At 64.5% G+C, this 55,661-nt stretch carries 52 protein-coding genes, 1 tRNA gene and 3 pseudogenes (2 of these 56 cut by a window edge); 33 read left to right on the forward strand and 23 right to left on the reverse strand.

Annotation, left to right across the window (positions count from 1 at the left end; all coding sequences use genetic code 11):
• On the reverse strand, positions 1–271 hold the 5' portion of the coding sequence (gene mutS / locus ACZY0R_RS22035; RefSeq protein WP_488861193.1) for a DNA mismatch repair protein MutS. The gene continues 2,423 nt to the left of window position 1, outside the view; 271 of the gene's 2,694 nt are visible here — the first part of the coding sequence; its start codon is at positions 269–271; the stop codon falls past the left edge of the window.
• A 180-nt stretch (positions 272–451) separates the two neighbouring features.
• Positions 452–1,519 carry an ISAs1 family transposase gene (locus tag ACZY0R_RS22040; protein ID WP_488861195.1) on the reverse strand — a complete coding sequence of 356 codons (1,068 nt, stop codon included), beginning with the start codon at positions 1,517–1,519 and terminating at the stop codon, positions 452–454.
• A 374-nt stretch (positions 1,520–1,893) separates the two neighbouring features.
• Between ACZY0R_RS22040 and ACZY0R_RS22045 the strand changes: the two are divergent.
• Positions 1,894–2,315 (forward strand): annotated as a pseudogene (locus tag ACZY0R_RS22045) (universal stress protein).
• Positions 2,316–2,812: 497 nt separating this feature from the next.
• Here ACZY0R_RS22045 and pdxR read toward each other — a convergent pair.
• Positions 2,813–4,288, reverse strand: a complete 1,476-nt coding sequence (gene pdxR / locus ACZY0R_RS22050; RefSeq protein WP_488861197.1) for a MocR-like pyridoxine biosynthesis transcription factor PdxR — start codon at positions 4,286–4,288, stop codon at positions 2,813–2,815.
• Positions 4,289–4,430: 142 nt separating this feature from the next.
• Here pdxR and ACZY0R_RS22055 point away from each other — a divergent pair, with 142 nt between their 5' ends.
• Positions 4,431–5,105 carry a pyridoxamine 5'-phosphate oxidase family protein gene (locus tag ACZY0R_RS22055; protein ID WP_488861199.1) on the forward strand — a complete coding sequence of 225 codons (675 nt, stop codon included), beginning with the start codon at positions 4,431–4,433 and terminating at the stop codon, positions 5,103–5,105.
• Between the two features lie 179 nt (positions 5,106–5,284).
• Here ACZY0R_RS22055 and ACZY0R_RS22060 read toward each other — a convergent pair whose 3' ends face one another.
• Positions 5,285–6,103, reverse strand: a complete 819-nt coding sequence (locus ACZY0R_RS22060) for an inositol monophosphatase family protein (protein ID WP_488861201.1) — start codon at positions 6,101–6,103, stop codon at positions 5,285–5,287.
• A 155-nt stretch (positions 6,104–6,258) separates the two neighbouring features.
• On the opposite strand from ACZY0R_RS22060, the gene ACZY0R_RS22065 reads away from it, so the two are divergent.
• From ACZY0R_RS22065 to cysE, 3 genes are all read left to right on the forward strand, one after another.
• Complete coding sequence (locus tag ACZY0R_RS22065) at positions 6,259–7,212, forward strand: RNA methyltransferase (protein WP_488866103.1); 954 nt, start codon at positions 6,259–6,261, stop codon at positions 7,210–7,212.
• A gap of 4 nt (positions 7,213–7,216) precedes the next feature.
• Positions 7,217–8,338, forward strand: coding sequence for a PrpF domain-containing protein (locus ACZY0R_RS22070; protein WP_488861203.1), 1,122 nt, complete (start codon positions 7,217–7,219; stop codon positions 8,336–8,338).
• 218 nt (positions 8,339–8,556) lie between these two features.
• A complete protein-coding gene (gene cysE, locus ACZY0R_RS22075) occupies positions 8,557–9,300 on the forward strand; it encodes a serine O-acetyltransferase (RefSeq protein WP_045238026.1) in 744 nt (247 codons plus the stop codon).
• Between the two features lie 37 nt (positions 9,301–9,337).
• Here cysE and ACZY0R_RS22080 read toward each other — a convergent pair whose 3' ends face one another.
• The 4 genes from ACZY0R_RS22080 to ACZY0R_RS22095 all read right to left on the reverse strand — a co-directional run bounded on the left by ACZY0R_RS22080 (position 9,338) and on the right by ACZY0R_RS22095 (position 12,092).
• Positions 9,338–10,129: a UDP-2,3-diacylglucosamine diphosphatase gene (locus tag ACZY0R_RS22080; RefSeq protein ID WP_488861205.1), complete on the reverse strand. Its 792-nt coding sequence runs from the start codon at positions 10,127–10,129 to the stop codon at positions 9,338–9,340.
• Positions 10,130–10,209: 80 nt separating this feature from the next.
• A complete protein-coding gene (locus ACZY0R_RS22085; protein WP_045238024.1) occupies positions 10,210–10,710 on the reverse strand; it encodes a peptidylprolyl isomerase in 501 nt (166 codons plus the stop codon).
• A 28-nt stretch (positions 10,711–10,738) separates the two neighbouring features.
• Entirely contained in the window at positions 10,739–11,323 is a 585-nt protein-coding gene (locus ACZY0R_RS22090; protein ID WP_045238023.1) for a peptidylprolyl isomerase, read from the reverse strand.
• A gap of 70 nt (positions 11,324–11,393) precedes the next feature.
• Positions 11,394–12,092, reverse strand: coding sequence for a tetratricopeptide repeat protein (locus tag ACZY0R_RS22095; protein WP_488861207.1), 699 nt, complete (start codon positions 12,090–12,092; stop codon positions 11,394–11,396).
• Between the two features lie 468 nt (positions 12,093–12,560).
• Here ACZY0R_RS22095 and cysS point away from each other — a divergent pair, with 468 nt between their 5' ends.
• The 6 genes from cysS to ACZY0R_RS22125 all read left to right on the forward strand — a co-directional run bounded on the left by cysS (position 12,561) and on the right by ACZY0R_RS22125 (position 19,054).
• Positions 12,561–13,949, forward strand: a complete 1,389-nt coding sequence (gene cysS / locus ACZY0R_RS22100; protein ID WP_488861209.1) for a cysteine--tRNA ligase — start codon at positions 12,561–12,563, stop codon at positions 13,947–13,949.
• Positions 13,946–14,872 carry a DNA-3-methyladenine glycosylase family protein gene (locus ACZY0R_RS22105; RefSeq protein ID WP_156177097.1) on the forward strand — a complete coding sequence of 309 codons (927 nt, stop codon included), beginning with the start codon at positions 13,946–13,948 and terminating at the stop codon, positions 14,870–14,872. Before cysS ends, ACZY0R_RS22105 begins: the two co-directional genes overlap by 4 nt.
• A 125-nt stretch (positions 14,873–14,997) precedes the next feature.
• Entirely contained in the window at positions 14,998–15,969 is a 972-nt protein-coding gene (locus ACZY0R_RS22110) for an acetyl-CoA carboxylase carboxyltransferase subunit alpha (RefSeq protein WP_488861211.1), read from the forward strand.
• Positions 15,935–17,368, forward strand: coding sequence for a tRNA lysidine(34) synthetase TilS (gene tilS, locus ACZY0R_RS22115; RefSeq protein WP_488861213.1), 1,434 nt, complete (start codon positions 15,935–15,937; stop codon positions 17,366–17,368). Before ACZY0R_RS22110 ends, tilS begins: the two co-directional genes overlap by 35 nt.
• A 180-nt stretch (positions 17,369–17,548) precedes the next feature.
• Positions 17,549–18,799, forward strand: coding sequence for an aspartate kinase (locus tag ACZY0R_RS22120; RefSeq protein WP_045238019.1), 1,251 nt, complete (start codon positions 17,549–17,551; stop codon positions 18,797–18,799).
• A 161-nt stretch (positions 18,800–18,960) separates the two neighbouring features.
• Positions 18,961–19,054, forward strand: a tRNA-Ser gene (locus ACZY0R_RS22125).
• A 420-nt stretch (positions 19,055–19,474) separates the two neighbouring features.
• On the opposite strand, the gene ACZY0R_RS22130 is transcribed toward ACZY0R_RS22125, so the two are convergent.
• Both ACZY0R_RS22130 and ACZY0R_RS22135 read right to left on the reverse strand, forming a co-directional pair.
• Positions 19,475–19,771: a hypothetical protein gene (locus tag ACZY0R_RS22130; protein ID WP_488861215.1), complete on the reverse strand. Its 297-nt coding sequence runs from the start codon at positions 19,769–19,771 to the stop codon at positions 19,475–19,477.
• Between the two features lie 24 nt (positions 19,772–19,795).
• On the reverse strand, positions 19,796–20,164 hold the full coding sequence (locus tag ACZY0R_RS22135) for an antibiotic biosynthesis monooxygenase family protein (protein ID WP_488861217.1): 369 nt from the start codon (positions 20,162–20,164) through the stop codon (positions 19,796–19,798).
• Between the two features lie 148 nt (positions 20,165–20,312).
• On the opposite strand from ACZY0R_RS22135, the gene ACZY0R_RS22140 reads away from it, so the two are divergent.
• A complete protein-coding gene (locus ACZY0R_RS22140; protein ID WP_488861219.1) occupies positions 20,313–20,756 on the forward strand; it encodes a MarR family winged helix-turn-helix transcriptional regulator in 444 nt (147 codons plus the stop codon).
• Positions 20,757–20,905: 149 nt separating this feature from the next.
• On the opposite strand, the gene ACZY0R_RS22145 is transcribed toward ACZY0R_RS22140, so the two are convergent.
• Positions 20,906–21,739, reverse strand: coding sequence for a thioesterase family protein (locus ACZY0R_RS22145; protein ID WP_488861221.1), 834 nt, complete (start codon positions 21,737–21,739; stop codon positions 20,906–20,908).
• A gap of 182 nt (positions 21,740–21,921) precedes the next feature.
• Complete coding sequence (locus ACZY0R_RS22150; RefSeq protein WP_488861223.1) at positions 21,922–22,449, reverse strand: PaaI family thioesterase; 528 nt, start codon at positions 22,447–22,449, stop codon at positions 21,922–21,924.
• Between the two features lie 11 nt (positions 22,450–22,460).
• Between ACZY0R_RS22150 and ACZY0R_RS22155 the strand changes: the two genes are divergently transcribed.
• Positions 22,461–22,919, forward strand: a complete 459-nt coding sequence (locus ACZY0R_RS22155; protein ID WP_488861225.1) for a MarR family winged helix-turn-helix transcriptional regulator — start codon at positions 22,461–22,463, stop codon at positions 22,917–22,919.
• 290 nt (positions 22,920–23,209) lie between these two features.
• Here the strand turns inward: ACZY0R_RS22155 and ACZY0R_RS22160 are convergent, their stop codons facing one another.
• From ACZY0R_RS22160 to ACZY0R_RS22195, 8 genes are all read right to left on the reverse strand, one after another.
• Complete coding sequence (locus ACZY0R_RS22160; RefSeq protein ID WP_488861227.1) at positions 23,210–23,464, reverse strand: RNA-binding protein; 255 nt, start codon at positions 23,462–23,464, stop codon at positions 23,210–23,212.
• Between the two features lie 36 nt (positions 23,465–23,500).
• Positions 23,501–25,207 (reverse strand): SulP family inorganic anion transporter, encoded by a 1,707-nt coding sequence (locus ACZY0R_RS22165; protein WP_488861229.1) that lies wholly within the window; start codon positions 25,205–25,207, stop codon positions 23,501–23,503.
• Positions 25,208–25,245: 38 nt separating this feature from the next.
• Positions 25,246–26,076, reverse strand: coding sequence for a polyphosphate kinase 2 (ppk2, locus tag ACZY0R_RS22170; RefSeq protein WP_488861231.1), 831 nt, complete (start codon positions 26,074–26,076; stop codon positions 25,246–25,248).
• Between the two features lie 260 nt (positions 26,077–26,336).
• Positions 26,337–27,176: a class II glutamine amidotransferase gene (locus ACZY0R_RS22175; RefSeq protein ID WP_488861233.1), complete on the reverse strand. Its 840-nt coding sequence runs from the start codon at positions 27,174–27,176 to the stop codon at positions 26,337–26,339.
• 305 nt (positions 27,177–27,481) lie between these two features.
• A complete protein-coding gene (locus ACZY0R_RS22180) occupies positions 27,482–28,975 on the reverse strand; it encodes an MdtP family multidrug efflux transporter outer membrane subunit (RefSeq protein WP_488861235.1) in 1,494 nt (497 codons plus the stop codon).
• Positions 28,962–31,070, reverse strand: coding sequence for an FUSC family protein (locus tag ACZY0R_RS22185; protein ID WP_488861237.1), 2,109 nt, complete (start codon positions 31,068–31,070; stop codon positions 28,962–28,964). The genes ACZY0R_RS22180 and ACZY0R_RS22185 overlap by 14 nt, the downstream gene beginning before the upstream one ends.
• A gap of 9 nt (positions 31,071–31,079) precedes the next feature.
• Positions 31,080–32,135, reverse strand: coding sequence for a multidrug transporter subunit MdtN (mdtN, locus tag ACZY0R_RS22190; protein WP_488861238.1), 1,056 nt, complete (start codon positions 32,133–32,135; stop codon positions 31,080–31,082).
• Between the two features lie 19 nt (positions 32,136–32,154).
• Positions 32,155–32,412: a YtcA family lipoprotein gene (locus ACZY0R_RS22195; RefSeq protein ID WP_045239049.1), complete on the reverse strand. Its 258-nt coding sequence runs from the start codon at positions 32,410–32,412 to the stop codon at positions 32,155–32,157.
• Between the two features lie 113 nt (positions 32,413–32,525).
• Between ACZY0R_RS22195 and ACZY0R_RS22200 the strand changes: the two genes are divergently transcribed.
• From ACZY0R_RS22200 to ACZY0R_RS22230, 7 genes are all read left to right on the forward strand, one after another.
• Positions 32,526–32,723, forward strand: coding sequence for a hypothetical protein (locus ACZY0R_RS22200; protein WP_488861241.1), 198 nt, complete (start codon positions 32,526–32,528; stop codon positions 32,721–32,723).
• A 102-nt stretch (positions 32,724–32,825) separates the two neighbouring features.
• Positions 32,826–34,478, forward strand: coding sequence for a cbb3-type cytochrome c oxidase subunit I (locus ACZY0R_RS22205; protein WP_488861243.1), 1,653 nt, complete (start codon positions 32,826–32,828; stop codon positions 34,476–34,478).
• Entirely contained in the window at positions 34,475–35,083 is a 609-nt protein-coding gene (locus ACZY0R_RS22210) for a cbb3-type cytochrome c oxidase subunit II (RefSeq protein ID WP_488861245.1), read from the forward strand. Before ACZY0R_RS22205 ends, ACZY0R_RS22210 begins: the two co-directional genes overlap by 4 nt.
• 34 nt (positions 35,084–35,117) lie before the next feature.
• A complete protein-coding gene (locus ACZY0R_RS22215; protein ID WP_488861247.1) occupies positions 35,118–35,723 on the forward strand; it encodes a c-type cytochrome in 606 nt (201 codons plus the stop codon).
• Between the two features lie 26 nt (positions 35,724–35,749).
• A complete protein-coding gene (locus ACZY0R_RS22220) occupies positions 35,750–36,406 on the forward strand; it encodes an SCO family protein (RefSeq protein ID WP_488861249.1) in 657 nt (218 codons plus the stop codon).
• Positions 36,403–37,050, forward strand: a complete 648-nt coding sequence (locus tag ACZY0R_RS22225) for a hypothetical protein (RefSeq protein ID WP_488861251.1) — start codon at positions 36,403–36,405, stop codon at positions 37,048–37,050. The genes ACZY0R_RS22220 and ACZY0R_RS22225 overlap by 4 nt, the downstream gene beginning before the upstream one ends.
• Before the next feature lie 486 nt (positions 37,051–37,536).
• On the forward strand, positions 37,537–38,106 hold the full coding sequence (locus ACZY0R_RS22230; RefSeq protein WP_488861253.1) for a BPSL1445 family SYLF domain-containing lipoprotein: 570 nt from the start codon (positions 37,537–37,539) through the stop codon (positions 38,104–38,106).
• Between the two features lie 88 nt (positions 38,107–38,194).
• On the opposite strand, the gene ACZY0R_RS22235 is transcribed toward ACZY0R_RS22230, so the two are convergent.
• Complete coding sequence (locus ACZY0R_RS22235; protein ID WP_488861255.1) at positions 38,195–40,321, reverse strand: patatin-like phospholipase family protein; 2,127 nt, start codon at positions 40,319–40,321, stop codon at positions 38,195–38,197.
• A 587-nt stretch (positions 40,322–40,908) separates the two neighbouring features.
• Between ACZY0R_RS22235 and ppk2 (ACZY0R_RS22240) the strand changes: the two genes are divergently transcribed.
• Both ppk2 (ACZY0R_RS22240) and ACZY0R_RS22245 read left to right on the forward strand, forming a co-directional pair.
• Positions 40,909–41,730, forward strand: coding sequence for a polyphosphate kinase 2 (gene ppk2 / locus ACZY0R_RS22240; RefSeq protein ID WP_488861257.1), 822 nt, complete (start codon positions 40,909–40,911; stop codon positions 41,728–41,730).
• A 103-nt stretch (positions 41,731–41,833) separates the two neighbouring features.
• On the forward strand, positions 41,834–42,394 hold the full coding sequence (locus tag ACZY0R_RS22245; RefSeq protein ID WP_276291358.1) for a GNAT family N-acetyltransferase: 561 nt from the start codon (positions 41,834–41,836) through the stop codon (positions 42,392–42,394).
• Positions 42,395–42,542: 148 nt separating this feature from the next.
• On the opposite strand, the gene ACZY0R_RS22250 is transcribed toward ACZY0R_RS22245, so the two are convergent.
• Positions 42,543–44,309, reverse strand: a complete 1,767-nt coding sequence (locus ACZY0R_RS22250) for a SulP family inorganic anion transporter (RefSeq protein WP_488861259.1) — start codon at positions 44,307–44,309, stop codon at positions 42,543–42,545.
• An 808-nt stretch (positions 44,310–45,117) separates the two neighbouring features.
• Here ACZY0R_RS22250 and ACZY0R_RS22255 point away from each other — a divergent pair.
• The 11 genes and pseudogenes from ACZY0R_RS22255 (at position 45,118) to ACZY0R_RS22305 (ending at position 54,923) form a co-directional block, all read left to right on the forward strand.
• Positions 45,118–47,463, forward strand: coding sequence for a DUF3141 domain-containing protein (locus tag ACZY0R_RS22255; protein ID WP_488861261.1), 2,346 nt, complete (start codon positions 45,118–45,120; stop codon positions 47,461–47,463).
• Between the two features lie 33 nt (positions 47,464–47,496).
• A pseudogene (locus tag ACZY0R_RS22260) lies at positions 47,497–48,453 on the forward strand (phosphate acetyltransferase); the annotation flags it as partial.
• Positions 48,454–48,457: 4 nt separating this feature from the next.
• The gene (locus tag ACZY0R_RS22265; protein ID WP_488861263.1) at positions 48,458–49,648 is read left to right on the forward strand and encodes an acetate/propionate family kinase; all 1,191 of its coding nucleotides are present in this window, start codon (positions 48,458–48,460) and stop codon (positions 49,646–49,648) included.
• A complete protein-coding gene (locus ACZY0R_RS22270; protein ID WP_488861265.1) occupies positions 49,645–50,292 on the forward strand; it encodes a 3-oxoacid CoA-transferase subunit A in 648 nt (215 codons plus the stop codon). The genes ACZY0R_RS22265 and ACZY0R_RS22270 overlap by 4 nt, the downstream gene beginning before the upstream one ends.
• Before the next feature lie 29 nt (positions 50,293–50,321).
• Positions 50,322–50,987: a 3-oxoacid CoA-transferase subunit B gene (locus tag ACZY0R_RS22275; protein ID WP_488861267.1), complete on the forward strand. Its 666-nt coding sequence runs from the start codon at positions 50,322–50,324 to the stop codon at positions 50,985–50,987.
• A complete protein-coding gene (gene fabI / locus ACZY0R_RS22280) occupies positions 50,984–51,766 on the forward strand; it encodes an enoyl-ACP reductase FabI (protein ID WP_488861269.1) in 783 nt (260 codons plus the stop codon). Before ACZY0R_RS22275 ends, fabI begins: the two co-directional genes overlap by 4 nt.
• Before the next feature lie 32 nt (positions 51,767–51,798).
• Positions 51,799–52,053 (forward strand): RNA recognition motif domain-containing protein, encoded by a 255-nt coding sequence (locus ACZY0R_RS22285; protein ID WP_045239023.1) that lies wholly within the window; start codon positions 51,799–51,801, stop codon positions 52,051–52,053.
• 41 nt (positions 52,054–52,094) lie between these two features.
• Complete coding sequence (locus ACZY0R_RS22290; protein ID WP_488861271.1) at positions 52,095–53,114, forward strand: hypothetical protein; 1,020 nt, start codon at positions 52,095–52,097, stop codon at positions 53,112–53,114.
• A gap of 47 nt (positions 53,115–53,161) precedes the next feature.
• Positions 53,162–53,752, forward strand: a complete 591-nt coding sequence (locus tag ACZY0R_RS22295; protein WP_488861273.1) for a hypothetical protein — start codon at positions 53,162–53,164, stop codon at positions 53,750–53,752.
• A gap of 219 nt (positions 53,753–53,971) precedes the next feature.
• Positions 53,972–54,238 (forward strand): annotated as a pseudogene (locus ACZY0R_RS22300) (SulP family inorganic anion transporter); the annotation flags it as partial.
• Positions 54,239–54,380: 142 nt separating this feature from the next.
• Positions 54,381–54,923 (forward strand): gamma carbonic anhydrase family protein, encoded by a 543-nt coding sequence (locus tag ACZY0R_RS22305; RefSeq protein ID WP_488861275.1) that lies wholly within the window; start codon positions 54,381–54,383, stop codon positions 54,921–54,923.
• Positions 54,924–54,979: 56 nt separating this feature from the next.
• Here ACZY0R_RS22305 and ACZY0R_RS22310 read toward each other — a convergent pair whose 3' ends face one another.
• A protein-coding gene (locus ACZY0R_RS22310) for an FAD-binding oxidoreductase (RefSeq protein ID WP_488861276.1) crosses the window boundary here: on the reverse strand, positions 54,980–55,661 show its 3' portion. It continues 740 nt past the right edge of the window; the window shows 682 of its 1,422 coding nt (coding positions 741–1,422); its start codon lies off the right edge, out of view; the stop codon is at positions 54,980–54,982.

Genomic DNA, 55,661 nt, shown 5'->3' on the forward strand with positions numbered 1-55,661 from the left:
GGTACTGGTCCACCGAATGGAAAGGGATGCCCGCCATGCGGATCGGCACGCCGTTGGAAGAGCCGCGTGATGTCAGCGTGATATCGAGCAGGCGCGAGGCTTTCTCGGCATCGTCGTGGAAAAGCTCGTAGAAGTCGCCCATCCGGTAGAACAGCAAGGTGTCCGGATGGTCGGCTTTCAGGCCAAGGTACTGCGCCATCATGGGCGTGTGCTTTTCCGCGGCACCGGCCTTTGGCTCGGTCTTGGCGGACTGTCGGGGTTCTACGGACATGCAATCCTCTCGGGCGGCTTTGGCGAAACCGCCTGTTTTTGGGTACTCCGGCGGCCTGCGGCCCTGGCGCGGCGTGCGCGGCAGGCGCCGTGAATGGGGCGGGCGCGGATAAAACGGGCATTTTACTGCGAGCCGGGCGCGGAAGGGGTGGGAAGGGCATGGAGGGGCAGGGCCGGAGCATCAAATTCTCGGCAGTGGCGTGAGCTGGAGTAACTCGAATAGGTAATCAGGATTCCAGCCCGCGACCTTGCGACGTGCGGCCAGGCTACGCTTTTTCTTGCCGGATTCGGGCCGCATGCGCAGCAAATTCAAGGTAATGCGGCGCAAGGTGGCGAAATTGGCCGTTGCATTGCGCAAGCGCACGGTGCTGGCGTCCTCGCGGAAGGTCACGTCCAGGCAATGATGCAAACCGTTCTCGATGGCCCAGTGCATGCGACTCGCCTCAAGTAAGAGCTTGGCATCAGGTGCGGCGGAACTGATCAGGTACTGCGTCTGCACGCTCACTTGGCCGCCGATGTCGCGCGTGCGCTCAATGCGCACCAAGCTCTTGAGCTTGGGCCAGCGATCCAGTTCGCTGAGATAGTCCGGCGCCGCTACTGCGACGCAGTGGCGGCTTTCAAGGCGACCGTGTCCTTTATCCAGCGTCTCAAAGATCGATGGCTTCATGTGCGCCCAATCGTGAGCTTTGCCGATGCGCATATAGTCTTCAACGGCTTGAGCCAGGCTGGGTTGGTTGTCCTTGGCGACCAGCAGATAGTCGCCGCCGCGCTCAGTGATCTCCTGCGCGATGGCCACCTGGGTGCCGATCGCATCGATGGTCACCAGGCTACCCTTAAGGGAGAGGACCGGCAGCAGGGCTTCAATGGCGGTGATCTCGTTGGTCTTTTCCTCGCAACGCTGCTGCGCCAGCACCAGGCCACTCAGGCTCGCGTAGGCTGTCACGCTATGCAAGGCACGCACGCCCTTGGCACTCGAGCCCGAGCCACGCACACTCTTGCCGTCGATCGCGATGATCGTGTGTAGATCCGGACAAACCTGACCCACCCAACTCAGCAGGCAGGCATCCAGTTGTTTCGGATCGAGCACCTCAAAGACACGTCGAATGGTGTCGTGCCCGGGAATGCCATGCGGCAATTCCAGGTATTGCCGAAGCCTCACTTCATGAGCAATACCCCATTCCTCCATCTCGTCCCACCCCTGTGCGCCGGCCAGCACCGAGAACAGCGCAATCGACAGGATGTCGATCAACTTGTGCCAGGTTCAGCCTACGACGCGAGGATCTTCTATTTCCGACAGCAGGATGATCAGTTGTTTGCCGGGGCTCATTAGCTCGCCTCTGAATCAGAAAAATCAGAGTAAACCCCTTCCGCCCCCAGTTTACAACCCGCTGCGATAACTCATTGCTTGTTAACGAGTTTTGATGCTCCGGCCCTGGCATGGAGGGGTGGGGGAAGGGGCCTGGGAGGCATGGCCGGGAAGTCCGGGGCAGGCAGGGTCTTTACGAAAAAATACACCGCCGCTTGTCTCTTTACAGAATATTTGCGCCATCCGAACTTATATAGATTCCAGATAGCCGGCCTGGACGACAGGCGAAACGATTGAAACAAGGGAAGGTGTTCGAAATGCTGAGAGTTCTGGTGCCCGTCAACGGCTCTGCGCACGCGCTGGACGCGGTGCGCCATGCCGCCTTCATGTTCCGGGACCGCTGCGTATCCGAGGTGGTGCTGCTCAATGTCCAGCCGCCGCTGGAATCCGGCCGGGCGTCGGCCTTTCACTCGCTGTCGGCCCTGCGCAAGCTCGAAGAAACGAGCGGCGAGGCGGCGCTGCGCGATGCCCGGAGCATCCTGGACGACGCCGGGGCCAGGTATGTCGCGCAGATCAAGGTGGGCAATGTGGCGCAGACCATTGCGCAGGTTGCGGCGGCGAACGACTGCGATGCCATCGTGATGGGGCGGGGCGTACGGCAGTCGGCGCGCTGCTGGCGGGGAGGCTGACCAACAAGCTGATACGCATGTCGCGCGTGCCGGTGACGCTGGTCAGGTAGAGCGTGCCGTCACGCCACATTTCATCGGCAGCAGCACCATTTGCGTTCCTTGCAGGTGTAGCCGCGCCTGCAGTTCGCCGGGTAGCAGGATGATCTCGCCCGCCGTGAAGGCCAGCTAAGTCACCATGTAGAACATTGTCCACTTGCCGTTCGGCACTCGCGGCTCGGCCAGCAAGCCAGGAAGGCCTCCTCGGGCCCATGGCACGAGGACGAAAGCCCGTCGGCGCGCAGCCCGACCCATGCCAGCAGCGGCACCACGGCAATGGCATGGCGGGTTCCCGGTGCGAGCGGATCGAGCGGCTTGTCAGCCAGGCGCCTCCACAATTTCGACAATGCCTCCATGCCCGCCACCCGGGACGCTATTGCGGCGCAGCGCACGGAGCGCGGCGTCGGTGCTTGCATACTCGCCTGCCAGCACGTGGAACTTGGAAGTTCCATGGGAGTAATGCAGGCGGCAAGCAGGCCGACTCCCAAGAGTGGTGTTCGACGCCGCGCTTTTACGATTCCTGCCGCGGTCGCAGTGCGTCGATCACCTGTGCCAGCCGCGCGATCAGCCCGTCGATGGCGCCGGGAGGCACGCCGGCGTAGCCGAACACGAAGCCGTTGTACTGCGCCAGCGGCGTGCCGGGCAAGCGGTAGGTGCTAAGCGGCCGCACGATCAGTCCTTGCTCGCGCGCCGCGCGGCTGACCACGGTATCGGCAAGAGGCAGTTCCAGGCGCGCCGACAGGTGCATGCCGCCGGCGCTGGCCGAGACCGTCACGCTGCCGCGCAGGTGCCGATCCAGTGCGGCTTCCAGTGCATCGCGGCGTTGCCCGTAGCGCTGGCGCATGCGGCGCAGGTGACGGGCGAACTGGCCGCTGTCGATGAAATCAGCCAGTGCAATCTGCTCGGCCACGTGGCCGCGCCGGGCGATTTCCCCCAGCGTGCCGGCGATGGATGCGGCCAGGTAGCGCGGCACCACCATGAAGCCCAGGCGCAGGGCCGGGAACATCGTCTTGCTGAAGGTGCCCAGGTAGATCACGGGCGCGTCTTCGCTGAGCCCCTGCACCGCCGAGAGCGGCACGCCGCCGCGGCGGAACTCGCTGTCGTAGTCGTCTTCCACGATCCAGGCACCGGCGGCGCGGGCGTCTTCTATCAGCCCGAGACGGCGTTCCAGGCTGAGGATGGAGCCCAGCGGGTACTGGTGCGACGGCGTGATGTAGATCAGCCGCGGCGGCGCGTCGAGCCACTGTTCGGGCCGGGGCGCCAGCCCGTCCGCGTCGACGGCCACGGGTTCCAGCCGGAGGCCGGCGGACTGGAAGGCGGCCCGCGCGCCGCCATAGCCGGGATTCTCGATCCAGGCTGTGTCGCCGGGGTCGGCCAGCATGCGCGCGCACAGGTCAAGGCTGGTCTGGGTGCCGTCGGTGATGAAGACCTGGTCCATCTCGCAGCGCACCCCGCGCGATACCTTCAGGTATTCGGCGATGGCATGGCGCAGTGCGGGCTGCCCTTCGATCCTGCCATAGCCAAGGTGGTGGGGCGCGAGCTGGCGCCACGCGCGCTCGACGCAGCGCCGCCACGCTGCCAGCGGAAACGCTTCGAGGTCCGGCACGCCGGGCACGAACGGCAGCAAGTCCTGCATGCGATCGCCATCGCGCCGCAAGCCTCGCACGCGGCGCGATAGTTCGGCGACGCGTTTGACCGCCCCCGCGCTATGGCCGGCTCGTGCCAGACCCACGCGCGCGACCGTAGTGCCATGCCGCGTCGATACCACGAAGCCCTCCGCGGCGAGGCTCTCGTAGGCGTAGATCACCGAGTTGCGCGCCATCCCGAGTTCCGCCGCCAGCGTGCGCGTGGCGATCAGCTGGCTGCCCTGGGCAATCCTGCCATCGAGGATGGCGCCGCGCAGGCATTCGTACAGCAGCCGTTGCTGGGTGAGCTTGCGCCCGTCGAGCTGGCGCGTGAAGGTAGAGACCAGCAAGCCGTAGTCCATGGTGTCGTTGCAAAAACCGTGGTTCTAAAAATGAGACTGGTTATGGGTCTACCCATGGTGCCACGAAAACCCTATCTTGGCTGCAACGCCGGACGCGGTACATCGCCGCCAGGCAAAACCCACCATAGCCCAAGGAGCCACCATGAGCCAGAAACCGATGCCGCCGAGCGAACGTACCCGCGTGCGGCGCGTTGCCGATCGCGGCCGCTACGATCGCGCCACCCTTCATGCGATCCTCGATGACGCCTATCTTTGTCACGTGGCTTTCGCAGACGATCGTGGCACCCATTGCATTCCCACCGCGTGCTGGCGCGAAGGGGAGCACCTCTACATCCATGGCTCGAACGGCAGCCGCATGCTGAAGCTGGCGGCCACGGGCAGCCAGGTCTGCGTGTGCGTGACGCATCTGGATGGGCTGGTGATGGCGCGCTCGGCCTTTCATCATTCGATGAACTATCGCTCGGCGGTGATCTACGGCAGCTTCGAAGTGATTGACGGCGCTGCCAAGGCAGCGGCCATGGACGCCTTCCTGGAGCGCATCGCGCCGGGCCGCTCGGCGCAGGCCAGGCCCGGCGACGTCAATGAGCTGGCCGCGACCACGGTGTTGCGTATCGGGTTGGAGGAGGCGGCAGCCAAGATTCGCAGAGGTGGTCCGAAGGATGACGAGGCGGATCTTGCTCTGCCGGTGTGGGCCGGCGTGTTGCCGATGGCTTTGCAGGGGTTGCCGCCGGTGCCGGATGGCGTGCAGGGGAGTGCGCCGGAGTATGTGGCGCGTTGGGGGGATCTCCGTTGCGGAGATCTCACTGCAACTGCCTGACGTCAAAGGCAGTTTCATTCTCTGCGGGGGGCGATCCGCCTTCTTGTCTTGCCAGGAAGGCAGGCGAAGAAGACGCCCCATGCGGCCAGGTGCACCTTCACCGCTCGCTTCGCCTCGCGTGAAGAGGGGCCCGCTGGCGGGCCCCTTATGGACGTGCGGCGCTTTGTTGCGTCGTGCTTTTACCGGGCCGGCTTGGCGTTGTCCACGGAGAACGGGGACAGCAGGCGCACCATCTGTGCGAAGGCCTTGGGGTTGCCGGCCAGGACTTCGCCTTGTTCGAGCTGGCGCGCTTCGCCCGAGTAGTTGCCTACCAGGCCGCCGGCTTCGGTCACCAGCAGCATGCCGGCGGCCATGTCCCAGGGATGCAGGCCTTGTTCGAAGAAGCCATCGGTGCGGCCGCAGGCCACGTAGGCGAGATCGAGCGCTGCCGAGCCCGGGCGGCGCAAGCCGGCGCAGCTCTGCGTCATCAGCGCGAACAGTTCCATGTACTGGTCCAGGCCTTCCATGTCGCGGTAGGGGAAGCCGGTGCCGATCAGGCAGTCGGCCAGCTTGTCGCGGCGCGATACGCGGATGCGGCGGTTGTTCAGGAAGGCACCCGCGCCTTTGCTGGCGGTGAAGAGTTCGTCACGCGACGGGTCATAGATAACCGCTTGCGCCGGCACGCCCTTGTGCAACTGGGCGATGGAAACTGCGTATTGGGGGAAGCCGTGGATAAAGTTGGTGGTGCCGTCGAGCGGGTCGATCATCCAGACGTATTCGCTGGTGGGGTCGCCCTCGCCCCAGGACGGGCCGGACTCTTCCGCTAGAATGGCGTGATCCGGGTAGGCCGTGCGGATGATCTCGATGATCGCGGCCTCGGCGGCGCGGTCGACTTCGGTGACGAAATCGTTGTGCTGCTTGCGGGAGACCTGAACCCGGTCGACGTCCATCGACGCGCGGTTGATGACGGAACCTGCCTTGCGGGCCGCCTTGACGGCGATATTTAGCATCGGATGCATGAATCTCTCCAGGCCGGCCAGGGGTGCGCGCCTGGCGCAAAAGGCCGGCGCGCTGCCCCCCGGGGCGGCTGACAACACAACGGATTGTAGAAGAACGGGCGCGTCGCCATCGCGTAAAAACGGGCGGCGCACCGAAGATGAAGCCTGAATTGTATATGAACCCGCAGAACCAGACGAGCGCGGCCGCCAATGGCGCCCCCGCCGCAGCCGCCGATCCCCAGACCGGCCCGGCCCTTATTCCGCCCCCGGGTGCTTCTCACGGCACCGGCCCGGATGCGGCCGGCGGCGCCCCCGCCGCGTTTGCCGCGGTGCGCTTCGTGCTGGTGGAAACCAGTCATCCGGGCAATGTCGGTGCGGTTGCGCGGGCCATGAAGACCATGGGTTTTGGCGCCGCGCCGGGCAGCCTGGTGCTGGTTTCGCCACGCGAGCCGGCGGTGCGCGAGCATCCGGATGCCATTGCCATGGCCAGTGGCGCCGACGATGTGCTGGCCGGCGCGGTGATCGTCGAGAGCATCGAGGCCGCGCTGGCCGGCACCGCTTACGCGGTGGCGCTCACCGCCCGCCAGCGTGAGTTCGGGCCGCCGCGGCTGCTCCCGCGTGACGCGGTGGCGCAGGCCGGTGCCCGTATCGCCGCCCAGCATGCCGCCGCCCCGGCCGCCGCCGGCGCCCACGTTGCCTTCGTATTCGGCAATGAGCGCTTCGGCCTGCCCAACGAAGTGGTGGATCGCTGCTCGGCGGTGACCCATATTCCCGCCAATCCGGCCTATACCTCGCTCAATCTGGCCCAGGCCGTGCAACTGGTGGCCTACGAGATGCGGCTGGCGCTGCTGGAGGTGAGGGCTACGCCGCTCGCCGAGATCGGCTATGCTGGCGAACCGGCCACGGCCGAGCAGATCGAGGCCATGTTCGGCCATCTGCAGGCCGGCCTGGAAGCGATTGGTTTTCTCGATCCGGCCAGCCCCAAGAAGCTGATGCCGCGCCTGCGCCGGTTGCTCGCGCGCACCGGGCTGGAGCGAGAGGAAGTCAATATCCTGCGGGGCATTGCCAAGCACATGCTGGTGGCCAAGCAAGGCGCCGGCGCACGGGTGCCAGCGAAACAGGAGAAGTAAGCAAGTGGCGGAGATTCCGGCCTACTACATGCGCGGCGGCACCAGCAAAGGCGTGTTCTTGCTGGCAGACGACCTGCCGACCGACCCGGCCGAGCGCGATGCCGTGCTGCTGCGCGTGATCGGCTCGCCCGACCCGTATGGCACGCATGCCGACGGCATGGGCGGCGCTACTTGCAGCACCAGCAAGGTTGCGCTGCTGCGTCCCTCGCAGCGCCCGGACTGCGACGTCGATTGCCTGTTCGGCGAGGTGGCCATCGGCGAGCGGCGGATCAACTGGTCCGGCCATGGCGGAGACCTGTCGGCGGCGGTGGGCCCGTTCGCGATCTGGCGGGGCTTTGTCCCGGCGCGCGACAGCATCACCACGGTCCGCATCTGGCAGCAGGGCATTGGCCAGGTGTTCCACGCCCACGTGCCTTGCCGCAATGGCCATCCGTTCGAGGATGGCGATTTCTGCGAAGACGGGGTGCCGTTTCCTGCGGCCGAAATCGTGCTCGATTACCTTGAGCCGGCCACCGCGCTGTTGCCGTTGTGTCCCACCGGCAACGTGGTGGACACGCTCGATGTGCCAGGCATGGGCCGCATAGATGCGACGCTGGTGACGGCCGGCACTCCCACCGTGTTCGTGCGCGCTGCCGACCTGGGACTGGATGGCACAGAACGGCCCGAACGGATCAACTCGGACACCGGGCTACTGGCCGGGCTCGAGGCTATTCGCGCGAAGGGCGCGGTGGCCATGGGACTGGCGCCGGATGCGCAAACCGCCACGCGCGAGCGTCCCGCCACGCCCAGGATCGCGTGGGTGGCACCGCCCGCCGGCTATCGCGCCAGCACCGGGGCTTCGCTGGCCGCGGCCCATATCGATGTGTTGCGCCGCAGCGCCGCCCCTGCCTTTACCGGGGCCGACGCGATCGCGCTGGCGGCGGCTGCCAACCTGCCAGACTCGGTGGTGCATCGGGCCGCGGTGCGCAGCGGCAGCCAGACCCGCATCGGCCATGCGTCGGGCATCCTTGCCGTGGGCGCCGTCACGGCAAGGCGCGATGGGGCCTGGGTGATAGAGCGCGCCGTGATGAGCCACGGCGCTCGCCGCCTGATGACCGGCCTGGTCCACGTGCCCGAGCGATGTTGATGGCGGCCGCCGTCCACCTCCACGCACCGCGGCCGATACCGTGGTACGGAAAAGGCGGACCGCGCCATCGCAATCAATGTCCATGGCGGCAGCAGGGTAGCAAATCTCTTACACTCCCTGATCCCGTTCCCACCGGCCAATGACCATGCCGGCGACGCGCGTCAGTCCTGCTGACTCAGGACGCGCGGCGCACGGCGTGGCAACACGACACGACCAAGATGTTCTCTCGTCTGAAGGAAGATATCGACGCCATCATGCGGCGCGATCCCGCCGCGCGCAGCCGTCTGGAGGTGCTGACCTGCTACCCCGGCTTTCATGCCGTGATGTTTCACCGCTTCGCCCATGCTTGCTGGAACGCGGGGTTTCACTGGCTCGGCCGGTGGATTTCCCACTGGGCCCGTTTTTTCACCGGGATCGAGATACACCCCGGCGCCAAGGTAGGGCGCCGCGTGTTCATCGATCACGGCATGGGCGTGGTGGTAGGCGAGACCGCCGAGATCGGCGACGACTGCACCATTTACCAGGGCGTGACCCTGGGCGGCACATCGCTCTATAAGGGCGTGAAGCGCCATCCCACGCTGGGTGCCAATGTGGTGGTGAGTGCCGGCGCCAAGGTGCTTGGCGGCTACACCATCGGCGACGGCGCGCGCATCGGCTCCAATGCCGTGGTGCTCAAGCCGGTGCCGCCGGGCGCCACCGCGGTCGGTATTCCGGCGCGCATCATCCTGCCGGATGCGCCCACCGGGCAGCAGGGTGCCAAGCAGGAGTTCTCCGCTTACGGCATCACGCCGAACGCGGACGATCCGGTTTCGCTGGCGCTCAAGAGCCTGATCGATAATGCGGCCCAGCAGCACGAGCGCCTCGAGACGGTGATGGCTGCGCTGGACCGGCTCGGCGAGCACCTTGAGAACACGCCGAACGACCGCTTCGACGCGAGTGAGTTGCGCAAGCTGATGAAGTAGGGAGGCCGGGGCCGCCTGGGGGACGCCGGCCCCGGCGTCAGTCCACTTGCGGCAGTACGTGGAAGCCGTCCGCATCGAGTTGCAGCACGGCGGCGCGTGGCCGCTTGCCGTCGAGGTCCCAGTCGGTCAGCACCCAGCGCACGCCCTCCGGACTTTCGTGGCGGGCGGGGCGGTGCGTGTGGCCATGCACCAGAACCGGTGCATGGCTGTCGCGCAACAGCGCCGCCACGGCTTGCGGCTTGGTGTCGCCGTAGTCGGGCGGAGCATCGCGGCGCGCCTGGTCGGCGCGGCCCGCCTCGCTGTCGGCGCGCAGCCGCCGCGCCACGCGCAGGCGCAGCGTCAGCGGCAGCGACAGGAATGCGCGCTGGACCCACCGTTTGCGGGTCCAGCGGCGGAATTTCATGTAGCGTTCATCGTCGGTGCACAGCATGTCGCCGTGGCTGAGCACCACGCGCTGGCCAGCGCATTCGATCACGGTCGGATCGGGCAGCAAGGCGGCGCCGGCGGCGCGCGCAAAGCGCTGTCCCAGCAGGAAGTCGCGGTTGCCATGCATCAGGTACACGTGGACGCCGCGGCCGGCGAGCTGGCGAAGCATGGTGGCCACTTGCGCCGCAAAGGGGCTGTCGGCTTCCTCGTCGCCTACCCAGAATTCGAAGAAATCACCCAGGATGAACAGCGCGCGCGCGCCTTGTGCCGCGCGTTCGAGCACGCGCTCGAAGGACGCCAGCGTGCGCGGCATCTCCGGCGTGAGATGCAGGTCGGAAATGAACCACGCCGGGGCTGGCACCGCGAGGGCGCCGGCAGCCGGCGTGGATGGGGTCGCAGTCATGCGGTTGGAGAGAGAGTCTGGCCTGACTTCATGCCGCGACCCCGCCAAGGTGCGCGGTGAGGGCGAGGGTGGCCAGTGACTTATTCGACCACCACGGCCTTTTCGATGACCACGTCTTCGAGCGGCACGTCCTGGTGGAAGCCGGCGCTGCCGGTGCGCACGCCCTTGATCGTCTCGACCACGTCGGTACCGTCGATCACCTTGCCGAACACGGCGTAGCCGAAGCCTTGCGGGGTCGGCGAGGTGAAGTTGAGGAAGTCATTGTCGACCGCGTTGATGAAGAACTGCGCGGTGGCCGAATGCGGTGCGTTGGTACGCGCCATGGCAACCGTGTAGCGATCGTTCTTGAGGCCGTTGCCGGCTTCGTTCTCGATCGGGGCATCGGTGGCCTTTTGCTTCATGCCGGGTTCGAAACCGCCGCCCTGGATCATGAAGTTCTTGATCACACGGTGGAAGATGGTGTTGTCGTAGTGGCCCTTTCGCACATAGGACAGGAAGTTTTCAACCGACTTGGGCGCCTTTTCGGCGTCGAGTTCGATGGTGATGACACCTTGGCTGGTGTGGAGCTCTACCTTGGACATTTGCTTTCCTTTGTACGGTGGTACGGTGTTATTTGACGACAGAGGCCGACTCGATCACGATCGGCGTGGCCGGGACATTACGCATCGGGCCATAAGAGGTGGTGGGCGTGTTCTTCATCTTTTCGACGGTATCCATGCCTTCCACCACCTTGCCGAACACAGCGTAGCCGTTACCGTCCGGCTGCGGATAGTCGAGACTGGAATTATCCACCACATTGATGAAGAACTGGGCGGTGGCCGAGTTGGGATCGCTGGTGCGTGCCATGGCGACCGTGCCAGCCTTGTTCTTCAGCCCGTTCTGGGCCTCCAGCGGAATCGGCGCGCGCGTGGGCTTCTGCTTCATGTCGCGGTCGAAGCCACCGCCTTGCACCATGAAACCGTTGATGACGCGATGAAAGATGGTGCCGCTATAGAAGCCGCTCTTGACGTACTCCATGAAGTTCGCGACCGTCTTGGGCGCGGCGTCCGGATAGACCTCTAGCGTGAACTTGCCGGCGCTGGTGACGAATTGCACCCGCTCGGCTTTCTGCTGCTGTGCCTGTGAGGCCAGGGGCGAGAGCGCTAGGGCACCGGCGACCATGCCGGCAAGGACGAGGCGACGCGAAAAGATCATGCTTGACTCCGTGGATCGGGAAAACGATAAGACCGGGGCCTGGCTGCGGCCCCGCCTGCCCGGCAAGGCACTACCGGGCGGGTGCGGCCGCCGGCTCGCTGGCCGCGGCGCTTGCCTTGCGCGTGGTGCCCGCGGGAGGCTGGATGGCCGCCGCGGGTTGCGATAGCTTGAGGCCCGAGGCCGCCGCCGCGTCCTTGGGATTGCGGCGGAGTGCTTCCCGGTAGGCATTCTCGGCCAGGCGGCGGTAGACATCGCCCAGATTGGTGTAACCCACCGCGAAATCGGGTTTGGCATCGAGAGCGAGCAGCAGTTCCGCCTCGGCGCGCTTGAGATCACCGCGCTTGGCGTACAGCAGGGCCAGGTTGTTGTGCGGCTCGGGCAGTTCCGGGAAATCCTGTGCCATGTACGACAACGCCGCGATGGCCTCGTCCTCGCGCCCGGCCTGGGCCAGGGCCCAGGCACGCTCGAAGCGCGCCTGCGCATTGCGCGGGTTGGTGGCCAGCACGCGGTCGAAGCGATCGATGGCCTCGCCATATTTCTTCTGCGCCGCCGCCTTCTCCGCGTCGGCCATGCCCGGATCGGCAGAGCGCACGCCGCCGGGCGGGACGGCCGGCACGGCAAGCGATACGGGTCCGGCCTGCGCGCGCACGGGATCAGCCATGACAAGCATGCCTGCCAGGCCGGCCGCCAGGGTTAACGAGGCGGCCGCAATGCGCCGGCGCAGGGGCGGGGATGAAGCGGTTGCTATGGTGGGCAGGAACAGGCTCATGTATGGCGGTCCGTTATACTCCGCGGCATTCTAGCAAAGCGCGGCCATGCCGGCCCGGGTATCGGGGCGTTCCCTTTGCCACGCGGGCTTGCCGTGGTGCGCCGCAAGGCGGGCGCGGGGCCACCCTGGTCGGTCGCTTCCGGTAAGATATGGGTCGCGCCTGATTTTGCGCAGGCGCAAGTTGCCGGTCTCGCGAAGGCGCGACAATGGCGCATCTGGTGTCTTGCAAGTGCTGTCCCGCCGTACCGTTGCAGTGTTGTCCCGCTGTGCCGTTGTCCCTCTCGTCCCGCATCGTTGCGCGAGGATTGCCCGCAGTCGCTTATGGGCAACTTCGGGCAACGCCGGGGCGGCCCCTGGCAGCCCCGGGGGCAGGGCAGCAGAATGCGGGCCGCCGGGTCAGTTCCAGCCAGTGCCAGTTTGTGCCCGGTCATGCCGCCGGCAGGATTCCTCATCCTTTCACCTCGTTTCATGCATCCTCTGAATATCTACAACACGCTCGCGCGTGAAAAGCAGCCTTTCGTGCCAATCGAACCCGGCCGTGTACGCATGTATGTCTGCGGCATGACGGTGTACGACTATTGTCACGTTGGCCATGCGCGCGTGATGGTGGTATTCGACATGGTGCAGCGCTGGCTGCGCACGGCCGGCTACCAGGTGACCTACGTGCAGAACATCACCGACATCGATGACAAGATCATTCGCCGCGCCGCGGAGAATGGCGAGACCATCGGCGCGCTGACCGACCGCTTCATCCGCTACATGCACGAGGATGCCGACGCGCTGGGCATCCAGCGCCCGGACCATGAGCCGCGCGCGACCGACTACGTGCCGCAGATGCTGGATATCATCGGCAAGCTGGAGGCCCGCGGCCTGGCTTATCAGGCCAGCGATGGCGATGTGAACTATGCCGTGCGCAAATTCCCCAATTATGGGCGCCTGTCGGGCAAATCGCTGGAAGACCTGCGCGCCGGCGAGCGCGTGGCCACCAACGAAGCCAAGCACGATCCGCTCGACTTTGTGCTGTGGAAGTCCGCCAAGGAGAGCGAGCCCGCCGAAAGCAAGTGGGACTCGAAATGGGGCGCCGGCCGTCCGGGCTGGCACATCGAATGCTCGGCGATGAGCTGCGCGCTGCTGGGCGAGCATTTCGATATCCACGGCGGCGGCGCCGACCTGCAGTTCCCGCACCATGAGAACGAGATCGCGCAGTCCGAAGGGGCCAGCGGCAAGACCTTCGTCAACTTGTGGATGCACAACGGCTTCGTGCGAATCAATGACGAGAAGATGTCGAAATCGCTCGGCAACTTCTTCACCATCCGCGATGTACTCAAGGAGTACGACGCCGAGGTGGTGCGCTTCTTCATCTTGCGCGCGCATTACCGCAGCCCGCTACACTACAGCAGTGATCACCTGGAGGACGCTCGTCATTCCCTGACGCGCCTTTACACGGCACTCAAGGACGTGCAGCCGGATGACCAGCCCCTGGACTGGGAAGAGGCGCATGCGCGGCGCTTTATCGACGCGATGGGCGACGACTTCAACACGCCGATCGCCATGGCCGTGCTGTTCGACCTCGCCGGTGAAGTCAACCGCACCGGCTCGCGGGCGATGGCGCGCCAGCTCAAGGGCCTGGGTGCCACGCTGGGCTTGCTGGAGCGCGGCGCGCACGCGTTCCTGCAAGGCGGCAAGACATCCGATGGCCTGCAGCCGGAGCAGATCGAAGCCCTGATCGGTGCGCGCAAGCAAGCCAAGGCGGAGCGCAACTTCGCCGAAGCCGACCGCATCCGTGCCGAACTGCTGGCCGGCGGCGTGATCCTTGAAGACAAGCCGGGCGGTGCCACCGAGTGGAGGCGCGCTTGAACGCTGCCGTGCGCAAGACGGCGACGCCAGCGGCGCCGTCCAAGACTGCTGCGGCCAGCAAGGCCAGGCCTGCGGCCAAGCCGCCGGTGCCGCTCAAGTCGCCCAAGGCAAGCACGGTGGCGAAGGCCGCCAAGCCGCTGAAGAGCGGCGTCAAGGTGGCCAGCAAGGCCCCGGTCAAATCGTCCGGGCCGGTGGTCAGGGCGGACGGCAAGGCGGTGCTGAAGACCGCGGCACGCACGCCCAGGGCGCCCGTGCTGCCGGAAGCCGCGGCAATCCCCCTGCCGGTCGAGACGGTGGTGGACGCGGTGCGTCCCGCCTACTGGGATGAGGCCTGCGCCGACCTGATGAAGCGCGACCGTATCCTGCGCAAGATGATCCCCACCTACGGTCCGGCGCACCTGATCTCGCGCGGCGATCCCTTTATCACGCTGGCCCGCTCCGTCGTTGGCCAGCAGATCTCGGTGAAGGCCGCGCAAACGGTGTGGGAGCGTCTGGCGGCACTCTGTCCCAAGCTCACGCCGGCACAGATGCTAAAGGCCGGGCACGACAACCTGGCCGCTTGCGGCCTGTCGCGCCGCAAGGCTGAGTACATCGTCGACCTTGCCGAGCATTTTAAGGCGGGACGCGTGCATGTCGACAGCTGGACGGAGATGGACGACGAAGCCGTCATCGCCGAGTTGACGCAGATCCGCGGCATCGGCCGCTGGACCGCCGAAATGTTCCTGATGTTCAACCTGATGCGGCCCAATGTATTGCCGCTTGACGACGTCGGCCTGATCAACGCCATTTCGGCGAACTATTTCAGCGGCGAACCCGTCACGCGCAGTGAAGCGCGCGAGGTGGCGGCCAACTGGGAACCGTGGCGAACCGTCGCCACATGGTACATGTGGCGCAGTCTTGACCCGTTGCCGGTGACGTATTAGCCTGACAGGCAGCAGAAAGACTGCAGAATTTGCATGGAAGTGCGCGAGGCTGCATCCGCAGACTTGCGGTTTAGTGGGTGAATTCCGGTAGAATGCGCCCCTTCACAGACAGGTACGCGAGTCTCATGAAAACCACCTTCCTGGATTTTGAGCAGCCAATTGCCGAACTCGAGGCAAAGATCGAAGAACTGCGGTTTGTGCAGGACGATTCGGCTGTCGATATCTCCGAAGAGATTTCGCGGCTAGCCGGCAAGAGCCAGCAGCTTACCAAGGACATCTACGCCAACCTGACCCCATGGCAGGTGGCACAGATCGCCCGGCATCCGCAACGTCCGTACACGCTGGACTATGTGCGGGAGATCTTCACCGACTTCCACGAACTGCACGGTGACCGCAACTTTGCCGACGATCTCTCCATCGTGGGCGGCCTGGCCCGCTTCAACGGGCAGGCGTGCATGGTGATCGGTCACCAGAAGGGGCGCGATACCAAAGAGCGCGCGATGCGCAACTTTGGCATGCCCAAGCCCGAGGGCTACCGCAAGGCCAAGCGCCTGATGGAGCTGGCCGACAAGTTCGGCCTGCCGATCTTCACCTTCGTTGACACGCCGGGTGCATTCCCCGGCATCGACGCGGAAGAGCGTGGCCAGTCCGAAGCCATCGGTCACAATCTCTACGTGATGGCCGGCCTCAAGGTGCCCCTGATTGCCACCATCATCGGCGAAGGCGGCTCCGGCGGCGCGCTGGCGATAGCCGTGGGTGACGTGGTGCAGATGCTGCAGTTTGCCACCTACGCCGTGATCTCGCCGGAAGGCTGCGCTTCCATCCTGTGGAAGACCGCCGAGAAGGCACCCGAAGCCGCCGAAGCACTCGGCCTGACCGCGCACCGCCTCAAGGCGCTTGGCCTGATCGACAAGATCGTCAGCGAGCCGCTGGGCGGCGCGCACCGCGACGTCAAGGGCATGGCCGCCATGCTCAAGCGTTCGCTGGCGGATTCGCTGCGCCAGTTCCAGGGCATGAGCGTGAAGGAGTTGCAGGCTCGTCGCAACGAGCGTCTGCTGTCCTATGGCAAGTTCAAGGAAACCGGCGCACCGGGCTGACCCGTCCGCCGGCTTGACCGACAAGGTCGCACAGGCACTTCAGGCCGGTGCGGCCTTTGTTGTTTCTGGCCATGGCGCACGGGCAGGCACGGTGGCGGTGGCGCTTTCCGGCGGACGCGATTCGGTAGCGCTGCTGCACGCGTTGCGTGCGGCGGTGGCGTCGTCGTCTCTGCCGCTGCGCGTGGTGGGGCTGCATGTGCACCACGGGCTGCAGGCGCAGGCTGACGAGTGGGACGTCTTCTGCGCGTCGCTGTGCCGCGACTGGCAACTGCCGTTCTACAGCCGCCGCGTCACGGTGAACCAGCAGCATGGCGAAGGGCTCGAGGCGGCCGCGCGCCGCGCGCGCTATGCAGCGCTGGAGGCCATGTGCGATGAGGCCGGGGCGGAACTGCTGCTGTTCGCGCATCACCTGGACGACCAGGTCGAGACCGTGTTGTTGCGCCTGTTTCGCGGTAGCGGGCTGGCCGGGCTGGGCGGCATGCCGCGCCTGCGCCGGCTCGGGGCGCGGCAGCAGATCGTGCTGCTGCGGCCCTGGCTTGACGTGGCGCGCGACGACATCGATGCCTACTGTGCCGCCCATGCGCTCGCATGGATCGACGATCCCTCCAACGACGACCCCCGTTTCGCCCGCAACGCGCTGAGAGGACAGATGCCGGCGCTGGTCGCGGCGTTTCCCGCCTTGCGCGCCAACGTGGCACAGGCTGCCGCCCATCTGGCGCAGGCCGGCGAATTGCTCGACGGGCTCGCCATGCAGCTGATGGCCGGGCTGGTGCGCCCGCCGCGCGATGCCGGCACCATTGCGGAACTCGATCTTGCGGGCCTGCGCGCGCTTTCGCCCGCGCAGGCCGACACCGTGCTGCGCCTGTGGTTGCGCGACCTCGGCACGCAGGCCCCTTCCACCGCGCGCTTGTCCGCCATGCGCGCGCAATTGATCGAGCACGAAGGCGGGGAGCCAGCCATCCATCACGAGGCGCTGGTGCTGCATCGTTTCCAGGGGCGCGTGCTGGCCCGGCACGCCGGGCCAGCGATCGCTTCGGGCGATCTCGCGCTAGCCTGGCAGGGTGAGGCAAGCCTGGCGGTGCCGGCGTGGCATGGCGAACTGCGCTTTACGCGCGACGACACCTATGGCTTGCCCGAAGCCGCATTGCGGCAACCCCTGCGGCTGGCGGCACGGCAGGGCGGCGAACGCATCGTGCTGCGTCCGGGCGGCCCGGCGCGCGCACTCAAGCAAGCCTATCAGGAGGCCGGCGTGCCGATGGCGCGGCGCGCGCGGCTCCCCCTGCTGTGGGCGGGCGGTCAACTCGTGTTCGCGGCCGGGCTGGGCATGCACCGGCGCTGGCCGGGTGCGCCCGCATCGCCACGCTGGCGCATCGAATGGGTGGAGTGGACGAGGGCGTAACCGCGGCCTGAATAGGCGGTGCAAGCGGACGCCGGATCGCATCGATGCGGCGCGAAAAATACGCACGCGAGCCGTGCGCGCCACTTCCGCCGGGCGCGTGTCATCATGCGATGCCTTGCTTCGCGCCGCCTCTTCGTGTATTTTCAGAGGTTTTGCACAATCGCTGGCGTCGATAAATAGATGGCTCTCATCGTTCACAAATACGGCGGCACTTCGATGGGTTCTCCGGAACGCATCAAGAATGTCGCCAAGCGCGTTGCCAAATGGCATCGCGCCGGTCACCGCGTAGTCGTGGTGCCTTCGGCCATGTCCGGCGAAACCAATCGCCTGCTTGGTCTTGCCAAGGAAATTTCGGCGCAGCCGAGCCCGCGTGAGCTGGATATGCTGGCCGCGACCGGCGAGCAGGCCAGTTCGGCCCTGCTGGCCATCGCGCTGCAAGGCGAGGGCGTCGACGCGATCAGCTACACCGGCTGGCAAGTGCCGGTGAAGACCGACTCGTCCCACACCAAGGCCCGCATCGAATCGATCGACGACGAGCGCATCCTGGCCGATCTCGACGCCGGGCGTGTGGTCGTCATCACGGGTTTCCAGGGCATCGATGGCTACGGCAATATCACCACCCTCGGCCGTGGTGGTTCGGATACCTCGGCAGTGGCCATCGCCGCCGCCATCGAGGCTGACGAATGCCTGATCTACACCGACGTGGACGGCGTCTACACCACCGATCCGCGCGTGGTCGAAGACGCCCGCCGCCTGGACCAGATCACCTTCGAGGAAATGCTGGAAATGGCCAGCCTGGGTTCCAAGGTGCTGCAGATCCGTTCGGTGGAGTTCGCCGGCAAGTACCGCGTGAAGACCCGCGTGCTGTCGTCGCTGACCGACCCCCTGATGCCCCTCGAGCAAGAAATGCACTCGGGCACGCTGATCACTTTTGAGGAAGAGTCTGAAATGGAAGCAGCCGTCATCTCCGGCATTGCCTTTGCCCGTGACGAGGCGAAGATCACCGTCCTGGGCGTGCCCGACAAGCCCGGCATCGCGTACCAGATCCTGGGCCCCGTGGCCGACGCCAACATCGACGTCGACATGATCATCCAGAACCAGTCCGTCGATGGCAAGACCGACTTCACCTTCACCGTGCCGCGCGGCGAATACCAGCGCGCGCTGGCCATCCTGAACGATGGCGTGAAGGCGCATATCGGCGCTGCCAGCGTCTCCGGCGACCCCAAGGTGTCGAAGGTCTCGGTGGTCGGCGTGGGCATGCGCTCGCACGTCGGCATCGCCAGCAAGATGTTCCGCACGCTGTCCGAAGAAGGCATCAACATCCAGATGATCTCCACTTCGGAAATCAAGATCTCGGTGCTGATCGACGAGAAGTACATGGAGCTCGCGGTGCGCGCGCTGCATAAGGTGTTCGAGCTGGATCAGGCGTGATCCATGCGGGACAGGCCGCGTGCGGCTTGTCCAACTGTTGGTCCAACTATCGGTAGTAAAAAATTTTTTAATTAGTTATCGAATCGTCGTTGACCAATTGAAATCTGACCGATAGAATACGCGCTTCGTTGTGTGGCCTCCCTCACGCAACGGCAGGTTTGGGAGACGTGGCCGAGAGGTCGAAGGCACTCCCCTGCTAAGGGAGCATCCGGGCCAAAACCTGGATCGAGGGTTCGAATCCCTCCGTCTCCGCCAGCAATGGCGGCAGAACCCCGGAAGATTGCGGTCTTCCGGGGTTTTGTTTTTTGTGGCGGGTTCCATCGGTACACTATGCCGCGCAGGTGTTACACCCGTACCTGTAGAGAGCCCGTGGCTACCAACATCCAGAAGCGCGGCAGCGTCTACTACTTTCGCCGCAAAATTCCCCTGGAACTCTCATAGGCGTTGCCGGAAGGCTGATCCCCGTCACCACTGGCGCGGTACCTGCGCCTAAGCGAGTCACTGAGGCAGCCGGGCTGCACATCGCGGACGAGTACGCAGAGGAAGCCGCCGAAGAAGACGCGGACAAGCTGATGCGCGTTACTGGCAGCGTAGAAGCGTCGCAGAGCCGAGGCAGGGCACGGAACTATCTCCCGCAGAAAAGGCCGCCATGGCGCTTGTTATGGAATGCCAACGCTATGTCCCGACAGATCGCACCAACACCAGAATAGCGGGCTGGCGAACGGCCGCTCCCTGGTCTTGAAACGACGTTCGCTCGCCTTGCGACGCGAGGGACGCGGTGGAAGGGAGGGGGGCCAGAATGCCATTGGCGGCGATCGGCGACATGTGCTTCATCTTCGCCCTGATCAGCACGGCGCGCCGCCCCTTCGCGAGGGCGTATCCGGAGCCGCCTGTCACTGCAAGAGCGGGAATCAGCAGGAAGACCCACGGTATCGCGAGCGCGCCGGCGACCGGGTGGATGATCCTGAGCACAGTATTTCTCCCGGCGCATCTTGGCTACGCAATGCAGATGCCGGGAACTGCGATCTTCTCGAACAGATGCGGGGTGGCTACGGCCGAGGATGGATAGGCCGGGAGTTTCGCCTGGAACTCGGGATGGGTGAAGGCAGCCCGAAAATTGGCCGTCGATTCCCAGACGGCATAGTTCAGATACGCCGGATTGTCTCCGAGCGCGCGGTGAAGCTGGGTCGAGATGAAGCCCGGCTGCCGCCTCATGAATGCCGCATCGTCCTGCCATGCCCGGAGGAAGCCCTGCTCGTCCGCCTGGTCCATCATGAAGATATTCACCAGCACAACCGGGGAAGCTTCGACTGCGATCTGGCGCTCGATTGGAAAGGCGGGGTCAAGTGCTCGAATCAGTGGCATGGCAGTCTCCGTTGGCATACAGCTAGCTGAGGTGATGGTGATGCAAGCCTAGGATATTGACATCATGATGTCAATATAGTTATATGGAACCAAATACGACACATGGTGCTGCATGCGCGAGACCAAGCGAACCCCGGCCGGAGCTGCCGTGACTGATCTCATTCTCGATCTATTCCGGCTTAACAACCGGATGCTTGTTGCAGGCGACCGGCTGGTCGCCGAACTAGGCCTGACGAGCGCGCGCTGGCAGGTGCTTGGCACCATTGTCGCGGCGAGCCAGCCGCAACCGGTAGCGTGGTATGCCCGCGATATGGGTGCCAGCCGCCAGAATGTCCAGCGCATTGTTAACGACTTGGCCGGCGAGGGTTTCGTCAGCCTGGAGCCGAATCCGCACCATCGGCGAGCGCCGCTCGTCGTGCTTACGGACAAGGGGAAGCAGGCGTTCGATGCTGCGATGCGCCTGCAAGCGCCATGGATCAATAGGCTCTCAGAGGGGCTTCAGGTCGAAGACATCGAGACGACATGCAGCGTGATGACGGCACTGCGCCGCAAGCTCGAAGGAGAAGGAAGTGCCGATGATGGGGAGCGATAGCCCACGACCGCGGGCAATCCCGCCGGGTGAGTTCGGATGCGGAAGTCCGCACTGACCGACAAAGCGACGATGGCCGCCCCCGCCTTCGTTCGTTGCAACGAACGCGCTGAGTGTGTGCGGCACGCTGATTTTCCCTGGTCCGTCCGGACCTACTTCGTCGCCCGTTCGCGTAGTAGCAGCGTCTGGATCGCGACGCCGATCGGCCCCATCTCGTCATAGAGGCGTGACATCGTGATACCAGTCCCGCTGCCATGCACCTCTGTACCGGACAAAAGCCCGATCCACTCCCCGACGGGCTCACGATGCAGATGCAGGCTAAGGTCAGCATTGGCAAACAGATAGCGACTCGCCGGAAGCACCCAGCTCAGCCCATTGCCGAAATCGGACGCGGCAGCAGCACGCATGGCGGGAGATGTCGGCGCTCCCTGCACGATCGGAACCGTGAGCCTGAACCAGGCCGCGCTGGGGCCGGCTTGCGAAGGGTCGCCTTGTGCGACGCGTGTCTCCATGGCCGATTGATAGAAGGATCTTCCTTCGGGCAAGCCTGGGATGCGCACGCTGTCATTGCAGTTTGCCGGCAACGGTTCAAGCCGCGTGGGCGACCAGCCGGCAGGCAGGTCACCAGGCAGCGTCAGTTGCTCGCCACGCAGCAACAGGGCATGTCCGCGGGCAACCAGAAGGTCTCCGGCAAGCAGGTCGATAGTGATACGTGATGTGGCTCGCGACGACTGGAGGTTGCATCTCGTTGTCAGTGGGGCAATCGGAACTGGCTTGATCAGTTCGACACTCAAGCGCGCAAGGCGCCAGCCAGGCTCCGTAACCGCGCTTTCGGCCGCATGCGCCAACAACGCGCATGGCGCCCCTCCGTGCTGGGAACGCGCGTCCCATGGACCGCGTGAGAGCTCTGTTGGCAACCATGTGTCGCCTTGTCGTTCGTAGACAGCCGATGAACTGTCACTTAATGCTGAGATCGCTTGCGTCATGGTGTGCTCCAAATCGAATCGTGGGCGGCCGTGGCTGCTCAACTGTAAATTGGATGGCCCGGCGCATGCTGAGGCAGATTCTTTCGTAGAGAATCCTTGCGCCGTTTCTCGTCTTGAAGGCTATCAAGGGCGGAGAGATCATTCCGCGTGCAAAGTCGTTCCGCGTGAGTTGATAGTCGCCATTAGCGAGCCGGAGGCACGATCAGCAGCGTTGAAGTTCCGTGTGCCAGGACGCGGCCATCGGTGTCCAGGACCCGCGCCTCGGCGGTGACGATTTGGCGCCCCTGGCTGACAACTTTCGCATCGGCGCGGACACGGCCGGTATCTGGCCTGATCGGCCGGGAGAAGTTGCCCTTGGTTTCGACGGTGGTGTAGCTGGTCCCCGCAGGCAGCAAGGAATGGGCAGCGCAGGCAGCCACACTGTCGATCAGGGTCAACGCCCAGCCGCCATGCACTGTGCCCATCGGATTCAGCAAGTGCGGCGCGGGTTCGCCTTCGAAAGCGGCAAAGCCGTCGCCGACCTCAACGAGCCAGAAGTCCAGTGCCTGCGAGATCGGCGCCTGCGGCAGTTGGCCGTCAATGATTGCCTGAAGTAACACTTTGCCACTCATTCCAGCGATTTCTTCCAGGCCGGCCACGCCAAAGCGATAGTTTTTCATGTCTCTGTTCGCTATTGAAATTATATGTAGATGCAATAAATGCAGATGCATATAATAGAAACATGAACAGGAAAACACAAGCACCAAGAACATTGCGCGCGGACGCCGCTGATGCGCTCGAGTCGGATCTTGGCTGGCTCTCGCGCCTGGTGGCGCGGCGCATTACTAGCAAGCTGGATGCCGCATTGCTGCCATCTGGTTTGTCCAATACCCAGTTTGGGCTGATGTGCCTGATCGCGTCCGCGCCGGATGACACGCTGGGGGCGCTTGCGCTTCACGCCGGACTGAATCAATCCACCATGTCCCGAAACGTGGATCAACTCGCCGGGGCTGGCTTGGTGGAAGTCGTGAGCGCAGAGAGTGACCGCCGGCGACGCGCAGTCTGGCTGACCGAAGAGGGGGCGTTTCGCCTCCAGCAGGCCCTTGCGTTTTGGTCGCCGGCGAACCGCGAACTGTCTGCGAGTCTGGGGCCGGACCTACTTGGCCTGCTCGGCAAGGCGGCAGACAAGCTAGGCGACTAGGCCGCGCTGGCAAGACGTGACATTCGGCGGACCGGGAGCGGACGGCAGATCGGCCTTTGCTGCCGCTCAGCGTGCCAATTGCGAACCGCCACTACGCCAGCGATAGCGAGGCGCGGGTAAGTCCCGTGGCGACGGCGAGTGAACTGAATCCCGGCAGGATTCGAAGGGCCATGTTCGAGCCAGTGCGACGGCGCCAAGCGCCGACGCAGCCGGGGGCGCACAGGCGGTCGCCGAAGCCAGCGATCGCCTGATCGAGCAGATATTCCTCTGGGCGGCTGCAAGATAGCGGCTCAAGAAAAGCGGTCGCTCAGCACCTGCGCCGTCAGTTCCCGGCCCTTCCAGAACATGTGATGGATGCGCTCGGCGTACTTGTGCAGCGTATCCGGGTCAATGTCATCGAAGGTCATTACCACGGATGGCCGCGTCCCATCGCCAGGCACCTGCTCTATGACAGCGCAGGGTGGTAGACCGTACTTTTCGAGAAGCGCACGGACTTCGTCGTCAGCGGTGTTGGGTTCGATATTCGTCAGCAGTAGACGTGACATGATTACCTCTTGCTTCGATACAACGGGCAATGTCCACTATGTGCCGTTGGCTGGGTTAGCCTGATATCTGGCAACTGCCAAATCCAGGGTGATGAACATCCGGTCACGGCCGAGCGTCTCTCCCAGCGGGGAGCGTCGAACCATCGCCAGCACGTCGGGATTCATGCCGACCAGCCAGAGCAGGACACCGTCTTCCTCACGCAGTTCTTTCTCCGCATCGATCAGCATATGGAGCGCGGTGTACTCGAGGTCCGAAACGCCTGCCAGATCCAGGGCCAAAATCTTCGGCCTGACCTTGGCAACCAGAGGCCTCAACTTATGCCCGATGCGCCGCGCATTCGCAAAGTAGACTCTTCCTTCCGGCCTCAGCATCAGCAAGCCGGGGATGGCCTCGTCTTGCGGATGTTCATCCGACCGCGGGCGGATCACATTGGTGTCGGGCTTGCGGACGAGCACGTAGACGGGTGGGTCTGATGTCTGGTACGCCAGGGCTAGCAGCGACACGATGATGGCGATGACGATCCCCTGCAGCGTGCCAAGAGCAACAACGCCGGCCATCGCAATCAGCGCCCAACTGAACTCGGTGCGCCGTATGCTCAGAATCGCGCGAAATTCGGCGGGCTTGATCAGGGTCACGGAGTACACGATGACCACTGCGGCCAGTGTGGCCTCCGGCATCAGTCCCACTACTGGTGCGAGCACCAGCATGGTCCCGAGGGACGCCAGGGCGGTCACCAGTCCGGCCATTTGCGAGCGTGCGCCAGAAATGCGGTTGACGGCGGTTTGCGTGGTGCCCCCGCCGGCTGCCATGGCACCGAGGAAGGCGCCGCCCAGGTTTGCGAGTCCCGTGGCCAGCAGTTCGCGATTTGCCGCTGGCGGCGGCTCCCCGCTTTGCGCGAATGCGCGTCCGGCGGCAATGCTCTCGGTAAAACTCATCAGCGCGACGCCAAGCGCCCCGGGCCATAGCCGCTGCATCATATCCACATCGGGCAGGGTCACGGGCGGAAGGCTGGTCGGGACTTTGCCGACGATGGCCACGCCGTAGTCGGGGAGGTTCAGCAGCGTCACGCCGGCGATGCCTGCGGCCACGGCAATCAAAGGCGCGGGCAAGCGCGGCAGCCAATGCTCCATGGACAGCAGGATGCCGACCATGGCGATACCCACAGCCGCGGTCGCCAGCGACGCGTGCGGAATGCCTTGCGCGATGGCCAGGAGATTATGGAAGAACGATCCCTTCTGAATATGCATGCCGAGCAGCTTCGGAATCTGGTCCAGCACGATGACGAGGCCGATCCCCGCCTTGAATCCAACGAGCACGGGCTCGGAGATGAAGTCGGCGACAAAGCCCAGGCGGAGCAGCCACCCGGCGAGGAGCATGGCGCCGACCAGGAACGTTAGCGTTGCCGAAGCCGTGATCAGGGTTGCCGGGCCGGGGTGCGGGCCCAGGCTGCCGAATGCCGCAGCAACCAGGATCGCGAGCGTTGTCGTCGTGCTGACGCTGAGCGTGCGCGAACTGCCGAGCAGGGCGTAGATCAGCATGGGCGCGAAGGCGGTATAGAGCCCCACCTGAACAGGCAGGCCGGCAATGGTGGCATAGGCGAGCGCCTTGGGGATGACTACCGCCGCAACCGTGAGTCCGGCAATCATGTCCGGTGCAACCCACTCCTTCCGATAGCCTTGCAGCCACCAGCGCATACGGCTGACGTGGATGTTGCGGCGCCCGTCTGGCGCTTCCTGCTGCATGGCTGCCTCCCTCCCGGTTTCGGTTCTGATGAGGGAACCTAGAATTTCTCGGGAACGCGCTTGTATGGGTAGTCCGGCTCCACGTAGCCTTCCGGCTTTTGCCGCGCGGGCAGCGACACCTCCTTGCGCGGCATGGCTTCATAGGGAATCTTGTGGAGTATGTCGCTGATGATGTTGAGGCGGGCGCGCTCCTTGACATCGGAATTGGCCAGATACCATGGGGCGATTGCGGTGTCGGTAGCCCGGAACATGGCGTCACGGGCGCGAGAGTAGTCATACCAGCGGCTGTAGGACTTCAGGTCCATGTCGGACAGCTTCCACACCTTGCGTCCGTCGTGGATGCGCGCTTCCAGCCTGCGAGTCTGTTCCTCGTGGCTGACTTCCAGCCAGTACTTGAACAACATCACTCCAGAGTGGACGATGGCCTGCTCGACCAACGGAACGGCCCTGAGAAAGCTCTCCACCTGTTCCTCGGTACAGAACCCCATGACGCGCTCCACGCCCGCCCGGTTGTACCAGCTACGATCGAAGATCACCACTTCTCCCGCGGCCGGCAGGTGGGGCAGGTAGCGTTGCACGTACATCTGACTCTTCTCGCGTTCCGTGGGTGCCGGCAATGCCACCACGCGGAACACGCGCGGGCTCACACGCTCGGTCAGGGCCTTGATGGTTCCCCCTTTGCCAGCGCCGTCGCGGCCTTCAAAAATGATGCAGATCTTGGCGCCCGTCTGAACCACCCATTCCTGGAGCCTGACCAGTTCTACGTGCAAGAGGAGCAGGGCCTTTCTGTATTTTTTATATGACAAAGGCTTTCTCTGATCACCCTGCTCAGGCTTTTCGCGCCTGGTTTTTTCCTTCTCCTTTGGCATGGTCGTCTCCTTCCGGTGTGTGCGCATCCTTGCATGAGGAGCCACTTACAGTTTCGTCGTCCATGGGGAGAGAGTCAAATCACCGGCCATTACATGGACGACGCAGTGCACCCATGGAGCAAACCATGGCAAGGCAAACCGGCGGACGGCTTGGAGCGTGAGCAGTTCCCAAAATGCACCGCGAATAGCCCCGGGCTGCCTTGCCGCTACCGCGTATCCACGGCCGTCATCCTTGAAATCACACGCCGCGCTGCCGTGCGTCAGCACTCGGGCATGTGGGGGACGAAACGTTCATGTTTGACGACGCCGCCTCTGGCAAGGATGGCCGTACCCTCTGGAATCTCCTCCCATGCGCCGGCGAGGTCGACCACGGGTTCCGAAAGCACCAGGATGGCATCGTCGCCCGCTTCGGCAATGTGCGAATTCTCAGGGTAGAGTTCGCGTAAATGACGAACGCATGTACTGTGGAAGAGCGAGCGCGAATCAGCTTCGCTGGAGTAGCGCGCTGCTACGATCTGTTCTCCGTCGCTCGCGCAGACCGTCATGTTCAGCGGGTACTCGACGCCATGGCGGTGGCCAACGTTCTCGATCAGGCCCACCATCTGTTCCAGCGCCGCGCGCGGATCGCGTTCAAGCCCGAACGTGAGGGCGAGAAAGAACATGACTTCCGAGTCGGTGGAACCTTCGATCCAGCGGAACAACTCAGGCGCAATGGTCATCATCAGCTCCCGCCTGACCGTCGGATAGTCCCGTATCAGTCCATTGTGGGCAAACAGCCAGCGACCATAGCGAAAGGGGTGGCAGTTGGTTTCCTGCGCCGGCGTGTCGGTCGCCGCACGGATATGCGCGACAAACAACGAGGCCCGGATAGCGCGGGCCGCCTCGCGCAGGTTCGTGTCATTCCACGCGGGATGCACGCAGCGATAGCGGAACGGAACTTCCGAGTGGTGGCCATACCAGCCCATCCCGAACCCGTCCCCGTTAGTCGTGGTGTGCCCGAGCCGTGAGCGCAGGCTCTGGTCGATCAAGGAATGCTCGGCCCGGAACAGCACGGTCTCGAGTTGGATCGGATTGCCCGAGTACGCCAGCCACCGACACATGATGCCTCTCCTCAACGCGTATCCATGCGGAAGCACTTCTGTCAGGCGGCCGATCGCTCGTCCTGCGCCCGCCAGATCGCTATTTGAAGTTTTAGGACAGTGCGCCGCCTCAGGCAATGAGGCAAGCGGCGATTCCCGAAACTGCGGCGTCGCGAGAGGATATATGGCGTGCAACGCGCATTGGCGCTCCGCGCTGAAGTGGCACATGTGCCATTTGCGTCAATCTTTCCACGTAGCCGGGATCAAAGCCATGCTGGCGGGACGCCAATGCGTTCACATCACAAGGTGCAGGCGCCGGCCATCGCTCAGCGCGGCCTGAGTTCAACCGGCGCATCGGCCAGGTAGCCGCCGCCAAGTGCCTTGGCCAGGGCAATCTCCTGGCTGATCTTCTGGCCGTTGACGTTGAGCAGCGCAATCTGCTCGGCAATCAGCGGCTGGCGCGCCTCCATGGCCAGGAACCGGCTGCCGAGTCCGCGCTGGTAGCGGGCCTCGGCGCTGTCCCGGACGAAGGAAACCGACTGGACCTTCCGCCGCTGCAGTTCCGCTTCGGTGTCGAGGTCCTGCAGGCGGGTGCCGGTGATGGCGACATCCCGCACCGCATTTAGCACCGCCTGGTTGTATTGTGCGATGAGCGTGTTGCTCGTCGTGCGCGTGCCGCCCAGGTTTGCGTTGAGCCGCCCGCCGTCGAAGATCGGCAGGTACAGGCCGGGAATCAGGTTGATCTGCTGGCTGGCGTGGGTGAACAGATCCGCCAGGTGCAGGGCATTGAAGCCGAAGAAGGCGCGGATGTCGAAGCTCGGATAGAACGCCGCCCTGGCCGCGTCGATCCGGTCGAACGACGCTTGCACGTACCAGCGCAGGGCCTGCAGGTCGGGGCGCCGCGCCAGCAGTTCGTACGACAGCGTGGCCGGTACGCCCGACGTGGACTGGGGCAGGGGAACGGGGTGGATCTCCGGCAGGTCATCCGGTCCCGCGCCGATCAGGGCCCGCAACGATTCGCGCAATTGCCTGACCGTGCCCCGCGCCGCGACAAGCTGCCGTTCCAGGGCCAGTTGCTGCGCTTGCGCTTCCTCGACGAATGTGCGCGATTCCAGGCCGCGCGCGGCACGTGCCTGGTGTGTCTGCACCGAGAAGGCGGCGACCTGCCGCGATTGTTCCAGCAGTTCGATCAACTGGTGGCTGGTCTGGATGCCATAGTACAACTGCGCCACATCGGCCGACAGTTCAAGCTCCACCGCATACGCTTCGGCCAGGCGGGCATTGTTGATGCCCATCGAAGCCGCCACCTGCGCCCGGTGCAAGCCCCAGAGATCGATGTTCAGGCTGGCACCCACGCCGACGATGCCCTCGGTGTACCAGGGACCGTCGAGTCCCAGGGCCGGCACGTTCATCGCGAACGGCCCGAGGAAGCCGTTCGCTGAAACGTGCTCGCGATCGATCGCCCCGAACGCCACGGCCTGCAGCCTCGAACCGGACTTGACCAGTTCGACGTCGGTCCTGGCCTGGGCCACGCGCCTGCGTGCCACCACCATGGTGGGGGCGTCCGCCAGGGCCCGTTCGATCAGCGCGTCGAGCTGCGCGTCGCCGTAGCGCGTCCACCAGCGCGTTTCGGGCCAGCCATCGCGGGCCAGGTGCATATCGTCCGCCAGGCGGATCTGCTCAAGGGGAATTTCCGGTGAGGGAACCCCGTTTTCGTGGATCAGGGCGCAGCCGCCCAGCGCATACAGGAGCGCGGCGGCCAGCCAAGCCGCGGGGCGGCGCGGCCAGGCGCGGGGTGGCTTGCGTTCAGCCGGCATCATGGGACTCGCGAAGCATCGCCGGGGACGGCGCCGCCGCAGCCTGCCAGTCCGGAAGGACGCAGAGCTGGCGCACCAGGTGCCGCATGGCCGCGACGACAGGCGCCGCAAGGGGTGCGTCGCCAAGCGCCGGGATCTCGATGGGCGGCGGTGTACTGGCGGAGGGTGGGTTGGCAACCAGCGCGTCCGCATAGTGGCTGAGCCGCGCGGCGGTTTGCGCCTGAAAGGCGCGCGCCGCGTCGTAGGCCGTACTGCCCAGGCGGCCATCGGTGGCCTCCAGTGCATTATGAAGTGCATTGCCGGCCAGCATGATCTCACGCCCCTGCGCCAGGACTTCCTGGGCGCGCAGCGTGAGCGGCGCCTGCTCTCCTTCCTGCCAGCCCGGCTCGAGCGCAACGCGCGCCAGCGTATCCTCGCAATCGGACAGCACGGCCCAGGTCTGCAGCTGTAGCTGCGCGTAGGCCAGGTGCCCGGGAGGAATTGCGGCGCCAGTTCCTGCCTGCGCCAGCAGCTTGCCAACCGAACGCAGCATGGTGGCCAGCTTTTGCCGCAGGGCTTCCCCTTCCGCCTCCGGCCACAGTGACAGCTGGATAAAGGTGGAAATGCCAACCCCGAGCAGGATGCCGACCACGCGGTCCCGGATTTCCGTGAGGTTCGCGGAGGGGCCGAACTGCTCAAGCAGCGCAAGCGAAAAGGTGAAGAGGATCTGGGTCCCGGCGTAGCCGATGCGCTCCGATCCGGCCGCGATCCACGCGGCGAGCGCGACCACCGGCAGCGTCATCAGCAGCAGGCCGGCGATGCTGTCGAGATGCGGGATGACGAACACCACCATGATCAAGGCCAGCGCGCTGCCGCCCAGTGCGCCGCCGACGCGCAGCAGCGCGCGCTGCATCGACGCGCCAAGGCTGGGCAGGGCAATGATTACGCAGGTCAGCATGATGGTGTGGATGCCTTGCCAGTCGGCCGCGGTGTAGAAGACATAGCAGATCAGCACGGCGAGCAGGGTCTTGAGCGCGAACCGTACGTACGTCGGATTGGTCAGGGCGTCCGGCACCACCATCGGCGGCTCTTCCGGCGCCTTGCCGGGCGCGCGGGTGGCCGTGTCCGCATCGGCGAACGCCACCAGCGCCCGCTGCATCTCTTGCGCGGCGGCGGGCAGCGGCGCGGCACCCCCTTGGCCGGGCGTGGCAAGTGGGGCGGGCCGGTATGGCTGGTCCGCGATGACCGATGCATCCAGCGCCTGGCAGTCGGCGCGCAGTTGCCGCAACGCTCCGAGCTGCGCAGCCGAAGCGTTCGGCAGATAGTCCGGCAGTTCGCCCGCTGCACGATACAGCCGCGACACCGTAGCGATGCAGGCTAACTGATGCGCCTTGTCTTGCCGATAGTGCGCATCGCGCATGGTGGCGAACTTGAGCAGTTTTTGCAGCGTCAACGCACCTTGCTGGATCGCCATTGATGTGATTGGTTCCGCCATTGACGTGCCGTCGGTCAGCCGGGCCAGATGCGCGTCGACAGCACCCAGTTGCCGGTGGACTTCCGCCTTCAATTGCCGCTGCGGCTCCGCGGGTAGCAACAGCGTATTGATCAGCAGTGTCAGCGCGATCGGATAGTTCACGGCGACCCACACCCACAGCACGGCGCGGATCAGCAATTCTGCTTCGCCGGTGCGGTCAACGAAGGTCTGCACGTAGATCACCACGATCGCGACGATGAAGAAAACGATGCCGATCTTCAGCACGCGCATGAGGTACACGCTGGCGAAGAACAGCAGGCTGGCGACCACGATGCGCAGCAAGGGAAAGTCGAAGGTCAGCTTGAGCAGCAGTATCGAAACGCCGATGGCGAGTGTGGATCCTACGATGAACATCACGCCCACCAGCCGGGTGACCACCACGTTCGCTTGCGTGACGTAGAACACGACGAGCAGCGAGAGCGCGAGGGAGGGCACCTGGAGCGCCATCGAGACGACGATGACAATGGCGCTGGTCAGCATGCAGCGCAGCAAGATGTTGACGCGTCCCGGATACGGCGCGAGCTGGGCGCGCAGGAACGCCGCCGCCTGCAGCAGGCTGTCCGGTACGAGCGTGCCCGGGCTCATGGCGGTGCCTTAACGACGCCCGTCGGGGTTGCCAGCCTCGGGGTGCAGGATGGCCACCGCCGAAGTGCCGACCCGGAACAGATCCGGATTGGGATTGTCGACGCGGATCTTGACCGGGAAGCGCTGGGCCACGTGCACCCAGTTGAGGCTGCGCTGGATGCGCGGCAGCCCGCCGGGCAGGGCCAGGCCGCCTTCGTCCGGCGCCACGCCATAGCTGATCGAATCGACCGTGCCGCGAAAATGCTGGCTGGTGTCGCTCATCAGGTAGACGGTGGCCGGCGTGCCGGCCCGCATGCCTTTCAGCTCCGTTTCCCGGAAGTTCGCCACCACGTACCAGTGGCGCGTATCGATCAGCGTGAACACCGGCTTGAGCGCGGAAGCGAACTGGCCGGTCGATGTCTTCAGCGCCGCCACCCGGCCGTCGAACGGTGCCCGCACGGTGGCAAATTCCAGATGCAGTTCGGCCAGCGAGATTTCAGCCAGGACCACCGCGCGTTGCGCAACCAGCGCGTCCACTCCGCTGACCGCCGCCGCCGCCTGCTGCGCCTGCAATTGCACCGCATTGAGCTCGGCCTGGGTGGCACGCTGCGCGGTGCGGGCGCGGTCGACGTCTTCCGCCGACACATAGCCTTGCGGCAAAAGCGGCTCGGTGCGGTGCAGGGTATCGGTTGCCTGGGTGGCGGCTGCCCGGGCGCGTTCGACCGCCGCCCGTACGGATTGCGCGTTGTACTGCTGCGCATTGACCGTGCGCTGCGTCAGCATGATCTGCTGGTCAAGCGCGGCCAGCGAAGCCTTGGCCCGGGTCAGCGCATCCTGGTAGGGACGTGGATCGATCTGGAGCAGCAGGTCGCCTTGTTTCACCGCCTGGTTGTCGCGCACGGCGAGCAGGACGATGCGCCCGTTGACTTCCGGCACCACGTCGATCGCGTCGGCGTAGACATAGGCATCGTCGGTGCGCGGCGAGCGGTCCAGCATCCAGATCACCAGAATCAGCAGCGCCAGCGTGATCAGGACCAGTACGATGGCCGGCCACGCCTTCTTTTTCTTGTTGTCCGTTGTCGTCATGTTCATCCGCCCAGGCGGGTCAAGGTTGGAACAGGATCAGCCAGGCAACGAGGGAAAACAGGGTGACGAGTGTTGGATAGGCCAGGGCCGGAGGGCCGAGCCAGTATCCGGACCGGCTGCGCTCCAGCAGCAGGTAACAGGCGATGGCAAGCGCAACGCCAGCGATGATGCAGAACATCCAGTCGGGAAAATACGCGCCGAGCACGCTGAGGGAGGGCGATCTTGCACATCCCCCAAGCGCGGGGGCGACAACGGCAGCAACACCGATCACTCTCATGGAGTCTCCCATTGTTCAGCGCTGCGTGTGGCTACCGGCATGCGTCGACACGTTGTGCAGATCGCCTTTATGCACCGGCTTCGGCTGCTCATTTTGCACGATCCGCATAGCCAATGGAAGAATTTGCTCCGGGACTGGCCCTGTCTGCGCCGCCGGCCGGCAAATTTGGCAAGCGGTCTTCGATGGTCTACATTGCAGGCATTTCCATGCGCTGGTTCTCATTCCTGGCGCGGAGCGTTCATGCCAAAGGCCCGGTCCGTGCGCTGAAGCTGCGCGCCATGGGCCCGTATCATGAAGTTGCGAATAAGTGACTTTGCGAGCCTGTATCGATCGGGCGAGGCCGGGCGCCAGGGCAAGATCAAGCCGGGCGGCGCGCCGGCCACCACATGAGTCCAAAGCCCTGGGAGGGTTTCATGAGCACGGTCTCCATACTCCTCTCGGCTTTTATCCTTTCCGTGGTCGGCCTGCTCGTGTTTATCCTCAGCGTACGGTACGGCTTGCTTGACGGTTCCGCGAACGCGGCAGCGGTGATTTTCGCGCCCGGGGAAATCGGCAGGGCGGAGGAGCCCTCGGTCACCGGCCAGCAGCGCACGGCATTGCAGGAGGTCGCAACCCGCACCGAGTTGCAGGCGCCGTCTCCCACGCTGGCCGCGGAACTGGCGGCCAGGGCGGAAGCGGACCGCTCGTCTTCCATGGTGGTCTTCGTTTTCCTGTGTTGCGCCATGGTCTGGCTGCTGGTGGCGTCGCTGGCCGGGCTGACGGCTTCGCTCAAGCTGCACCTGCCTGATGCGCTCGCCTCGCAGGCCTGGCTGTCCTTCGGGCGCATCCGCACCGTCCACCTGAATGCCGTGGCGTATGGCTGGGCGCCGATGGCCGGGCTGGGCATTGCGCTCTTTGTCTTGCCGCGCGTGCTGAGGACCCGCCTGGTTGGCGCCAACTACGCGCTGCTGGGCGCCATGATGTGGAACGCCGGCGTGGTTGCCGGCCTGGGCAGCATTGCCGTCGGTCTGTCCGACGGCCTCGAATGGCTGGAGATCCCCTGGCAGATCGGCATCGTGTTCGCCGTGGGCGGCGCCTTGATCGGCATGCCGCTGGTACTCACGTTGTTGGCCAGCCGCGTCAGCCATTTGTATGTCTCGGTCTGGTACATGGGATGCGCGCTGTTCTGGTTCCCGGTCCTGTACCTGGTGGCCAAGGTGCCCTACGTGCATTTCGGCGTCGAGCAGGCAACCATGAACTGGTGGTTTGGGCACAGCGTGCTGGGCTTGTTCTATACGCCGCTTGCCCTGGCATCGATCTATTATTTCCTGCCCAAGATCATTGGCCGGCCGATCCAGTCGTACGGCCTGTCGCTGCTCGGTTTCTGGACGCTGGCGTTCTTCTATGGGCAGGTCGGCGGCCACCATCTGGTGGGGGGGCCGGTTCCCGGCTGGATGGTCACGCTGTCCATCGTGCAGAGCATGATGATGCTGATCCCGGTTGTGGCGTTCTCGGTGAACCTGCACCAGACCATGCGCGGCCACTTCAAGGCGCTGCTGTATTCGCCCACGCTGCGCTTCGTGACCCTCGGCGGCATGATGTACACGCTGAGTTCGTTCCAGGGCTCGTTCGAAGCCCTGCGCAGCATCAACGTCATCACGCATTTCACGCACTACACGGTCGCCCATGCCCACCTGGGGCTCTACGCGTTCGTGAGCTTCGTATTCTTTGGCTCGATCTATTTCATCGTGCCGCGTGTCACGCAGCGAGAGTGGCCGTACCCGAGCCTGATCGCGGCGCATTTCTGGTGTGCCGCAGCCGGTATCGCGATTTACTTCATCGCCCTGACCATCGCAGGCACCCTGCAGGGGCTGGCCATGCTGGATGCCTCGCGGCCGTTCATGGATTCGGTCACGCTGACGGTGCCTTACCTGCAGGCCCGCTCGCTGGGGGGCGGCCTGATGGTTCTGGGGCACCTCTGTTTTATCGCCAACTTCGTCTGTGTCATCCTGGGGTTGGGGCCGAACCGCGACAAGCCCGCCATGTTCCCGCTTGCCGACCTGAACAAGACAGGAGCCAGTTCATGAGGAACGTCACCCTGATGATCGGTGCTGGCATGGCCATGCTGGCGGTGGCCACCAGCGCGCTGGTGGTGGTGCCGTACCTGCAACTGCAGTACGTCAAGCCTGCTCCCGGCCTGAAACCTTATACGTCGGCGGAACTTCGGGGCCGGCAGGTCTATATCAGCAATGGCTGCATCTACTGCCATTCGCAGCAGCCGCGGGATCCGTCGTTCGCGCCCGACGTGAAGCGCGGGTGGGGCAGGGCATCGGTGGCGGCGGACTATTACTACGATCACCCGCACTTGCTTGGCACGATGCGCACCGGGCCCGACCTGTTCAATATCGGCGCGCGCCAGCCCAGCGCGGACTGGCATCTCGGGCACCTCTACCAGCCGCGCGCCTACGTTGCACAGAGCATCATGCCGAGCTATCCCTACCTGTTCGATGTCAAGGCAGCTGCTGATCCGGGCGAACGCGTGGTGACGCTGCCGGCGGGGGCCGCTCCGGTTGGCAAGGTGGTGGTGGCAACGCCCGAGGCGCTCGACCTGGTTGCCTACCTGAAGGCGCTCGACCACACGTATGCTGCCTTGCCCGCGCCGGAAGATGCGGCCTCCAAGGCAGGCAAATAGCCGTTTCACGCGCCGCTTGACGGAACCCGATGCCATGCCAGACAACCAGCCACCCTCCCAGCCCTCGCCGCAGGAGCAGCGGGAGTACGCCGACCCCGGCGAAGGGCAGACGCCGATTCCACGCAGCATCGTGGTGCTGGTGGCGGCGCTGATCCTGTGGGGCATCTACTACATCTCCAGGGCACCGATCAATATCCCCTCCGAGCTCGGCGACGGCCGCACCGTCGGCGCGCTGCAAGGCCAGAAGGCGGCCAGCGGCGGCGCGGCGGACGGCGCGGCAGTGTTTGCTGCGCGCTGCGCCGCCTGCCATCAGGCTACCGGCCAGGGCCTGCCCGGGGTGTTCCCGCCGCTGGCCGCTTCCGAGTGGGTGCAGGGCAAGGCCGAGACCGCGGTGGCGATCGTGCTGCATGGCATCACCGGGCAACTGACGGTCAAGGGCAGCGCGTTCAACGGCGCCATGCCGCCCTTCGGCACGCAGCTCAGCGACGCGGAAATCGCCGCCGTGCTGAGCTACGCAAGAAGCCAATGGGGCAACGCCGCGCCCGCTGTGACGGCGGACCTGGTCGCCCAGGTTCGCACCGCCACCAAGGACAGGGCGGCCCCCTTCGATGGCGACAAGGAACTCGCTCCGCTGAAGTAGCGACAGGGAAGGTAGTCAAGGCAGCGATGGCCACGGACTCTCGAACTTCGCGCCGCCCGCCCAGCCTGTGGGCCGCGGGCCTGGGTTGCCTGGCGTTGTGCCTCGGCTTCGCGGCGGCGCTCGCCTGGCTCACGTGGGGCATGCGGGTGTGGACGCTGGATGACCGGCGCAGCGCCATGGCCATGGCGGGAAAACTGGTGGCGCCGCCGCTGGCGATGCGCGACACGCATGGCGACCGGTTCACGCCCTGGACGCCGGCATCCCGCTCCGGTCAGGTCTACCTGGTGGATTTCGTCTATACCCGCTGTGCCACCGTGTGCGCCGCGCTCGGGCCGGCATTCTTCCGGCTCCAGCAGGATATTCAGGCGCAGGGGCTGGCAGACCGGGTCGGGCTCTTGTCCATCTCCATCGACCCCGCCCATGATGAGACGCGACGCCTGGCTGCCTATGGCGCGCAGCAACGCGCCGACCCCGGCATCTGGCGGATCAGCGCGCCCGTGGCGCCTGCCGCGCAAGCGGCCCTGTTGCGCTCGCTCGATGTGGTGGTGATACCGGACGGACCGGGCGGATATATCCACAACGCCGAAATCCACCTGATTGACGGGCGCGGCGTGGTGCTCGGCCTGTACGACTACCAGTCGTTCGACCAGGCGCTGGTCGCGGCGCGGCGGGCGGCGCGATGAAGCCGGCTGCCGGTGTCGCGGCCCTGCCCGCGCCGCGCCCGCGACGCGAGTGGGCGTTGTGGTGCCTGCTCTGCCTGCCCGGTGTTCTGTTGCTGGCGCCGGTCCGCCAGGCCATCGAAGCCAGCATGGCACTGCAGATGCTGGCGGAGTTTCCCGTTCTCCTGGCCTTGGGCTTCGTCGCTTCCGTTCTGGCCGCTCGCCGGCATGACGGCAGTCGCGCAGTCGAAGCCCTGATGCGCATGGGCCTGGCGCCGTTGCTCTGCTTCTCGCTCTGCCTGATGTTCTGGATGGTGCCGCTGGCGCTGGACCTGGCGCGGCTCGATGCAGGCGTCAACGCAGCCAAGTACATATCGCTGCTTTTCGCCGGAGCCGCGCTACAGCACGGCCTGAGGCGGGCGCCAGCGGCAGTGCTGGTGTTTTTCGCCGGCAATCTTGTATGGACGCTGGCCACGGTGGGCATGCTGTTCCATGACACCCAGAGCCGACTCTGTGCCAACTACCTGCTGGCGGATCAGTGGCTCGCGGGGAACGGGCTCATTGCCTATGCCGTCGCGGTTGCCGTCGGGCTGGTCTTGCACCTGCGGCGACTGCCCGGCTTTGGCTTTTCTCCGCGGGCCGGCTCGCACGAGGGGGAGGAGCAATAAGCCGCCGGCGCGCGGAGGTGGTTTTTTTAAGGCACTGACGACGCCTTGCCGGGGAGGGCGGCCACGCACCGTCTGTTTTTGTTGAGGCAGCGCCGATGTTGGATCTAGGCCATCGGGCACAGGCTTGATTCTAGTGGGCGCGCCTTGGCTCTCAAGCGTTTGCAGCACTTCCCTGGATCAGCGAGTGCACCACTGTTCATGCACCTGCCACGTACAGTGCCGTATTAGGCAGTTCTTGCCATGGACTCAGCGCGCGCCGTGCTGCGGTGCGGGGCAGTCGTCCGGAGGCTCCGCTGGCGGCACTGCATCCGTCTTCCACTGGCGCCGGGAACGTGGCGAGCGCCTTGGTAGTCAGCACGTCCTTCAGGATGCTGATCTAGCGCAAAGCGAAGCACGCCGGCTGCCCTAACCTTTAACTGCAGGGTTGTATCAGTGCGTTGCGACTTACCGAGTGCCTGTGGCCACAGTCCCCCAAGGAGGATAAAAATGAAACGTCGTACTTTTTGTTCCCTGACCGCCGTTGCGCTAGCCGCCTCCGTTACGGCGTGTTCTACCACGTCAGGCTCTGCCACGGACACTGCGAGCAAGCGGCGGGAGATCGACGCCAGCGTCGATGGGGCGCTGAACAAGCTCTTTGCCACGGCGGACGGATCCAGGGAACTTGCCGCCAAGGCGGAGGGCATCCTGGTATTTCCGAGCGTGATTGCCGCGGGCTTTATCGTCGGCGCCGAGTATGGCGAGGGCGCGTTGCGCGTGGCAGGGGGGTCGGTGGGCTACTACAGGACCACAACCGCGTCATTCGGCTGGCTGGCGGGGGCGCAGTCCAAGGCGCTCATCCTGATGTTCATGACCCCGGACTCGCTGGCGTCGTTCCGTGCCAGCAACGGCTGGACAGCGGGTGTCGATGGGTCCGTGGCGCTGGCGACGATCGGCGCCAACGGCAAAATCGATACCAATACCGCCCGCGCGCCGATCATCGGCTTCGTTGTGACCAACGCTGGACTGATGGCGAACCTGTCGCTCTCAGGGACGAAGATCGGGAAGCTGGACATTTAGCCCGCGATTCGCAAGGCGGCCGGCCCTGGTTCCCGGTCAGGAGCCAGGGCCGGCAGCCACGCCCGAACTGTCGGGCGGGAATACAGGGCTAAGGCTTGCCGAGGAACAGGTAGTAGGCATAGTGGCCACCGGCGGCGCGGCCATAGGCAAGGTAGAGTGGCCCGATGGGCGAATCGATGGCGACGAACAGCGAGCCGGACTTGAGCACGCCGGTAGGACTTCCCTGCACCAGCGGCGCGCCCATGCGGCCGGCCTCCAGCGAAAAGCCGCCATACACGCCTTCCAGCAGGGATTGCCTGGCCAGCTTGTTGTAATAGACCGCCCGGAGATACTGGAGGTTGCCACCCAGCAACTCCCCGGTGCTGTATCCCGATTGCTTCAGGAAACCGCCCCACTGGAACAAGTCGTAGCGTGGCAGCGGGTTGCCGCCGATATTGCTGCCGGCCTTGAATCCGAAATTCAAGGTGTGCCGGCCTGAGGACCAGGCGTAGGTGCCGTCGGCATCCGCCTTGACATAGGATTGGTCGGCGCCGAGTCCCGGCTCGGAGGCGTAGACGTGCATGCTGCCGGCATAGCCGGTACGCGGGAAGCTCGCGCTGTCGAGTTGGTCCACCAGCAGCCGGCCGGTGATGGCGCCGCGCTTGTTATTCTCCTGGCCGGGCGACAGCGCAGCCGGACCGGTGCTTAGCGTGACGTGTTCGCTGCCGGTAAGCACGCCGATCCTGGCTTCGCCGTACTTGGTGAACTGGCTGCCTACATCCAGTGCCAGGTCGAAACGGCGCAGGTCGTAGGTGGCGATGCGGTCCGTGTCCCGGAACACGTTAACCGAGCGGCGTTCCAGTTCCACCCGAGGCGCGATGAAGAAGTTATGGCGCGTGTCCAGGGGCTGGTAGAACTCGCTGGTCAGGTTGGTTGTCTGCCCGAGCTGGGCATCGGTGCGCCATTCGGCGCCGAGTGAATTGATCCAGGTGCGCCGATGGCTGGCCAGCAGGTTGAAGAACGCGTCGCCACGAAAGTCGGTGCTCAGCCCGAGACCGAAGCGCAGGTAGTTGGGGCCATAGGCCTTCTCGACGGCATCGACCGACAGGATCCGCTGGCCGGGTTCATCGAGCACGCGGTAGTTGACGTGCTCGAAGTCGCCGGTGCCGAACAGGCGGCTCATATCCTTATCCAGCTGCTCCGGCTGGATCGGTTCGCCAGGCTTGGTTTCCATTGTGCCGGCGGCGAAAGCGGGGTTGACGCGCTGCAGCGGTGCAAAGCGGATCTCGTCGACTGGGCGACGGTCTTGCGGCGCGGCAGCCTGCTGGCGCTGGCGCAGTGCGGCATACTCCTGCTGTGGCAAGGCCAGCGCGGCCAGCCGGTCGGAAACCTTGCGTGCCGCGGCCTCGCCGATCGGGATCGTCTTTTCCAGGTTATCGAAGTCGCCTGCCGAAAAATCCCCGAGTTCCGGCTGGATCAGGATGTCCTCGGGCCGGAGTTGTGCCAGCGACGCACGTACGTTTTGCTCGGTCAGGATATTCAGCATCTGGCCGGTCACGCTGATCACCGATCCCAGTTCGTCGCGCCGCATCAGCGGCGTGCCGAGGTTCACCGCAATGACAATGTCCGCGCCCATGGCGCGCGCCACGTCCACGGGGAGGTTGTTGGTCAGTCCGCCGTCGACCAGCAGCTTCCCTTCGTAGTCGACGGGGGCCACCACGCCCGGCACGGACATGCTGGCGCGCATGACCATAGCCAGCTCGCCCTGGGTGAACACCACGGGCGTGCCTGTCACAAGGTCGGTGGCTACTGCGCGGTACGGAATCGGCAGGGCATTGAAATCGCGATAGCCCGGCGCTCGCGCCAGGCCGCGCAGTACCTTCTCGAGCTGCACGCCAGTGACGGCGCCTTTGGGCAATTCCAGGTTGCCGTTCTTGACGCCGATTTCCGGCGTAAACAGATTGCTGCGATCTTCCAGCTTGCGCCTGATGCTCAGATCCTGCCGCGGCGGCCGTTCCTTGAATAGTGCGCTGGTGGACAAGCCAGCGACGATTTTCTCCATTTCGTCTGGCGTGACGCCGGTCGCATAGGCGGCACCGACCAGCGATCCCATGCTCGTACCCGTTATGCAGTCCACCGGCACGCGCAGCGATTCCAGTACCTTCAGGATGCCGATATGGGCGGCGCCGCGTGCGCCGCCACCGGACAGCACCAGGCAGATCCGCGGTCTGCCCATGGGCCGCGGGGAGGCGCTGGCGAGGGGGGCGCCGGTAGCAGCAGCGGGCTGTGCAGCCGGCAACCCTGGCGCCGGAAGCGCCGGGATTGCCAAAAAGGCGGAAAAGGCGGCCAGCAAGGCGCACGCAAGACGCCGAGGGCGCGCGTACCCCCGCGGGCACAAGGCAACACCACCCGAGCCGATCCAAATTTGAAGCTGTCGCCTTCCTGGTTTGGCTGCGGCTTTCATGGGCAGTTTTCAAGGCGAACGTTCTGTATAGCTTAGATGGACGAACACCGCTGCGGTAGGTATTGCACTAGTTACTTGTTGCAGGTCAATTTTTCCTTGCGGATCTGCACTACCTTGAAACAAGGAAGAAACGCCGTGCCGGTCGGTGCATCGCAGCATCATCAAGGTGGGGCGCCATTGGCCGCACTGTCCGTACCAGCCATCACCCGCAAATGCTCAATGCCCGGTATTGAGAATGAGAATGGATTCTATTGCGCGGCGCATGCGTAGGACCAAAGTCCGATTGCCAACGCAGAAGCCGGCGGCCACATTTGATGTACATACCCACCCGGGTTGTCAGCGGTATGAGGAGAAGAATCATGGCAAAGACGAATCAGCATGACGCTGATGCCCAGCCACGGGAGGATGGAAAGTTCAGCAATAAGGAATACCTGAAGGCGCTTTACCGCCTGCATGTGGAACTCGTTAAGCTGCAGGAATGGGTTCTGGCGACCGGCTGCAAGCTCTGCATCATCTTTGAAGGACGCGATGGCGCAGGCAAAGGTGGCACGATCAAGGCCATTACCGAGCGCGTGAGTCCGCGCGTGTTCCGCGTGGTTGCCCTGCCGGCACCCACTGAGCGCGAAAAGAGCCAGATGTATGTCCAGCGTTACCTTCCGCACCTGCCGGCCGCCGGCGAGGTGGTGATTTTCGACCGCAGCTGGTACAACCGCGCCGGCGTGGAGCGGGTCATGGGCTTCTGCACCGAGGAACAGGCCGAGTCATTCCTGAGCGCCGTGCCCCTTGTGGAACAGGCCATCGTGAGCTCGGGCGTTATCCTGATCAAGTACTGGCTGGAGGTCAGTGAGCAAGAGCAGACGCGCCGCCTTGAGGCGCGCATCAACGATGGGCGGAAGACCTGGAAGCTGTCGGGCATGGACCTGAAGTCCTACAGCCGGTGGTATGACTACTCGCGCGCGCGCGACGACATGTTCCTTGCAACGGACACGGACTTCGCGCCATGGTATGTTGCCAACTCGAACTGCAAGCGGCGCGCCCGTCTCAATATCATCAGCGACATATTGGCCAAGGTTCCCTACGAAGCCGTGCCGCGCAAGAAGGTAAAGCTGCCAGAACGGCAGAAGCCTGGTGGCTATCGGGAACCGGACTATCCCTACAAATTCGTTCCGGAGCAGTTCTGAGGGCCACGGGATTCAATCCACAACCTCAGTCAGTTTCGCCTGCGCGCACGCGCGGACCGCCGTGGCAACGCGGTCCCCTGGGCCAACTACAAACCAGGTCACCATGCAAGACAATCCTCTCTCTGAAATATCGCTGCCGGCCCGGGTGGCGCTGCGCGATGGGCGGCAGGTAGTGCTGCGCAAGATCCGGGAGGAGGACAAGGCCGGCTTGCTGGCGGCCTTCGACCGGCTTTCCGCGGACTCGCGTTACACGCGTTTCATGGCCTCCTTGCGGGAGTTGCCGGAAGCGATGCTTGAGTCGGCAACGCATCCGGCGCCGGAGCTGGAGTGCGCGCTGGTCGCCATCTACGGCGATGCGCAAAGCATTGTCGGCGGCGCGCGCTACGCCGCCGCGCCGGGCAGCGATGTCTGCGAGTTTGCCGTGACGATCGATGACGAATGGCACGGTCTCGGGCTGGCGCGGTGTCTCATGCAAGTACTGATCGCTGCCGCCCGCGCACGTGGATATCGCACCATGGAAGGCTACGTGCTGGCTTCGAACACGGGGATGCGCGGCCTTGCCCGCCGGCTCGGGTTTGTCGACACGGCCTGCCACGAAGATGCCACGTTGCGCGTGGTCAGTCTCGGCTTGACGGGGGCGGCGGGAGCGCCGGCACCAGGGTAAGGGCGGATAAGAGTCCGTCTCTCTGATTCAGGCCGATTGGCGCCGAAGCTTCATCCCTACTCGACCCTCATGGCGTCTGGCAACTGTTGCTCAATCTCGGTCAACCTCGGATCTCCAGCCCGTGGTGAAACGTCCTCCTCCACGTTCGCTATCCCATGACCTGCGTTTGAGTTCCCGCCGGGCCGCCCGTTTCCGCGCCTCGCTGAAATTCGTCGATCGCATCGGCCACCGAGACGCGGCGTCCGAAATAGCCGAGGCGATCCTCCAGTCCCTCGGCGCGAAGCATATCCCGCACCTTCGCATGCGCCGCCACGAGCCGCAGATCTATCCCTTCTGTCTTCAATGCCGTGTGCAATGCCGCCAGCATGCGTGCGCTGGCGAGGTCGACGGCGGGCGAGGTGGACAGATCCCAAATCACCAGCCTGACCGGCGCGGCGGCCGAGCGGATTCTCTGCCAGACGGCAGCACGCACATGCTCGACGTTGAAGTAAAGCAGCGACGCCTCGGCGCGGAACACCAGCACATCAGGAATAGCTTCGTTGTCCGGATTACGCTCCATATCGGAGTAAATGCGCGTGCCCGGGATGCGGCCGAGGATGGCCACATGCGGGTGCGCCGCGCGCCGTATGATCAGCAGCATCGAAACGAGTACTGCCACGAGCACGCCGTTCAGGATGCCCAGCAAAAGCACGGCGGCAAACGCAACCATCGATACAATGAATTCAAGGCGGCTTACCCGCCACACGTGGCGCAGTTCGCCGATGTCGATCAAGCCCTTGACGGCAACCAGCACGATGGCCGCGAGTACCACGTTAGGCAGGTTGGCTAGCAAGCCGGTCAGGAACATCAGGCACAGACCGATCGTGGCCGAGGCGAAAACCAGCGCGAGTGGCGTCTTGGCGCCGGCCTTGTCGTTCACCGATGACTGGGACAGGCCGCCGGCAACAGGGTAGGCCTGGAAGAAGCCCGCGGCCAGATTCGCCGCGCCCAGGCCGAGCAGTTCCTGGCGCGGATCGATCTCGTAGCCGTGCGCCTGCGCCAGTGCCCGCGCCGCGGAAACGCTTTCCACGTAAGACAGCAACACGCACGCGAATGCCAGCGGAACCACCCCGTCCACATCGCGTGCCCGCAGCCCGGGCAGGCGGAACTCCGGCAAACCTTGCGGCAACGCACCGACGACCTTGAAGCCGAACTGACTCAGCGACGTTACCGACAGCACGATGATGGAAATCACCACCACGAACAGCGCGACCGGGCGGCCAGGCAGGAATTTCTCCCCCAGCAGCAACAAGGCTAGTGCGACAAGACCGAAAGCGAACACGACCAGGTTGGTATCGGGGATCTGACCGGCGAGAATGACGACGCGCTCGAAGAAAGCCTCGCCGCCACCCTTGACCCCGAACAGCTTGGGCAATTGCGTCAAGGCGATGGTCAGGGCCGCGCCGGCTTTGAAGCCGAGCAGTATCGTTTCGCTGATGAAATTGACCAGGGAGCTCAGTCGCAGCAGCCATGCCAGCAAACACATGCCGGCCATGAGCACCGCCGTCAGCGCCGCGATGGCGGCCCAACGGCCCGGATCGCCATTGGCCATGCCCGCCACGGTGACCCCGACGAGCATCGAGATCGCAGAGGTGGGTCCGATCGCAAGCTGGCGAGAAGAGCCGAACAGCGCGTAGAAGAGGCCGCCAACCAGATAGCAGTAAATGCCGTATTGCGGAGGCAGGCCGGCGAGCGATGCGTAGGCGAGCGAAACCGGAATGCCGTAGGCGGCGAGCGTGACGCCGGCAATCGCGTCGCGCGCCAGCCACTGCGGCCGGTAGGTGGTCAGCCACTGCGCGGGAGGAAATACTGCGCGCCACCCACCCATGGAAGTCCCGCCGGTGGCATCGTCGGCGGTGCTGGGATCTTCGATCATGGCATCACATCCTCTTGGGGCGCGGATTCTTCCAAGATATTCGGCACAGGGTGCTTTTGCTTGATTTGGCGCAAAGTCCAGACGGATCGGCCGGTTCACTTCACGCTAAGACTGTGGCGCTCATTTCTTGAGCCTCTGCGCTGCCGGACGGCTTTGGGACCGACAAGCATCACGATTTCTTTGTGGAAGCATGCGCCAAGACCAGGCGAGGGGAGCTTCCCGCTGATGAGCCGGGATACATACTGGGCGAACTCGCCGCCGTTGCCCTGTTCGCTCGGAATGAACTCCGCATGGTGGCCTCCGGGGATGAGGCGGAAATCGCTCTCAAGACCATTCCAGGCAAAGTGCTCAAGGCTCGCGTCGATTGCCGGCGCGCTTGCGGCCGGACGTCGTCCCGGAAAAGTGCACCCGGCACATCCCGCCGCCGCACGGCGCCAGGGTGCTGCCATAGGCGCCTGGCCGCCAGCGATGGCCTCTCAACAATCGCCCGGGCGCCGCATGGAAACTGCTTCTGGTCAGCGGGGCGTTGAACGCCCGGAAATGAACGGTGCGTGACGTCATTTCGGCAACGAGCACGCATCCTTGATGCAAGTCAAAGTGCTGCCGGGCCGCACGTATAAAACATAGGGATATCAAGTCGGCGAAACGCGACGCCCCGATACGCCGGCGTTGCCGAATCGCACGTGCATGGCTCAGTGGGCATAGCCCGCGACTATTGAGGCCAATCCTATACGCGAAGGTACCTTCCATATCCGCCGGCGAATGCCGCTCGCGGACGGTTTAACAACTGGCTGTCGAGGTCATCACCATGGATGCTGGAAAGCAACTAGTACATGCGCGCGAGATCGGTATCAAGACCGGTCTGGTACTTCAGAGACGCGTCAGGAATGCACAGGAAGCCTTTGGTCACCGGGTGCAGGAGGCCTGCGGCGATGGCAATGGCATTGGCAAAGGCGAGGGCCTTGCCGATGCCGCCAGGCTGATGACAGGCGCCGATCCCTTGAGTTGTTATGCTTACGCCGTGGATGCGGGGCAACGTGCCATCCTCTTCTGGGACACGCTCCGGCAGCGTGGCAATCACTTTGTCGAGAACGCGGTACAGGGCCTGAAGCCGGTACTGCACTTCGACTACGAGTTTGTCCTCGACGGCCGCCAGTTCGAGCGGCCGGTGAACTACGCGCTGCTACGAATCACACCGCCCGAAGGCGTGCATATCGACAACAGCCGCCGTCCCTACCTGATCATCGACCCCCGCGCGGGCCATGGTCCGGGTATCGGGGGATTCAAGGACGATTCGCAGGTGGGCGTCGCATTGCGTGCAGGCCATCCTGTCTACTTCGTTATTTTCTTCCGCGATCCCGAACCGGGCCAGACCTTGCTCGATGTGTGCGAAGCCGAGCAGATATTCGTGAAGAAGGTCCGTGCGCTGCATGCGGACAGCCCCAAGCCGGCCATCATCGGCAATTGCCAGGGCGGCTGGGCGGCCATGATGCTGGCGGCCTCCGACCCGGACGACACCGGACCCATCGTGATCAACGGTGCGCCGATGTCGTACTGGAGCGGCGCCTGGAGCGAGGATGAGGGAGATAACCCGATGCGCTACGCGGGCGGCCTGCTCGGCGGCACCTGGCTGTCCTCGTTCACCGCGGATCTCGGCAACGGCAAGTTCGATGGCGCCCACCTGGTGCAGAACTTCGAAAACCTGAATCCCGCCAACAGCCTGTGGGACAAATACTTCAACCTGTACAACAAGGCCGATACGGAGCCGCCGCGTTTCCTGGAGTTCGAGCGCTGGTGGGGTGGCTACTACCTGATGAACCGGGAGGAGATCGAGTGGATCACCCGCAATCTGTTTGTCGGCAACAAGCTATGGTCCGGCGATGTGAAGGGCGCGGGCGGCAAGGGCTTCGACCTGCGTGATATCAAATCGCCCATCGTGCTGTTCGCCTCCATGGGCGACAACATCACACCGCCGCAGCAGGCATTCAACTGGGTAGTGGACGTGTACGAGAGCACCGAGGAGATCAAGGCGCGAGGCCAGGTCATCGTCGGGATGCTTCACCAGAACATCGGTCACCTGGGCATCTTCGTCTCGGGGAAGGTGGCACAGAAGGAGCACGCGCAGATCGTGTCCGTGCTGAAGAGCATCGAACTGCTGCCTCCCGGGCTCTATGGCATGGCCATTACGGAGCGTGCGGAAAAGAGCGCAAGCGGCGAGGTCGAGTACGACGTGGAGTTCCGCGAGCATCGCCTCGAGGATATCGTGGCGCGCTTCAATCGCTTCCAGCGAGTCGACGAGAAGCCGTTCGAGGCCGTGGCCGCGCTGTCGGATTTCAATCAGCGCGCCTATGAGCTGTTCGCGCAACCCTTCGTGCAGGCGATGTCCAACGATCTCTCGGCACGCATGCTGCGCGAGTTCCACCCGCTGCGGGTGCAGAACTGGGCACTGTCGGATATGAACCCCTGGCTCGCCTGGCTGGGCCCCGCCGCCGAAGGCGTCAGGGAGAACCGTCAGGCCATGGAGCCAGACCATCCGCTGCGGCAGCGGGAACAAGCCGGGGCCGAACTCGTCAGCGCCGCGCTGGACGGATACCGTGCCGTGCGCGACGCCATGACGGAGGCATCGTTCTTCGGCATCTACGCCAATATGTTCTCCCTGTACTTCGGCAACAAAGAGCCGGCGCATGACGGCCGGCCAGCGGTCGAGCCGGCGGAGTTGCCGCAGATCAGGGAGGCCCTGGCTTCGGTAGCGCGAGGAGGCTATGTGGAAGCGCTCGGCAGGATCGGATTCCTGTTGATGCGCCATGGGGAGCCGCTGCCGCTCTCGCGGCTGGAGATGCGCAAGGAGATGGTAGCTGACTACAGTGAATTCCTGCCCGAAGTGCCGATGCACGAGTGGCGCTCGATTCGCGGCCAGCAGGAAATCATCGTTTTGCATGCGCCGGAGCAGGCCCTGGAGACGCTGCCGGTCCTGCTCCAGGATCCCGCCGACCGCGAACGGCTGCTGACGCTGCTGGACAAGCTGTCGACGGATGAGCGCGTGCTTGGCAGCAAGCCCACGGCAGAACAGGTGGCCATGCTCGCGCGCATCCGGAGTGCCGCGGCGGGAAAGCCGGAGCACGTGCGCCGACCGGCCACGCTCGCGCGGGTCTGAGCGCGGCGGGAATGCTGCCGGCGACGGCTTAATCGAGCAGGAGGAGTGCAAGTGAACACCAAGCACGAGAAGTACCAGCGATTGATTGAGTTCTGCAAGTCCATCCCGCCAACGCCGACGGCGGTGGTGCATCCGTGCGACCGGAGTTCGCTGGAAGGGGCGGTGGAAGCTGCACAGATGGGGCTGATCGCCCCCATCCTGGTCGGTCCCAGGGCGCGCATCGAGGAAACAGCCAGGGCCGACGGTATCGACATCAGCCCGTATCCGATCGTCGATGCGCCCTTCAGCCATGCGGCTGCCGCCGCTGCCGTGCAACTGGTGCGCGAAGGCAAGGTCGAGGCGCTGATGAAAGGCAGTCTGCACACGGATGAGCTGATGGCGGCGGTGGTAAAGGGCGATACCGGCTTGCGCACCTCCCGGCGTGTCAGTCACTGCTTCGTGATGGACGTGCCGGACCATGAGGAGGCGCTGATTATCACGGACGCCGCCGTGAACATTGCTCCCACGCTCGCCGAGAAGGCGGACATCCTCCAGAACGCCATCGATCTGGCCCATGCGCTGCAGTTCAAGGAGGTAAGGGTGGCGATCCTGTCGGCGATGGAGACCGTCAATCCGAAGGTCCCGTCCACCATCGAAGCTGCAGCCCTGTGCAAGATGGTTGAACGTCACCAGATCACCGGCGCGATCGTTGACGGCCCTCTGGCGCTCGACAACGCCATCAACCTGGAGGCCGCCCGCATCAAGAAGATCGATTCGCCGGTTGCGGGCCGCGCCAACGTGCTGCTGGTGCCCGACCTGGAGGCCGGCAACATGCTCGCCAAGAGCCTGTCCTTTCTCGCCGGTGCCGATGCGGCCGGCATTGTGCTTGGCGCGCGGGTACCTATCATCCTCACCAGCAGGGCGGACTCCGTGTCGACCCGGCTGGCATCCTGCGCGGTTGCCGCGCTGGTGGCAAAGGCCCGCCGCGAGTCGGGCAAGGCACTGGGGTAATGCCATGGCCGACGTGATACTGGTACTCAACGCAGGCTCGTCGAGCATCAAGTTCAGCGCTTTCGGTGCCCACGGCGACGAACCGGAGCTGGTGCTGCGCGGCAGTCTCGATGGCATCTACACATCGCCGGGCTTTCGTGCCTCCAACGCGTCCGGCGCGGAGGTGGAGACGAAACACTGGGGCGATGGCACCGAACTGGGTCATGACGGGGCCATTGCCTTTCTTGCCGATTTCCTGCGCGGGCATGGTGAAGGCCACCATCTGGCCGCCGTGGGGCACCGCGTGGTGCACGGAGGCGTGCAGTTCACGCAGGCGGTGAAAGTCACGCCCGAGGTCGTCTCAGCGCTGGACGCCCTGAGCCCGCTGGCCCCTTTGCACCAGCCGCACAACCTCACGCCTATCCGCATTCTCGCGCAGCGGCGGCCTGAACTGCCGCAAGTGGTTTGTTTCGACACGGCGTTTCACCGCGGCCAGCCAGAAGCGGCGCAGGCTTTCGCGCTTCCCGCCTCGATCACGCAGCGCGGCGTGCGGCGCTACGGCTTTCACGGGCTTTCCTATGAGTACATCGCCAGCGTTTTGCCGGCGGTCGACGCCGCCGCCGCCGCAGGCCGCACCGTTGTTGCCCATCTGGGTAACGGCAGCAGCATGTGCGCGCTCGTGGCCGGCCGGAGTGTCGCCAGCACCATGGGGTTCACCGCGGTGGACGGGCTGCCCATGGGCACACGCTGCGGCAACCTGGATCCCGGTGTCATCCTGTACATGATGGATGAGCTCGGCATGGACGCGCGCGCCGTCGAAGACCTCATCTATCGCAAGTCCGGGCTGCTCGGCGTATCCGGCATCTCCAGCGACATGCGTACGCTGCTTGCCAGCCAGGATCCTCGCGCCCGCTTTGCCGTGGAACTCTATACCTACCGGATCGGGCGTGAGCTTGGCTCGCTGGCGGCAGCAGCACAAGGGCTGGATGCGCTGGTGTTTACCGCCGGCGTTGGCGAGCATGCCGCGCCGATACGCGAGCAGGTTTGCCGGCAGGCGGACTGGCTTGGCATTGTGCTTGATGCCGGGGCGAACGCCAGGGGCGAGCCGAGAATCAGCATGCCATCGAGCAAGGTGCCGGTGTGGGTTATCCCGACCAACGAGGAACTGATGATCGCAAGGCACACCAAGTCGGTGATCGGAACGGAGGCGCCATGAAGATCATTTCCCTCGAAGGAGCGGTCGCCTTGATCCCTGACGGCGCAACGGTCATGGTCGGCGGCTTCATGGGCGTCGGCACGCCGGAGCGGCTGATGAACGAACTCTTGCGCCAGGGCAAGCGGGACCTCACGGTGATCGCCAACGATACCGCGATGCCAGGCAGGGGCATAGGCAAGCTGGTTGCGGCGGGCGTCTTGCGCAAGGCGATCGTCAGTCATATCGGCCTCAATCCCGAAACCCAGCGCCAGATGATCGCGGGAGCGCTGGAGGTCGACCTGGTGCCGCAGGGGACCCTGATCGAACGCATCCGCGCCGCCGGTTGCGGGCTGGGCGGCGTCCTGACGCAGACCGGCGTCGGGACGCTGGTCGAGGCAGGCAAGCGCAAGCTGGAGGTGGAGGGCATCGAGTATCTGCTGGAGACACCGCTGCGCGCCGACTTTGCGCTGGTGGAGGCATTCCTGTCGGATTACCAGGGCAATCTCGTGTATGCGCTGACCGCGCGTAATTTCAACCCTGTCATCGCCATGGCGGCCGCGACGGTCATCGTGGATGCCGCGCACATCGTGCCGGTCGGCATGATTTCGCCCGATCATGTGATCACGCCATCGGTCCTGGTGGATTACCTCATCGCGCATCAATGACACCGGCAGGAACAGGAACAGGAAAAGCCATGGACGCACAAACCGTGATAGCCAGGCGTGTGGCGCAAGAACTGCGCGACGGCATGTTGGTCAACCTCGGCGTAGGCATCCCCACGCTGGTGGCCAACTATGTGCCGCAAGGCATGCACATCTTTTTCCAGTCCGAGAACGGCCTGATTGGCACCGGCCCAATCCCGGAGGCAGGCATGGCCGAAGGCTTCCTGACCGACGCGGCGGGCCAGCCGGTCACTGCGTTGCCCGGAGCCTGCACGTTTGACAGCGCCATGTCCTTTGGCCTGATCCGGGGGCATCACCTCGACATGACGGTGCTGGGGGCGCTGGAGGTCGATGAGGCCGGGCACCTCGCGAACTGGACCATTCCCGGCAAGCTTGTGCCGGGAATGGGCGGTGCCATGGACCTGGTGGCTGGCGCCAGGCGCGTTGTTGTAGCCATGCAGCATTGCGCAAAGGGCAAGTCCAAGCTGGTCGGCCAATGCACTTTGCCGCTGACCGGGCTGCGGCCGGTAGACCTTGTCGTTACCGAACTGGCAGTGATTTCGTTCGCTACGGGCAAGGCGGTGTTGATGGAGACGGCGCCCGGCGTGTCGGTCGAGCAGGTACTAGAGGCGACCCAGGCCAGGTTATTGGTGCCCGCGCGGGTGCCGGAGATGTCCCTCGATGGAGTAGCAACATGACAGCAGAAACACTGCGGCCGATCCTGGCGGGCAAGAAAGCGCTGGTCTGCGGGATCGCCAACGACCAATCAATCGCCTATGGCTGCGCAAAGGCCTTTCGGGAGATGGGTGCCGACATCGCGATCACCTATGTGAACGAAAAGTCCAGGCAATACGTGGAGCCGGTGGCGAAGGAACTGGAAGCCCCGATCTTCATGCCGCTCGATGTGTCGCGCGAAGGGGAGCTTGAGGGCGTGTTCGCCGAGATCGAAAAGACGTGGGGCAAGCTGGATATCCTCGTGCATTCGATTGCCTGGGCGCCAAAGGACGATCTGCAAGGCGGCTTGCTGAATTGCTCCGCCGAGGGATTCGGCAAGGCCATGGACGTCTCCTGCCACTCCTTTATCCGCATGGCGCGGCTGGCCGCGCCTCTGATGCGGGACGGGGGCACGATGTTCACAATGAGTTATTACGGCGCAAACAGAGTGGTGCCGAACTATAACGTAATGGGTCCGGTGAAAGCCGCGCTGGAGGCCGTTTCGCGCTACCTGGCCTACGAGCTCGGCTCCAGGGGCATCCGTGTGCATGCGATATCGCCTGGTCCGCTCAAGACCCGCGCTGCATCCGGGCTGAAGGACTTCGACCTGATGCTCAGCGACGCAGCGAAGCGCGCGCCCATTGGCGAACTGGTCGACATCCTCGATGTCGGTTTTACGTGCGCGTTTCTCGCGACGCCGTTTGCGCGGCGACTGTCGGGAGAAACGCTGTATGTGGATGGCGGCGTCAACATCATGGCGTAGCGCGCCGCGGCAGCAACCGAGGAGAGTGAATCATGTCCTTGCTACTACTGGGGAATATCGACAGCGCCACCACCGATGACGAGATCAGGGAATTCCTGGTCAAGTACGGTTTCCCACCGTTTGACGAAATCGAGCATGTTCCGGGGGACGGGTCGCGGCCAGCCGTGATGCTGACCTTCCATTCCCTCGAGCCGGATGCGTTGCGCAAGCTTCAGCCGCGCATCCAGCACATGTTCTGGAAAGGCCACAACCTCAGCGCGCTGGTCATGGCGGAGCGCTATAGCTGATCTCGCAGGGCAGGGCGAAGCGCGGTGAAGGGAGCTGTTGCATGAGTATTCTGAACTGGCTGCGCCGGCGTGACGCCGGCGCGCACCCGCATGACGAGCAAGAGATCGCCGGGTTGACGGAGCGCGTGCTCAGGCTCAGCCCGCGCCTGCGGCTGGTGCCGCGCTACGGGCAACGGCTCGGCCCCGCGATCGGCATGGCGCTCGATTATGTGCGGGACCTCGTAGCCGGCCTTCCAGCGCCGCTGGAAGCCAGCATGACGGCGTGGGGATCCGACCCCTATATCCACGCTTTCTTCGGCACCGCGCATGATGTGGATCTCGTCTTCAGCCGCTCATCGGACCTGCGCGAGTTTTTCGAGGCGTCGGCGGGCGCGCAGGAAGCCTGGGCCGTGCTGGGCATGACGATGACGGAGCGCCATACGCTGGGCGTGGCCCTCGAAGGGGATGTGATGCGTGCCGAGGTGCCGCAGACCACGGTCAGCTTCAGTGACCATCAGGTCAGGATCTGTGGCCAGACCGACGCGGCGCTGCGCGAGGAGATCGTCCGGCGAATGCTGGATCAGATGGTCCTTCAGAGCCTTGCCAATATTGCTGCCGATACATCGCGGCGCGATGTGCTGGAGCGCGAGCATGGCCTGCTGAAGGCGCGCCTGCGCCTGCTGGAACGGCAGAGCACCGGTATGCGTTCGGTGATGGGCGGCGATGAGCAGGCGGACGCCGGCGAACGCGCCCGGCTGCGCGAGCAGATCGAACAGAACGACAGGGAACTGGGCGAACTGGGTGACAAGTCCGGCGCGCTTGACCGCCAGTTGGAAGGCATGGCGGCGGTGTTCAAGGATGCAAGGTCGTGCTTCTCCATCGAAAGCCAGCGCAGGCGGCTAAGCCTGATGAATGTGCTTTTGCCGGAAGGCAGCACGGTGCCCGGGCATGAACTGGAGTTGCTGACGGCGCGCGTTCCCGGCGATCCGCCACTGGTGCGTACGTTCGCACTGGTGCGCTTCGCACGCGCAGCGATGTTGTCGTGCACGAGCCTGCTCGACGAGGCCGAGCGCTTGCTGTAGCGGCGAGCGGGTGAAGGCGGATTTCTGGTGTGTCAAAGGAGAGAAAAATGCAAAGCAAGAAATTCCTGGTGGTGGCCGCCCTTGCGGTGATGGCGGGTTCGGCGATGGCGCAGCCGGAAACCAAGGTGGACGTCGCAAAGGCGCCGGGCCAAGTGACCGTGGGAGGGGTAACCAGCGTCACGGCCACGGTGACAGCCATCGACGCGGCGACCAGAACGGTTTCGCTGAAGGACAAGAAGGGCAAGGTGACGAGTCTTGTGGTGGGAGAGGAAGCTCGCAATTTTGACCAGCTGAAGGTTGGCGACGTGGTGACTGTCGACTACAAGGAAGCCATGACGCTGACGCTCAAGAAGGAGGGGCGCGGCAAGAGTTCGATCACCGAGAGCGCGACGATGAACCGGTCCGAACCGGGCGCCAAGCCGGGCGGCACAGCCGGGCGCGAAGTGACTGTCCTCGCCGACGTCGTCGCGGTCAATGCCAAGACGAAGATGGTCACCTTGAAAGGGCCCAAAGGCAATACGCTGGACCTGAAGGTTGACGACCCGGCGCAGTTGAAGGACATCAAGAAGGGCGACCAGGTAGAGGCTGTATACACCGAGGCGCTCGCGGTATCCGTCAAGCCAGCGGCCGGGAAGTAAGCAGCGCGGGAGCGCGGGGGATATGCATCCCCCGCTGACGAAGCCGCAGTGAAACTCGCGGCGCGCAGCGGCAGGCTCTGTGCGACCTGCAGCCAGCCCAGGCAGATCACGCGTCAACAAGGAGTTCGCGGGAAGCGGCCGGGAGCCATTGCATCCATGCATCCCAAGCGGGAGCGGGCCCGATATTGATCGTAATTGTGACATTGGCGGATCGGGCCCATGGACCGGAAATCGTCAACATCGTCCCACGGCGGCGTTAGCCTGCTGGTGCCGGAGTGGATCCGTGCGTACCAGAAGGACTGGGTCGCGCCGGAGGTCGTCGCCGGGCTCACAGCCGGTGCCGTTGTCATTCCGAAGGCGCTGGCCTACGCAACTGTGGCGGGCTTGCCGATCCAGGTCGGGCTCTATACGGCGTTCCTGCCGATGGTGATCTATGCCATCCTCGGAACGTCGCGCCCGCTTAGCGTCAGTACTACGGCAACGCTAACGAATTGCCGGCGGCTTGCCGAAGGGAATTAGAATGCGTGTCCAGAGCATGGCGGTGCGCCTTCCTCCGCGCGGCCCGGACTACCGGGTCGCCGTTGTGCAAGGGCTCGCACAGCGCTCATCCGCAATTCGGAATTCCATCGTGACCATTCGCAGCTTCCAGGGCAAAGCCCCCAAATTCGGCGACCGCGTGTTCGTCGACCCGAGCGCCGTCGTGATCGGCGACGTAGAGATCGGCGCCGACAGTTCCATCTGGCCGCTGGTCACCATTCGCGGCGATATGCATCGCATTCGCATTGGCGAGCGCACCAGCGTGCAGGACGGCAGTGTGCTGCACATCACGCACGCCGGTCCCTTCAATCCAGATGGTTTCCCGCTCACCATCGGCGACGATGTGACGATCGGCCACAAGGCGCTGCTGCATGGCTGCACCATCGGCAGCCGCATCCTGATCGGCATGGGCACCATCGTGATGGATGGCGCGGTGATCGAGGACGAAGTGATTCTTGGCGCCGGCAGCCTGGTGCCGCCGGGCAAGGTGCTCAAGGGCGGGCATCTGTACGTCGGGAGCCCGGCCAGGGAAGCACGGCCCCTGACTGAAAAGGAGCGTGGTTTCTTCCGCTATACGGCGGCCAATTACGTGAAGCTGAAGGACCAGCATGTCGCGGAGTTGCAGAGCGTTTGAGCGATTTGCCAGAGTCGCAGCCGGCTATCACACCCGGCTACCGGCAGCGTTTCCTGTCAGATCACCTTCCCCGGATTCATCAGCCCCTGCGGATCCAGCGCCTGCTTGATCGCCCGCATCATCGCGAGTTCGACTTCGCTCTTGTAGCGCCGGTTTTCTTCACGCTTGAGCTGGCCGAGCCCGTGCTCGGCCGAGATCGAGCCGCGATGCGCATGCACGCTGTCATGCACGATCAGGTTGATGGCTTCCGAATTGCCGAGGAAGGCGTCGTGGCTCTGCCCGGCGGGAGGCGATACGTTGTAGTGCAGGTTGCCATCGCCAAGGTGGCCGAAGGTGACCATGCGCGCGCCGGGAAAGGCTTGCTGGATCAGGGCGTCGGTAGTGTCGATGAAATCCGCGATGCGCGAGATCGGCACGGCGATGTCGTGCTTGATGTTCTTGCCTTCGTCGACCTGCGCCAGCGGGATATGTTCGCGCAGGTTCCAGAAGTCGCGCGACTGCTGAACGGATTCGGCCACCACCGCGTCTTGTGCCACGCCGGCTTCGAAGGCCGTTTCCATCAGCGCTTCGAAGATGGCGCGCGCATGGTCTTCGCTCTCGTTGTCGGACAGTTCCAGCAGCACGACCTGCGGATGCGGGCGGTCGAACGGATAGCGCAACTGCGGGTAGTGCGTGGTGACCAGCGACAGGCACATCTCCGACATCAGCTCAAAACCCGTCAGCATGGCGCCGGCGCGT

The sequence above is a fragment of the Cupriavidus sp. F041 genome, assembly GCF_057814235.1.

Excerpts from the sequence above, each read along its gene's own strand:
- pdxR (WP_488861197.1), bottom strand. The coding sequence starts at position 4,288 with ATGGACTACGGCTTGCTGGTCTCTACCTTCACGCGCCAGCTCGACGGG.
- ACZY0R_RS22055 (WP_488861199.1), top strand. The coding sequence starts at position 4,431 with ATGAGCCAGAAACCGATGCCGCCGAGCGAACGTACCCGCGTGCGGCGC.
- ACZY0R_RS22060 (WP_488861201.1), bottom strand. The coding sequence starts at position 6,103 with ATGCATCCGATGCTAAATATCGCCGTCAAGGCGGCCCGCAAGGCAGGT.
- ACZY0R_RS22065 (WP_488866103.1), top strand. The coding sequence starts at position 6,259 with ATGAACCCGCAGAACCAGACGAGCGCGGCCGCCAATGGCGCCCCCGCC.
- cysE (WP_045238026.1), top strand. The coding sequence starts at position 8,557 with ATGTTCTCTCGTCTGAAGGAAGATATCGACGCCATCATGCGGCGCGAT.
- ACZY0R_RS22080 (WP_488861205.1), bottom strand. The coding sequence starts at position 10,129 with ATGACTGCGACCCCATCCACGCCGGCTGCCGGCGCCCTCGCGGTGCCA.
- ACZY0R_RS22085 (WP_045238024.1), bottom strand. The coding sequence starts at position 10,710 with ATGTCCAAGGTAGAGCTCCACACCAGCCAAGGTGTCATCACCATCGAA.
- ACZY0R_RS22090 (WP_045238023.1), bottom strand. The coding sequence starts at position 11,323 with ATGATCTTTTCGCGTCGCCTCGTCCTTGCCGGCATGGTCGCCGGTGCC.
- ACZY0R_RS22095 (WP_488861207.1), bottom strand. The coding sequence starts at position 12,092 with ATGAGCCTGTTCCTGCCCACCATAGCAACCGCTTCATCCCCGCCCCTG.
- cysS (WP_488861209.1), top strand. The coding sequence starts at position 12,561 with ATGCATCCTCTGAATATCTACAACACGCTCGCGCGTGAAAAGCAGCCT.
- ACZY0R_RS22110 (WP_488861211.1), top strand. The coding sequence starts at position 14,998 with ATGAAAACCACCTTCCTGGATTTTGAGCAGCCAATTGCCGAACTCGAG.
- tilS (WP_488861213.1), top strand. The coding sequence starts at position 15,935 with ATGGCAAGTTCAAGGAAACCGGCGCACCGGGCTGACCCGTCCGCCGGC.
- ACZY0R_RS22120 (WP_045238019.1), top strand. The coding sequence starts at position 17,549 with ATGGCTCTCATCGTTCACAAATACGGCGGCACTTCGATGGGTTCTCCG.
- ACZY0R_RS22135 (WP_488861217.1), bottom strand. The coding sequence starts at position 20,164 with ATGCCACTGATTCGAGCACTTGACCCCGCCTTTCCAATCGAGCGCCAG.
- ACZY0R_RS22145 (WP_488861221.1), bottom strand. The coding sequence starts at position 21,739 with ATGACGCAAGCGATCTCAGCATTAAGTGACAGTTCATCGGCTGTCTAC.
- ACZY0R_RS22150 (WP_488861223.1), bottom strand. The coding sequence starts at position 22,449 with ATGCATCTGCATTTATTGCATCTACATATAATTTCAATAGCGAACAGA.
- ACZY0R_RS22155 (WP_488861225.1), top strand. The coding sequence starts at position 22,461 with ATGAACAGGAAAACACAAGCACCAAGAACATTGCGCGCGGACGCCGCT.
- ACZY0R_RS22160 (WP_488861227.1), bottom strand. The coding sequence starts at position 23,464 with ATGTCACGTCTACTGCTGACGAATATCGAACCCAACACCGCTGACGAC.
- ACZY0R_RS22165 (WP_488861229.1), bottom strand. The coding sequence starts at position 25,207 with ATGCAGCAGGAAGCGCCAGACGGGCGCCGCAACATCCACGTCAGCCGT.
- ppk2 (WP_488861231.1), bottom strand. The coding sequence starts at position 26,076 with ATGCCAAAGGAGAAGGAAAAAACCAGGCGCGAAAAGCCTGAGCAGGGT.
- ACZY0R_RS22175 (WP_488861233.1), bottom strand. The coding sequence starts at position 27,176 with ATGTGTCGGTGGCTGGCGTACTCGGGCAATCCGATCCAACTCGAGACC.
- ACZY0R_RS22180 (WP_488861235.1), bottom strand. The coding sequence starts at position 28,975 with ATGATGCCGGCTGAACGCAAGCCACCCCGCGCCTGGCCGCGCCGCCCC.
- ACZY0R_RS22185 (WP_488861237.1), bottom strand. The coding sequence starts at position 31,070 with ATGAGCCCGGGCACGCTCGTACCGGACAGCCTGCTGCAGGCGGCGGCG.
- mdtN (WP_488861238.1), bottom strand. The coding sequence starts at position 32,135 with ATGACGACAACGGACAACAAGAAAAAGAAGGCGTGGCCGGCCATCGTA.
- ACZY0R_RS22195 (WP_045239049.1), bottom strand. The coding sequence starts at position 32,412 with ATGAGAGTGATCGGTGTTGCTGCCGTTGTCGCCCCCGCGCTTGGGGGA.
- ACZY0R_RS22200 (WP_488861241.1), top strand. The coding sequence starts at position 32,526 with ATGGAAGAATTTGCTCCGGGACTGGCCCTGTCTGCGCCGCCGGCCGGC.
- ACZY0R_RS22205 (WP_488861243.1), top strand. The coding sequence starts at position 32,826 with ATGAGCACGGTCTCCATACTCCTCTCGGCTTTTATCCTTTCCGTGGTC.
- ACZY0R_RS22210 (WP_488861245.1), top strand. The coding sequence starts at position 34,475 with ATGAGGAACGTCACCCTGATGATCGGTGCTGGCATGGCCATGCTGGCG.
- ACZY0R_RS22215 (WP_488861247.1), top strand. The coding sequence starts at position 35,118 with ATGCCAGACAACCAGCCACCCTCCCAGCCCTCGCCGCAGGAGCAGCGG.
- ACZY0R_RS22220 (WP_488861249.1), top strand. The coding sequence starts at position 35,750 with ATGGCCACGGACTCTCGAACTTCGCGCCGCCCGCCCAGCCTGTGGGCC.
- ACZY0R_RS22225 (WP_488861251.1), top strand. The coding sequence starts at position 36,403 with ATGAAGCCGGCTGCCGGTGTCGCGGCCCTGCCCGCGCCGCGCCCGCGA.
- ACZY0R_RS22230 (WP_488861253.1), top strand. The coding sequence starts at position 37,537 with ATGAAACGTCGTACTTTTTGTTCCCTGACCGCCGTTGCGCTAGCCGCC.
- ACZY0R_RS22235 (WP_488861255.1), bottom strand. The coding sequence starts at position 40,321 with ATGGGCAGACCGCGGATCTGCCTGGTGCTGTCCGGTGGCGGCGCACGC.
- ppk2 (WP_488861257.1), top strand. The coding sequence starts at position 40,909 with ATGGCAAAGACGAATCAGCATGACGCTGATGCCCAGCCACGGGAGGAT.
- ACZY0R_RS22245 (WP_276291358.1), top strand. The coding sequence starts at position 41,834 with ATGCAAGACAATCCTCTCTCTGAAATATCGCTGCCGGCCCGGGTGGCG.
- ACZY0R_RS22250 (WP_488861259.1), bottom strand. The coding sequence starts at position 44,309 with ATGATCGAAGATCCCAGCACCGCCGACGATGCCACCGGCGGGACTTCC.
- ACZY0R_RS22255 (WP_488861261.1), top strand. The coding sequence starts at position 45,118 with ATGGATGCTGGAAAGCAACTAGTACATGCGCGCGAGATCGGTATCAAG.
- ACZY0R_RS22265 (WP_488861263.1), top strand. The coding sequence starts at position 48,458 with ATGGCCGACGTGATACTGGTACTCAACGCAGGCTCGTCGAGCATCAAG.
- ACZY0R_RS22270 (WP_488861265.1), top strand. The coding sequence starts at position 49,645 with ATGAAGATCATTTCCCTCGAAGGAGCGGTCGCCTTGATCCCTGACGGC.
- ACZY0R_RS22275 (WP_488861267.1), top strand. The coding sequence starts at position 50,322 with ATGGACGCACAAACCGTGATAGCCAGGCGTGTGGCGCAAGAACTGCGC.
- fabI (WP_488861269.1), top strand. The coding sequence starts at position 50,984 with ATGACAGCAGAAACACTGCGGCCGATCCTGGCGGGCAAGAAAGCGCTG.
- ACZY0R_RS22285 (WP_045239023.1), top strand. The coding sequence starts at position 51,799 with ATGTCCTTGCTACTACTGGGGAATATCGACAGCGCCACCACCGATGAC.
- ACZY0R_RS22290 (WP_488861271.1), top strand. The coding sequence starts at position 52,095 with ATGAGTATTCTGAACTGGCTGCGCCGGCGTGACGCCGGCGCGCACCCG.
- ACZY0R_RS22295 (WP_488861273.1), top strand. The coding sequence starts at position 53,162 with ATGCAAAGCAAGAAATTCCTGGTGGTGGCCGCCCTTGCGGTGATGGCG.